The organism is Paenibacillus sp. J14, assembly GCF_000518465.1.
Taxonomy (GTDB): Bacteria; Bacillota; Bacilli; order Paenibacillales; family Paenibacillaceae; genus Fontibacillus; species Fontibacillus barengoltzii.
In genome coordinates, this window is record NZ_JADQ01000020.1 from 1 (window position 1) to 57,671 (window position 57,671).

The 57,671-nt window shown below is 53.3% G+C and carries 50 protein-coding genes (1 of these 50 running past the window's edge); 36 read left to right on the plus strand and 14 right to left on the minus strand.

Annotated elements, in window-relative coordinates:
• Positions 1–204 precede the first annotated feature (204 nt).
• The 4 genes from M891_RS0109650 to M891_RS0109665 form a co-directional block, all read right to left on the minus strand.
• Positions 205–402, minus strand: a complete 198-nt coding sequence (locus M891_RS0109650) for a hypothetical protein (protein WP_028538679.1) — start codon at positions 400–402, stop codon at positions 205–207.
• Between the two features lie 134 nt (positions 403–536).
• Positions 537–2,093: a flavocytochrome c gene (locus M891_RS0109655; RefSeq protein WP_028538680.1), complete on the minus strand. Its 1,557-nt coding sequence runs from the start codon at positions 2,091–2,093 to the stop codon at positions 537–539.
• Positions 2,094–2,310: 217 nt separating this feature from the next.
• Entirely contained in the window at positions 2,311–4,089 is a 1,779-nt protein-coding gene (locus M891_RS0109660) for an ABC transporter ATP-binding protein (RefSeq protein WP_016313365.1), read from the minus strand.
• The gene (locus tag M891_RS0109665; RefSeq protein ID WP_028538681.1) at positions 4,082–5,851 is read right to left on the minus strand and encodes an ABC transporter ATP-binding protein; all 1,770 of its coding nucleotides are present in this window, start codon (positions 5,849–5,851) and stop codon (positions 4,082–4,084) included. The genes M891_RS0109660 and M891_RS0109665 overlap by 8 nt, the downstream gene beginning before the upstream one ends.
• A gap of 247 nt (positions 5,852–6,098) precedes the next feature.
• Between M891_RS0109665 and M891_RS0109670 the strand changes: the two genes are divergently transcribed.
• Both M891_RS0109670 and M891_RS23645 read left to right on the plus strand, forming a co-directional pair.
• Positions 6,099–6,692, plus strand: a complete 594-nt coding sequence (locus tag M891_RS0109670; RefSeq protein ID WP_028538682.1) for a GNAT family N-acetyltransferase — start codon at positions 6,099–6,101, stop codon at positions 6,690–6,692.
• A 261-nt stretch (positions 6,693–6,953) separates the two neighbouring features.
• Complete coding sequence (locus tag M891_RS23645; RefSeq protein ID WP_036699946.1) at positions 6,954–8,186, plus strand: DEAD/DEAH box helicase; 1,233 nt, start codon at positions 6,954–6,956, stop codon at positions 8,184–8,186.
• 75 nt (positions 8,187–8,261) lie between these two features.
• On the opposite strand, the gene M891_RS0109680 is transcribed toward M891_RS23645, so the two are convergent.
• Both M891_RS0109680 and M891_RS0109685 read right to left on the minus strand, forming a co-directional pair.
• Entirely contained in the window at positions 8,262–9,011 is a 750-nt protein-coding gene (locus M891_RS0109680) for a GTP pyrophosphokinase (RefSeq protein ID WP_028538683.1), read from the minus strand.
• Between the two features lie 119 nt (positions 9,012–9,130).
• Entirely contained in the window at positions 9,131–9,676 is a 546-nt protein-coding gene (locus M891_RS0109685) for a GNAT family N-acetyltransferase (protein WP_028538684.1), read from the minus strand.
• 241 nt (positions 9,677–9,917) lie between these two features.
• Between M891_RS0109685 and M891_RS23650 the strand changes: the two genes are divergently transcribed.
• From M891_RS23650 to M891_RS0109775, 18 genes are all read left to right on the plus strand, one after another.
• Positions 9,918–10,826 (plus strand): LysR family transcriptional regulator, encoded by a 909-nt coding sequence (locus tag M891_RS23650; protein WP_051416896.1) that lies wholly within the window; start codon positions 9,918–9,920, stop codon positions 10,824–10,826.
• Positions 10,827–10,929: 103 nt separating this feature from the next.
• Entirely contained in the window at positions 10,930–11,769 is an 840-nt protein-coding gene (locus M891_RS0109695; protein WP_028538685.1) for a transporter substrate-binding domain-containing protein, read from the plus strand.
• A 30-nt stretch (positions 11,770–11,799) separates the two neighbouring features.
• On the plus strand, positions 11,800–12,585 hold the full coding sequence (locus tag M891_RS0109700) for an amino acid ABC transporter permease (protein ID WP_028538686.1): 786 nt from the start codon (positions 11,800–11,802) through the stop codon (positions 12,583–12,585).
• Positions 12,582–13,292, plus strand: coding sequence for an amino acid ABC transporter permease (locus M891_RS0109705; protein WP_028538687.1), 711 nt, complete (start codon positions 12,582–12,584; stop codon positions 13,290–13,292). Before M891_RS0109700 ends, M891_RS0109705 begins: the two co-directional genes overlap by 4 nt.
• Entirely contained in the window at positions 13,289–14,041 is a 753-nt protein-coding gene (locus M891_RS0109710; protein WP_028538688.1) for an amino acid ABC transporter ATP-binding protein, read from the plus strand. The genes M891_RS0109705 and M891_RS0109710 overlap by 4 nt, the downstream gene beginning before the upstream one ends.
• A gap of 30 nt (positions 14,042–14,071) precedes the next feature.
• Positions 14,072–15,088 (plus strand): LLM class flavin-dependent oxidoreductase, encoded by a 1,017-nt coding sequence (locus M891_RS0109715; RefSeq protein ID WP_028538689.1) that lies wholly within the window; start codon positions 14,072–14,074, stop codon positions 15,086–15,088.
• A 1-nt stretch (position 15,089) separates the two neighbouring features.
• Positions 15,090–16,298: an amidohydrolase gene (locus M891_RS0109720; protein WP_028538690.1), complete on the plus strand. Its 1,209-nt coding sequence runs from the start codon at positions 15,090–15,092 to the stop codon at positions 16,296–16,298.
• Positions 16,295–17,449 carry an N-methyl-L-tryptophan oxidase gene (solA, locus tag M891_RS0109725; protein ID WP_028538691.1) on the plus strand — a complete coding sequence of 385 codons (1,155 nt, stop codon included), beginning with the start codon at positions 16,295–16,297 and terminating at the stop codon, positions 17,447–17,449. Before M891_RS0109720 ends, solA begins: the two co-directional genes overlap by 4 nt.
• Before the next feature lie 85 nt (positions 17,450–17,534).
• Positions 17,535–18,014: a DinB family protein gene (locus M891_RS0109730; RefSeq protein ID WP_028538692.1), complete on the plus strand. Its 480-nt coding sequence runs from the start codon at positions 17,535–17,537 to the stop codon at positions 18,012–18,014.
• A gap of 45 nt (positions 18,015–18,059) precedes the next feature.
• Positions 18,060–19,400: an LLM class flavin-dependent oxidoreductase gene (locus M891_RS0109735; protein ID WP_028538693.1), complete on the plus strand. Its 1,341-nt coding sequence runs from the start codon at positions 18,060–18,062 to the stop codon at positions 19,398–19,400.
• Positions 19,401–19,480: 80 nt separating this feature from the next.
• On the plus strand, positions 19,481–20,053 hold the full coding sequence (gene ssuE, locus M891_RS0109740) for an NADPH-dependent FMN reductase (RefSeq protein WP_009224593.1): 573 nt from the start codon (positions 19,481–19,483) through the stop codon (positions 20,051–20,053).
• A gap of 135 nt (positions 20,054–20,188) precedes the next feature.
• Positions 20,189–21,547 carry an LLM class flavin-dependent oxidoreductase gene (locus M891_RS0109745; protein WP_028538694.1) on the plus strand — a complete coding sequence of 453 codons (1,359 nt, stop codon included), beginning with the start codon at positions 20,189–20,191 and terminating at the stop codon, positions 21,545–21,547.
• 38 nt (positions 21,548–21,585) lie between these two features.
• Entirely contained in the window at positions 21,586–23,244 is a 1,659-nt protein-coding gene (locus tag M891_RS0109750) for an ABC transporter substrate-binding protein (protein ID WP_009224595.1), read from the plus strand.
• A gap of 24 nt (positions 23,245–23,268) precedes the next feature.
• Positions 23,269–24,195, plus strand: a complete 927-nt coding sequence (locus tag M891_RS0109755) for an ABC transporter permease (RefSeq protein WP_028538696.1) — start codon at positions 23,269–23,271, stop codon at positions 24,193–24,195.
• Positions 24,196–24,232: 37 nt separating this feature from the next.
• Entirely contained in the window at positions 24,233–25,129 is an 897-nt protein-coding gene (locus M891_RS0109760) for an ABC transporter permease (RefSeq protein WP_036699952.1), read from the plus strand.
• Positions 25,130–25,138: 9 nt separating this feature from the next.
• The gene (locus M891_RS0109765) at positions 25,139–27,214 is read left to right on the plus strand and encodes an ABC transporter ATP-binding protein (protein WP_028538698.1); all 2,076 of its coding nucleotides are present in this window, start codon (positions 25,139–25,141) and stop codon (positions 27,212–27,214) included.
• Positions 27,211–28,677, plus strand: coding sequence for a DHA2 family efflux MFS transporter permease subunit (locus M891_RS0109770; RefSeq protein ID WP_028538699.1), 1,467 nt, complete (start codon positions 27,211–27,213; stop codon positions 28,675–28,677). Before M891_RS0109765 ends, M891_RS0109770 begins: the two co-directional genes overlap by 4 nt.
• A gap of 51 nt (positions 28,678–28,728) precedes the next feature.
• Positions 28,729–29,769: an LLM class flavin-dependent oxidoreductase gene (locus tag M891_RS0109775; RefSeq protein WP_028538700.1), complete on the plus strand. Its 1,041-nt coding sequence runs from the start codon at positions 28,729–28,731 to the stop codon at positions 29,767–29,769.
• Between the two features lie 72 nt (positions 29,770–29,841).
• Here the strand turns inward: M891_RS0109775 and M891_RS0109780 are convergent, their stop codons facing one another.
• The gene (locus M891_RS0109780; RefSeq protein ID WP_009224601.1) at positions 29,842–30,090 is read right to left on the minus strand and encodes a spore coat protein; all 249 of its coding nucleotides are present in this window, start codon (positions 30,088–30,090) and stop codon (positions 29,842–29,844) included.
• Positions 30,091–30,105: 15 nt separating this feature from the next.
• Positions 30,106–30,291: a hypothetical protein gene (locus M891_RS0109785; protein WP_009224602.1), complete on the minus strand. Its 186-nt coding sequence runs from the start codon at positions 30,289–30,291 to the stop codon at positions 30,106–30,108.
• A 482-nt stretch (positions 30,292–30,773) separates the two neighbouring features.
• Here M891_RS0109785 and M891_RS0109790 point away from each other — a divergent pair, with 482 nt between their 5' ends.
• Positions 30,774–32,351: a methyl-accepting chemotaxis protein gene (locus tag M891_RS0109790; RefSeq protein WP_232228323.1), complete on the plus strand. Its 1,578-nt coding sequence runs from the start codon at positions 30,774–30,776 to the stop codon at positions 32,349–32,351.
• Between the two features lie 108 nt (positions 32,352–32,459).
• On the opposite strand, the gene M891_RS24620 is transcribed toward M891_RS0109790, so the two are convergent.
• The 5 genes from M891_RS24620 to M891_RS0109810 all read right to left on the minus strand — a co-directional run bounded on the left by M891_RS24620 (position 32,460) and on the right by M891_RS0109810 (position 37,601).
• On the minus strand, positions 32,460–34,697 hold the full coding sequence (locus M891_RS24620; protein ID WP_051416897.1) for an S-layer homology domain-containing protein: 2,238 nt from the start codon (positions 34,695–34,697) through the stop codon (positions 32,460–32,462).
• Between the two features lie 122 nt (positions 34,698–34,819).
• Entirely contained in the window at positions 34,820–35,761 is a 942-nt protein-coding gene (locus tag M891_RS23660; protein WP_198032027.1) for an MFS transporter, read from the minus strand.
• A gap of 8 nt (positions 35,762–35,769) precedes the next feature.
• Complete coding sequence (locus M891_RS25550) at positions 35,770–36,009, minus strand: hypothetical protein (RefSeq protein ID WP_198032028.1); 240 nt, start codon at positions 36,007–36,009, stop codon at positions 35,770–35,772.
• A 95-nt stretch (positions 36,010–36,104) separates the two neighbouring features.
• On the minus strand, positions 36,105–37,022 hold the full coding sequence (locus M891_RS0109805; protein ID WP_028538701.1) for an aldo/keto reductase: 918 nt from the start codon (positions 37,020–37,022) through the stop codon (positions 36,105–36,107).
• A gap of 234 nt (positions 37,023–37,256) precedes the next feature.
• Positions 37,257–37,601 (minus strand): iron-sulfur cluster biosynthesis family protein, encoded by a 345-nt coding sequence (locus M891_RS0109810; protein ID WP_028538702.1) that lies wholly within the window; start codon positions 37,599–37,601, stop codon positions 37,257–37,259.
• A 185-nt stretch (positions 37,602–37,786) separates the two neighbouring features.
• Here M891_RS0109810 and M891_RS0109815 point away from each other — a divergent pair, with 185 nt between their 5' ends.
• The 14 genes from M891_RS0109815 (at position 37,787) to htpG (ending at position 56,920) form a co-directional block, all read left to right on the plus strand.
• Positions 37,787–38,098 carry a DUF1806 family protein gene (locus M891_RS0109815; protein ID WP_028538703.1) on the plus strand — a complete coding sequence of 104 codons (312 nt, stop codon included), beginning with the start codon at positions 37,787–37,789 and terminating at the stop codon, positions 38,096–38,098.
• Entirely contained in the window at positions 38,095–38,802 is a 708-nt protein-coding gene (locus M891_RS0109820) for a PIG-L family deacetylase (protein ID WP_016313330.1), read from the plus strand. Before M891_RS0109815 ends, M891_RS0109820 begins: the two co-directional genes overlap by 4 nt.
• A gap of 220 nt (positions 38,803–39,022) precedes the next feature.
• Complete coding sequence (locus tag M891_RS24625; RefSeq protein WP_028538704.1) at positions 39,023–44,029, plus strand: S8 family serine peptidase; 5,007 nt, start codon at positions 39,023–39,025, stop codon at positions 44,027–44,029.
• 95 nt (positions 44,030–44,124) lie between these two features.
• Entirely contained in the window at positions 44,125–44,472 is a 348-nt protein-coding gene (locus tag M891_RS0109830) for a hypothetical protein (protein WP_016313328.1), read from the plus strand.
• Between the two features lie 240 nt (positions 44,473–44,712).
• The gene (locus M891_RS0109835; protein WP_028538705.1) at positions 44,713–45,999 is read left to right on the plus strand and encodes an alpha-L-fucosidase; all 1,287 of its coding nucleotides are present in this window, start codon (positions 44,713–44,715) and stop codon (positions 45,997–45,999) included.
• A 207-nt stretch (positions 46,000–46,206) separates the two neighbouring features.
• On the plus strand, positions 46,207–47,235 hold the full coding sequence (locus M891_RS0109840) for a LacI family DNA-binding transcriptional regulator (RefSeq protein WP_028538706.1): 1,029 nt from the start codon (positions 46,207–46,209) through the stop codon (positions 47,233–47,235).
• A 35-nt stretch (positions 47,236–47,270) separates the two neighbouring features.
• Positions 47,271–48,710, plus strand: coding sequence for an extracellular solute-binding protein (locus M891_RS0109845; protein WP_016313325.1), 1,440 nt, complete (start codon positions 47,271–47,273; stop codon positions 48,708–48,710).
• Positions 48,711–48,743: 33 nt separating this feature from the next.
• A complete protein-coding gene (locus M891_RS0109850) occupies positions 48,744–49,622 on the plus strand; it encodes an ABC transporter permease subunit (RefSeq protein WP_028538707.1) in 879 nt (292 codons plus the stop codon).
• Positions 49,623–49,625: 3 nt separating this feature from the next.
• Positions 49,626–50,498 (plus strand): carbohydrate ABC transporter permease, encoded by an 873-nt coding sequence (locus M891_RS0109855; protein ID WP_051416898.1) that lies wholly within the window; start codon positions 49,626–49,628, stop codon positions 50,496–50,498.
• Positions 50,499–50,516: 18 nt separating this feature from the next.
• Positions 50,517–51,806 (plus strand): CehA/McbA family metallohydrolase, encoded by a 1,290-nt coding sequence (locus tag M891_RS23670; protein WP_051416899.1) that lies wholly within the window; start codon positions 50,517–50,519, stop codon positions 51,804–51,806.
• Positions 51,803–51,931, plus strand: coding sequence for a hypothetical protein (locus M891_RS26005; protein WP_254899769.1), 129 nt, complete (start codon positions 51,803–51,805; stop codon positions 51,929–51,931). Before M891_RS23670 ends, M891_RS26005 begins: the two co-directional genes overlap by 4 nt.
• 518 nt (positions 51,932–52,449) lie before the next feature.
• Entirely contained in the window at positions 52,450–53,739 is a 1,290-nt protein-coding gene (locus M891_RS0109875; protein WP_028538710.1) for a sensor histidine kinase, read from the plus strand.
• Positions 53,736–54,914, plus strand: a complete 1,179-nt coding sequence (locus tag M891_RS0109880) for a PstS family phosphate ABC transporter substrate-binding protein (RefSeq protein WP_028538711.1) — start codon at positions 53,736–53,738, stop codon at positions 54,912–54,914. The genes M891_RS0109875 and M891_RS0109880 overlap by 4 nt, the downstream gene beginning before the upstream one ends.
• Before the next feature lie 125 nt (positions 54,915–55,039).
• A complete protein-coding gene (gene htpG / locus M891_RS0109885) occupies positions 55,040–56,920 on the plus strand; it encodes a molecular chaperone HtpG (protein WP_028538712.1) in 1,881 nt (626 codons plus the stop codon).
• Between the two features lie 51 nt (positions 56,921–56,971).
• On the opposite strand, the gene M891_RS0109890 is transcribed toward htpG, so the two are convergent.
• Positions 56,972–57,460 (minus strand): hypothetical protein, encoded by a 489-nt coding sequence (locus tag M891_RS0109890; RefSeq protein WP_028538713.1) that lies wholly within the window; start codon positions 57,458–57,460, stop codon positions 56,972–56,974.
• A 203-nt stretch (positions 57,461–57,663) separates the two neighbouring features.
• On the opposite strand from M891_RS0109890, the gene M891_RS0109895 reads away from it, so the two are divergent.
• Positions 57,664–57,671, plus strand: partial view of a hypothetical protein gene (locus tag M891_RS0109895; protein ID WP_028538714.1) — the 5' portion only. Its footprint extends 1,303 nt past the window's final position; only the first 8 of its 1,311 coding nucleotides appear in the window; it begins with the start codon at positions 57,664–57,666; its stop codon lies beyond the right edge, outside the window.

Consider the following 57,671-nt stretch of genomic DNA (forward strand, 5'->3'; position numbering starts at 1 on the left):
TATATGAAAATTCGAGTACAATGCGCCGAAACCCAGTGATTTCGCTGAAATGTACTCGAAAAATCATACAGAATCGGGCTAGATGCGTGTGGAACTGCGAAATGTACATGAAAAATCGAGTACAATGCGCCGAAACCCAGCGATTTCGGAGAAATGTACTCGAAAAATCATGTACAGTATGGGCCTGACGTGGCCGTAATCGAGCTACAACGGCTTCCCGTTCATCGTCGGCGGGGCTTCCGGCTTCATCACGGGGCCGAAGTCGTCCGCGGCAGCGGCGGGATTGCCGTCTTGGTTCCAGGCGTCTTTCATCATGAAGGCGCCTTTTCGGCCTTCGTCGGTGGAGTCCTTCGCTTTGGCTCGTTCCAGTTGCTGCTGGGTGTAGTCCTCTTTTTTACTCATCTGACGCACCTCCTATACTATGTGTGGTTACTTAGTATTCCCAAAGTTCCTTTCCGCAAAAAAAAGAAAACCCGCCAAAGCTCAACCTCCTTGGAGTTCAAGCCTTGACGAGTCCTATCTCAGGATCGTTCTACTTATTGCGCCTTCACGAACTCGGCCGCCTTCACGCCGGCCTGACGTCCGAAGATGATAATATCGGCTACGGAGTTGCCGCCGATCCGGTTATCCCCGTGCAACCCGCCGGTCACTTCGCCAGCGGCGAACAGCCCTGGGATCGGGTTGCCATCCTTGTTCAACACTTCCGTGTTGGTGTTGATTTTTACGCCGCCCATGGTGTAGTGGATGCCGGGAGCGATTTTGATGGCATAGTACGGTGCGCCGGACAAATCGTAATCCATCCCGGTAGTTCTGCCAAATTCGGCGTCATTTTTACCTTGTACAGCTGCGTTCCAGGTTTCCAATGTCTTCGCCAATGCATCTTCCGGTACGCCCATAGCTTCAGCCAAAGCTTCAATCGTGTCACCTTGGATCACAAAGCCCATCTTTTCATATTGTTGAATCGCTTTAGCCCGGGATTTTACGCCGGAATCAAAAACAAGGTAGGCTGATTTCTCAGGCAGGGCATTGATCGCAGCCGTCACCTTATCACGTGTATCCATTTCATTATAGAAACGTACGCCTTCGCTGGAAACTAGGATCGCACCTTCACCGCGCACGGCCTCGCCGATCAGATAGGATTTCTCCTGTTGAACGGTTGGGTGAACTTGGATCTGATCCATATCCACGGTAACGCCGCCCAACTTCTCAATCATCGTAATGCCATCACCGGTGCTGCCAACTTGGTTGGTCGTGACATATCCCTTTAAGTCCGGTCTAAACTGGGTGATCATTTCCGGATTCGCCCCGTAACCGCCGGTTGCGACGATGACAGCTTTGGCGGTAATCGTTTTTTCCTCGGTATCGTTCAAAACGACCTTCACGCCGCTCACTTTCCCGTCTTGCTGAGTAATCTCCTTGACGTTGGCGTTGACAAACAGCGGAATGCCTTGTTCTTCAACGTTTCGTACCAGGCCATCCACCAGGTATTGTCCCACGGCGGAGCCGTCTTCCGGACGGTGGGTGCGTTTTTCGCTCATGCCGCCGGTAATCGTCAGGTTATTCAAGCGGATGCCAATGGCATCAAGCCAATCGATCGCTTCGGCGGAATGGTCAACGAAGTAACGAAGCAGTTCGGTATCATTCGTATTGTGGCCGCCTTTGAGTGTCTCTTCATAGAACTTGTCGTTGCTGTCTTCAATGCCTTGTTCCTTTTGGAATTTCGTTTCTGAGGCGTTCATGCCCGAGGACGATTTCGTTGTATTGCCCCCAGCCACCGGCATTTTCTCAAAAATCACCGGGTTCATGCCGCTCGCTTTCGCTTCCAGTGCCGCGGTCATGCCAGCACCGCCTGCGCCGATGATAATGATATCGTAGCTATCCTTCAACTGATCGTGAGGGGTATAGCTTTTTTCGGATGCGCCGGCTACGGCTTCGGCTTCGCTTTCCTTAGCCTTATCCGTCTGACCGCCCGCCTGCGTCTGGTTCTGATTTTGAGCCTGGTTCTGAGGCTCGTTCCCATTGTTGCCGCATCCCGTGATGACCAGCATCAAGGATAAGACGAGAATGAGTGCTGCTGTTACTTTCTTGTGCATGATAAACCCTCCACTTTTGTCTTTATAGGGACGCTGTTTCTCTTTCGTTCCCCTGGGGAGAGGATAACATAAGGGCTCGTCATAGTAAGTGAAACATTTCACAAATAAACAGGCGATCAAACAACAAGTTTTGATCTTCGAGGGCGCCAACAAAAAACGAAAAGGCAACTCCACCAACCCCAATAGCTTGGCGGAATTGCCTTTATTTTGGCATGCTCTACACAGCTTCCATCTTCTGCGCGGTATACAAGCGGTAGTACAGACCGCGTTTGGCCATCAGCTCGTCATGCGAGCCGGATTCGGCAATCCCCTTGTCGGAGACGTACATGATGCGGTCGCAGTTCTTCACCGTCGACAGCCGGTGCGCGATGATAAATGAGGTGCGTCCCTTGAGCAGCTCGTTTAGGCCTTGCTGGAGCAGACGCTCTGTCTTGGCGTCGATCGAAGAGGTCGCTTCGTCCAGAATCAGAATACGCGGATCGGCCAGCAGCGTCCGGGCGAACGAGATGAGCTGCCGCTGTCCTTGGGACAGCTTCGAGCCGCGCTCATTCACTTCCGTGTAGTACCCTTGCTCAAACTCGCGGATGAACTCGTCAGCGCAGACTGTTTTGGCCGCGGCAATGACTTCCTCTTCGGTGGCGTCCAGCTTCCCATAGCGGATATTATCCATGATCGTACCCGAGAAAATAAAGCTGTCCTGCAGCATAATCCCCATCTGGCTGCGCAGCGACTTCAACGTCACCTGCGAGATGTCGTGACCATCGATCAGAATCGCGCCTTCGCTTACATTGTAGAAGCGCGAGATCAGGTTCACGACCGTGGTTTTGCCCGCACCCGTCGGTCCGACGAGGGCGATGCTTTCCCCGGCTTTGACCTCAAAGTTCAGGTGCTCCAGAATGTTCAAGCCGGGATCGTAAGCAAACGTAACGTCTTTGAATTGGACGTTGCCCTGTACCGGCGGCAATGCCTTCGCCCCTGGTACATCGCTGACCGTCACCGGTTCATCCAGCGTTTCGAAGATCCGTTCCAGGTACGCTACGGCGTTAATAAAGTTGTTGTACAGCTGTGACAAGTTCAGAATCGGCTGCCAGAAGCGAGCTGCGTAGTTACTCATCGCAAGGATGACCCCGAAGGTCACGCCTTGCGGCCCCATCGCAAGCAAGCCAACCATATAGATCAATGTCGTGACGATCGTCGCCAGGTTATCCACGGAGAACGGGATCAGCGCGTTGTAGCGCAGCGCCCGCATCCATTCCTTGCGGTAGTTGCCGGCGAGGCGAGTGAAGATGCCTTCGTTATGCTTCTCACGGGAGAAAATTTGCGTCACGCCAATCCCGCTGATACTCTCCTGCAAATAGGCGTTCATGTTAGAGCTTTTGTTAGATACAGCCTGCCATGCCCGGCGCTGCCGGGTTTTGATCAGCAGCATGACGCCGAGGAACACCGGCAATCCGGCCAAGGTGACGAACGACAACCGAACATCCACCGCGAACATAAACACCGCGATAAAGATCAAGTTGACGATCTCCAAAATAAAGTTGATGATCCCGTTGGACAACACGTCGGATACCGCATTGACGTAGTTAACGACGCGGATCAGGATTTTCCCTTGGGGACGGTCGTCGTAATATTTGAACGGCAGCTGCTGCAGATGCTTAAACAGATCCGTTCGGATATCGAAGATGATATCCTGGCCAACCCGGGTCATGATCCGGGAGCGGATTGTCGCCAGCTCAACGCTGACCACGATCGTGAGCAACATCAGCGCAGACCATCCGACCAGCGCGCCAAACGCTTTTTGCGGAATCGTCACGTCAACGACATGCTGGATAATGAGCGGCGCGGACAGCGCGATCGCCGCAGACAAGGCGCTCAGCACGAACGCGATGATCATCGGCTTTTGCTGCTTCCGGATGTACACCATGGCACGTCTGAAGTGTTTTATATCAAAAGGAGACTCTAGATTCTCATCCACATCGAACTTATTTCTAGCCATGGCTACTCACCGTCCTTCCGATCCCTTCATTTTGAAGCATAAATACATCGTAATAATAGCCGCGCTTCGCGAGCAATTCGGCATGGGTGCCTTCCTCAATCAGCCGTCCGCCGTCCAGAATCAGAATGCGGTCTGCTTCGGCCGTAGTCGACACACGCTGAGCAATGATCAGCTTCGTGCACGGGAAGTTCAGCTCGCGCAAGCTCTTCTGGATATGTTCCTCGGTCTCTAAGTCCACCGCAGAAGTAGTATCGTCGAGGATCAAAATCGGTCGGCGTACCGCCAGCGCCCGAGCCAGCGCAATCCGCTGCTTCTGTCCGCCGGATAAGCCGACGCCGCGCTCCCCAACGATGGTGTCATATCCTTCCGGCATTTTCGTAATAAAATCATGTGCCGCCGCAAGTTTCGCATACTCTCTCGTTTGTTCCTCCGGCAGCTCGGGATCGCCGTATGCGATGTTTCCGTCGATCGTATCGGAGAACAGCAGCACGTCCTGGGTCGCGATGCCGATGTTGCTGCGGAGCTCATCAAGCTCCAGTTCGCGGACGTCCACGCCGTCTACCAACACTTGCCCATCGGATACGTCGTAAAAGCGCGGGATCAGGTTCACGAGTGAAGTTTTGCCCGAACCGGTTGAGCCCATAATGGCGATCGTTTCTCCCGGCTTCACGGAGAAGCTGATATCGTGAAGCACTTCGTTGCTGTCATATTTGAAGCTGACGTGCTTAAATTCGATGCGTCCTTCGTAACGGCGCTTATCGATTGCGTTGTGCTCGTTGACGATTTTGGGCTTGGCGTAATAAATTTCTACAATCTTACTCAAGCTGGCGAAGAAACGTTGGATATCGTTAATGATAATGCCGATGTTGCGCATCGGGTTGGACACGGCCCAGATCAGCGCGGAGAACGCGGAAAATTCCCCGAACGTAATCCGTCCCTGCATGACAAAATATCCACCGGCCAGCATCAAGATCACGTTAAACGCTTGGGCGAACGTCTCCAGGTACGGGAAGTAGTCCAGCCACACGAGCGCCGCTTTCTTGTTCGCTTCAGAGAAGTGAACGTTCTTATCGGTAAATTTCTCAATTTCAAATTCTTCACGAGCAAAGGCTTTAACGACGCGGTTCCCCGAGATGTTCTCTTGGGTGATCGTATTCAGTTGGGACAACCGCTCGCGCAGATCTACGTACATCGGACGGACCTTTTTCGCGAAGATGTAAGCCACGACGAAGATGGGAGGCGCCAAGACCAGCAGCCACAGCGTCAACACGGCATCAATGGTGAAAAAATAAGCGACGGCCGCAATAAAGATCGTCAGCGATTCAATAATCGTCTTGATGATCCACGCCATCGAGTGCCGCACCATGTCCAAGTCCCCGGTCATCTTGGTCATCAGGTCCCCGGTCCGGTTATGGTCGTAGTATTCCATATCTTGGCCTTGGATTTTGTTGTACAGATAGATGCGGACTTTGTACAACATATTTTGCGAAGCCTGCTCATATTGCATCGTCGTCAAATAAGCTAGCCCCGTCCGCAGCAGCGAGAACCCAATCATCCCCAAGCAGAGCACGATCAGCAGTCCCCGTTGCTCCGTTAAATTTTGCATTGCATTTTCACCTGTGATAAACGTGTCAACAATCTGCTGGCCGATGTACGGATTGATAATCATGAGCGAGGAGCCCACGACGGAAAGCACCAGCGCGGTGATATACCTGGCCCGGTTGCCTTCCAAATTCTGCCACAGCCATTTGAGTTCAAACAATTCTGATCACCCGTTTCTGTTTGTTGTTGCAAGCTGTTAAAAGCAATCTTCATTTTCGCAAATCATCGTGATTATACCACAACCGTTCACAGGTAAAACCCGCATATTCCAGCGTGTTGTCACGTAGGTTTGCGTTTTCGTGATGGGATCGCCTCTTTGCTTTTATTTCGGTAAATTCTTTAGAATATGAAGTGAATTGCTCCAATTTTGCAGGCCGATACGAAAAAAATTTGAAGGAGGGATCGCCATGGTCGAAAATTTCGTGATCGTACCGCTAACCGCAGAAGATCGAGAGCAAGCCTGCCGCGTATTCGAGCAGACGATTCCGGAGGCGTTTGCCGCGGAAGGGCTCGGACATTTAATAGAAGATATCCGCGAAGAAGTGGATGGAAAAAGAAAGCTGGTGAACGCCGCCCTTGGGGCTGCATCCAGCTCTGATCCGCATGGGGAAGGGAAAACAGCGGGGGAGAGCCCCGTCCTATTTCTCGTTGCGAAGATCGGGCGGGAGGTGGTGGGGACGATTTCCTTTGGCCCTTGCGGGAAGGAAACCAGGGATTGCACCCAGCACGCGTTGGATGAGGTTGGCGAGATGGGAAGCTTGTACGTGCTGCCCGCCAATCAAGGACAAGGCATCGGGGCGGCGTTGATCGAGGCGATGGCGAAGGCGCTGCAAGAGCGGGGGATCGAGCGGTTCTGTCTCGACAGCGGCTATAAGCGGGCGCAGCAGAAGTGGCTGCGTAAGTTCGGCGAACCTTATGTCGTGGCTAAGGACTACTGGGGGCCGGGGCAGGATCATATGGTTTGGTTGTGTCAGGTGAGGGATTACGCAGTGCGCAGGTAAGTAGTGGCATCTGCCCCCATTCATGAGGTACAGCGAGAAGGAAATAACGCTGCAACAGGGCCTTATCCGAAGGCTCTGTGGGAAGGAGAACATCAAACGGTCGACAACGTGCACGCATTTGAACCGTTCCGGCCTCAACTCTCCATTTGCCGGGTTACCTGTGAAGTGTTATATTGATAGGATTGGTGGAACGAGCTTCAAGCCTTGGGCACTTCCTGCCAAAATTAGTGTTCCGGCAGTAAGGCCGGCAAGGAGTTATTTATGCAATTTAAAGAACTGAACCTGATCCCATCGATCTTAAAAGCGTTGGAACAGGAAAACTATACGACACCTACGCCCATTCAACAACAAGCGATTCCTCCGATTCTGGGCGGCCAAGACTTATTGGGTTGCGCGCAGACCGGTACGGGGAAAACCGCAGCATTTGCCATCCCCACCCTGCAGTTGCTGCATAAGGATGGCGCCCCGCGCGCAGGCCGACGGAACATCCGCGCGCTTGTGATTACGCCAACCCGCGAGCTGGCGCTGCAGATTTACGAGAATTTTTGCGCCTACGGCAAGTACCTACCTCTGAAATGTGCAGTTATCTTTGGCGGCGTGTCGCAGAAACCGCAGGAGACTGCACTGCAGAAAGGCGTAGATATTCTGGTAGCCACGCCGGGAAGGCTGAACGATCTCATGCAGCAGAAGCTGATTGATCTGAAGGACGTGGAGCTTCTGATTTTGGATGAAGCGGACCGCATGCTGGACATGGGCTTTATCCATGACGTGAAGAAGATCATCGCCAAGACGCCGTCCCAACGGCAAACCTTGCTCTTCTCTGCCACGATGCCCGGCGCGATCGCGCAAATGGCTAATTCCATCTTGAGAAATCCCGTCAAGGTGGAGATTACACCGGTTTCCTCCACAGTGGACACGATCGGGCAGTATCTATACTATGTGGACAAAGGCAACAAGAGGGATCTGCTGATTCACCTTTTGCAAGACCCGTCCATCGAATCCGCCATCGTCTTCACGCGGACCAAGCATGGGGCAGATCGGTTAGTGCGTCACTTAACGAAAGCCCAAGTCAGCGCCAAAGCCATCCACGGTGACAAATCACAAGGCGCTCGGCAGACGGCTTTGCAGGATTTCAAGAACCGCACCTTGCGCGTCCTGGTCGCCACCGATATTGCAGCGCGAGGCATCGACATCGACGAGTTGTCTCACGTTATCAACTACGAGCTGCCGAATATTCCTGAAACGTACGTTCACCGGATCGGGCGAACCGGCCGGGCCGGACAAAGCGGTGTCGCCATTTCGTTCTGCGATTTTGATGAGAAGCCGTACTTGGCTGATATTGAGAAATTGATCGGAAAGCGAGTCCCTGTCATTAAAGATCACCCTTATCCGATGCAACAAACGGCTCCGGCCCCGAAGCCGGTACAGCCGACAAGGAATACCAAGAAGCGTACGGATTCCTTTACCCCTCATCGCGTAAGACAATCCCGCTAAATGAAGAAGGAGTTGCACCTCCCATCAAGATGATGGTATAGGGCAACTCCTTTTGTTTCTAAATTTCCCGATAGCTCAACCCTCGCCTGACAACAATTTCAGCAGCTTCTGCGGGATGTTGAACTTCTGGTTGTCGATGAGCAGCTGGAATTCTTCGGAGGCTTCGGCTTGATGCGCGTGCTTGATTTCCTCCATTTCCTGTTGCAGCTGTTCCATTTTCAAGTCCAGCTCGAAGGCAGTGTCGGCGGCGGTCTTCAGGTCCTGAAGCAGACGATCCGGGACGGACTCGTTATATTTGTAGAAAATTTTGTGCTCCAGGCTGGCCCAGAAATCCATGGCAATGGTGCGGATCTGAATTTCGACACACACCATTTCCTCACCGTCTGACATGAACACGGGCACTTCAACCAGCATGTGCAAGCTCTTATATCCGTTGGGTTTAGGGTTCTTAATATAATCTTTGATCGTAAGGATCTTCAGGTCCTTCTGTGCCTGCAGCATTTCGCTGATTCGATAAATGTCCGAAATAAACGAACAGGTGATGCGGATGCCGGCGATGTCGCGGATGCTGCGTTTGATATCCTCTAAGGAAGAAGCGCCGCCTTTGCGGTACAACTTCTTCAGGATACTCTCCGGTGACTTGATTCTCGATTTCGTATGCTCGATTGGATTGTAGTCATGGAGAAGCTGGAATTCCTCCTGCAAAATTTCGATTTTTGTCTCCACCTCGTGGAGGGCGAATTTGTACATCATCATAAACCGGGTCAACGACTTCTGCAGGGCCTTCATTTGCTCTAAGGGGTTCACAAAAGATTGATTTATCATTAGGGGCTCCGTCCTTTAACATTGTTCATCACATGATTTCCATTTCCATTATAGCTTAGGAGACAGGCCAGATGCCAGAAAGGAGGGGATCATGAGCGAACGCCCCTGATTCATCGCATTTACGTCGTTTGCAGCAGAGGCAACGCGTCCGTCAATTGGATTTTATACGATTTGACCAGGGTCTTCCCATTGGTCGTGTCCGCTTCGTAGGCTCGTTCGAATCCGAGGCTCTCATACAGCTTCACCGCAGCGGCCATCATATCCGACGTATGTAAGTAAAGCGTACGGGCACCAAGCTCAAGGGATCGACGGGCGGCCTCACGAATCAGCTGCTTTGCAATCCCGCGTCTGCGGGCATAGGGGGATACGGCGAGCAGCCGGATGATGGGGGATTGGATGCCCAGGTCTGATCTCCCATAAGCAGCTTCCGAGTTCAGGAACAGCTGCACGCTGCCAACAATCTCTCCATTCAGCTCAGCGACGAGGCGGGCATAAGGCCCGTTGCCGTAGACAGAGCTTCGAATGTTCGCGCGATATTCCTCCCATCGTTCGCGGGGCATCTCAAACGCATATTGCTGGTAAGCTTCCAGCATGACTTTGGCAATTTGTTCCCGTTCATCTTCCCGGGCATCCCGGATGAATACTTCATGCTCTAAACGGCTCATCTCCAACACTCCTTATCGAAGTAGTTCATTGATTATTCAAATTAAGTGAAGTGAAATCAGTATAGATCAAATACCAACTAAACGCATCGGAATATAAAAATATTTGCACAGACATTAAAAATTTCTATATCGAACAATTGACAAAAAGTGGCGAGCTCCCTAAGATTAAGGATAATTTCAATAAACCGTCTATGTAGATTGGTATAGTGAGAAATATAGTGCGATTCGGGGAGGGATCTTTTTGAATATCGATCATATTGAGGCGTTTGTATACATCAATCACTACGGCAGCTTCAATAAGGCGGCAGAGGTACTATTTCTTTCGCAGCCGACGGTAACCGCGCGGATTCAATCGCTGGAGCGGGAGCTGGATTGCCGATTGTTCGATCGCTTGGGGAAGCAAATCCAGCTGACGGAGAAGGGGAAACAATTTCTGCCCTACGCCCAGCAAATCCTCCAGATTTACCAAAAGGGAAAACATCATCTCCATTCCCGGCCGGGAACTCCTGAGGAACTTCGAATCGGGAGCACCGTATCCGTGTCCAACTATTTAATGCCGCACCTGCTCGTGCTTCTGCATCGGCGCTTTCCGTTAATCAACCTCAAGGTGATAACCGGTCCGACTGACGTTCTGGCAGGCAAGCTGGCGGCTAAGGAAATTGACGTCGCTTTTGCCCGCAAGCAGATGAGCCCGTCGTTCCAATCCTATCCCTTCTACGATGATCCGATTCGGTTATACGTGTATAAGGATCACCCGCTTGCCGCTGTCGGAAGTGCATCCATCCGCGACATTCGGCGGGAACCGCTGGTCTTCTTCGAATGCGGCTCCCTCGATTGGATGCGAATTCATCGCGCGTTTGAAAGCCTGGAGCAGCCGCCCAACATTGTGTATCAGGTCGATAATGCCGAGACGGCGAAGAAGCTTGTGATCAACCGGGCCGGCATTTGCTTTCTCCCCGGGTTGTCTGCTAGACAAGAAGTTCAGGAGGGCATCCTCGTGCCGGTAGACATCCTTGAGACTTCCGGCATTTCTTTACAAACTCACCTGATCTCTCTCAGCGGTGAAAACAATGTATTTCTGGACGCTTTATTAGAGCTAGGCGTCTCACCTATCGACGATTTGCATGTACCCATAGAAAAACTCGATTAGACGCGTAACAAAAATCACAGTAAAGTAGTGTCAACATAATCCTGACTAAACATATATGGATTGTAAACAAAAGATCACCGTGAATGAGGAAGGGGTTAGAGACATGAAGAGATGGTTAAGTGCAGCGGCCGTACTGGTGTTAGCGGGGGCGCTGGCAGGATGTGGAGCGGGAGCGTCCGGCGGGACGGAAGGGAAGGATACGGCGGCGAGCGCAGCCCCGGGATCGGGGGAAGTGAAGAAAATCATCGTAGGAACCGGCACGGGATTCCCTAAAGTATGCTTTATCGACGAGAACGGGAAATTAACCGGATTTGACGTTGAACTGGTCCGTGAGATCGATCGGCGTCTGGCGGAATATGAGTTCGAGTTCCAGACCCAGGAGTTTTCCAACCTGCTGCTGAGCTTGGAGACGAAGAAGATCGATTTTGTCGCTCATGAGATGGAGAAGAACCCGGAGCGGTCCGAGAAATACCTGTTTAACAAAGAGCCTTACGCGCACTGGAGAAATAAGATCATCGTCGCGAAGGACAACAACACCATTCATTCCTTGGACGATTTGAAGGGGAAGAAGGTGCTCACCTCGCCAACCAGCGCGGAGGCGCAAATTTTGGAGAACTACAACAAAGAACATAACAATGCCATTGAGATTGTCTATCAAAACGGCGCAGCCAACGATACGGTCAGCCAAATTACATCGGGCCGTGTGGCAGCCACGCTGGGAGCGGACTTCTCGCTTTCGCTGATCGATCCGCAAGGGAAGCTGAAAACGACCGGAGAAGAACTGTCGGAAGCGGATATCTTGTTCGTCTTCCGCAAAGACGATCCGGAAGCACAGAAGCTGGCGGATGCAATCGACGAGGCGATCAAGGAATTGAAGGCGGATGGAACCTTAAGCAAGCTGAGCAAGGAATGGCTGGGAGAGGACTTCACCTCGGATAACTAATCAACAAAGCGGGAAAGGAGGGAGATTTTCGTGGGGGCACCGTTTGATTTTTCTTTCGTAATCAGCGCCTTTTCGAAGCTGTGGGCGACGCTGGGCGTCACTCTGCTGATCGTAGGCGGGTCGCTGCTGACGGGGATGATCGTGGGTTTCCTGATTGCGTTCCCCCGGCTGTATCGAATTCCGGTGCTGGAGCAGTTTTCGAAGGTATATGTTTCTTTTTTCAGAGGGACGCCGATCTTGATCCAATTGTTCCTGTTCTATTATGGCTTACCGGAGCTGTTGAAGCTGGTCCACCTGGATATCTCCCGAGCGCCCGTGTTGTTCTTCGTCATATTGACCTACGGCCTGCATACCGGAGCCTTTATGTCGGAGATGATCCGCGCTTCGGTGACGGCCGTTGATCGGGGGCAAGTTGAAGCGGCTTATGCGATCGGGATGAAAGGGCACCAAGCTTTCACTCGAATCGTATTGCCGCAAGCACTGGCGGTGGCGGTGCCGGTCTTCTCCAATATGGTGATTGCTTTGCTCAAGGATACGTCGCTGGCATTTACCCTCGGCGTTATGGAGCTTACTGGCAAAGCCCAGACGCTGGGCGCGCTTACCCAGCATTTTATTGAAGCGTATTTGGCTTTGGCGTTCATTTATTTGGTCGTGAGCTTCACATTAGAGAAGCTGCTGCGGGCGGCTGAACGGCGTTTACTGAAGCATGAGCAGCCGGATGGGACGGCGAGAAGGAGATTTCGGATCGAACGGAAGCCGTCGCTTCGGGGGATGTTCGCCGGGATCGGCGCAGAGAAAGGAGGCGCGAAATTATGAAGATCGACCCTTCGTTTATCTGGACGGCCTTCGTTCAGCTGTTATCGGCGATTCCCACCACCTTAATGATCACGGCCGTGTCCGTCTCGGTTGGCTTTGTCATTGGCGTGATCACCGCGCTGTTTCGGCTGTATCGGGTCCCGGTGCTGGGGCCCATCTCCACCGCGTACATCACCTTTATTCGCGGAACGCCGATGCTGACGCACTTATTGCTGATTTACTTCGGGCTGCCGGTCATTATTGACGGCTTATCGGGTTGGTTTGGCTGGGGTTTTAAGTCCGCTTCCATCCCGATGATCGCTTTTGCCTATATTTCCTTCTCTATCACGGCCGGAGCTTATATGTCTGAGGTCGTCCGCTCGGGGCTGTTGGCAGTGAACCGCGGGCAGCTCGAAGCGGCTTATTCCATCGGGATGACGACGTTTCAGGCGCTGCGGCGGATCGTGTTCCCCCAAGCGCTGGCGTTCAGTCTGCCGAATCTCTCCAACTCGGCGATCGGAATGCTGCACGGGTCTACGCTGGCTTTTACTGTATCCGTTGTGGACATTAATGCGAAAGCGCAAATCGTGGCCTCGACCAATTGGAAGTTTTTTGAGGCCTATTTGGCGGCGGCGGTGATTTTCTGGGGGCTGACCGTCCTGATTGAACGGCTTACGGCGCGGCTCGAGAAACGAATCCAACTTTACAATCGGGGGGGAGTGGCATGATTCAGCTTCGTCAATTATCCAAGTCCTTTGGCCGCCAGCAGGTCTTAAAATCGATTGATCTGACGGTGAACCAAGGTGACGTCGTCGTCATTCTCGGCCCCAGCGGCTCTGGCAAAACAACGCTGCTGCGCTGCATCAACTACCTGGAGAAGCCGAGCGGCGGCGAGATTGCCATCGGCAATTACCGGGTGAACTGCAGCCGGGCGACCAAGAAAGACATTCACACCCTCCGGCAGAAGACGGCGATGGTGTTCCAGCAATATAACTTGTTTCGGCACAAGACGGCGCTGGAGAACGTAATGGAAGGCTTGGTGATCGTCAAAAAAATGCCTAAGGAAGAAGCCAAAGCCCGCAGCATCGCTTTGCTGGAGAAGGTGGGTCTGGCCGGTAAGCTGGACGCCTATCCCAGCCAGCTGTCCGGGGGGCAGCAGCAACGGGTCGGCATTGCCCGGGCACTGGCTCTTGAGCCGGAAGTGATTTTATTTGACGAACCTACGTCGGCGCTCGATCCTGAGCTGGTGGGCGAAGTGCTGGAAGTCATTCGCAAGATTGCCAAGGAAGGGATTACGATGATCGTCGTGACCCATGAGATGGGGTTTGCCCGGGACGTGGCGAACCACGCCGTATTTATGGACGGCGGTGTCATTGTGGAAGAAGGGAGCCCGGCGGAGCTGCTGTACCATCCGCGCGAAGAACGGACGAAGCAGTTTTTGAAGCGGATTACCCCTGAGCCGAGCTATAGCATTTAGCATTTTTACGATTAAGGAGGCGAACGAGAGATGGGACTCACGATTAGCGTGTTGGATCAAAGCCCGATTTACCCGGGGGAAACGGCGGAGCAGGCGTTTGCGCATACCGTTGCGCTGGCCCGTAAATCTGAGGAGCTGGGGTTTCGGCGATTTTGGGTGTCAGAGCATCATGATTCGGAGCAGGTAGCCGGTTCTTCGCCGGAGGTGCTGATTTCCTACCTTCTAGCGCATACGAATACGATCCGGATCGGCTCGGGCGGCGTGATGCTGCAGCATTACAGCCCGTATAAAGTGGCAGAAAATTTCAACGTGCTGGCTTCCCTCGCGCCGGGGCGGGTCGACCTTGGCGTCGGCCGGGCGCCGGGAGGTTTGCCGAAGAGCACGCAGGCGTTGCAACAAGGCGTAAAGGAATCGGTCACCTTGACGGACAAAATCGTGGAGCTGCGAAAATTTGTGCAGAACCGGTTGGAGTCGGACCATCCGCTGGCTGGATTGCACGCAGCCCCGATTCCGGCGCAGGCACCGGAGCTCTATGTGCTTGGCGCGAGCGTGGATAGTGCGCAAATCGCTGCAGGATTAGGTTTGCCATATGTGTTCTCCCTGTTTATTAACGGAGACCCATCGGTAGCACTTAAGGCGATCCAAGCCTACCGGGAGAGCTTTGATGCCTACCATGGCGCCGAGCCTCAAGTCATCTTGGCGTTGTCCGTCATCGTCGCCGAATCTGAAGCGGAAGCCGCCGAGCTTGCCGGCAATCAGAAGGTTGTGAAGGTGCGGCTCGCCAGCGGCAAATTGGTGACGCTTGGCACACGGGAGCAAGCGGAAGAGTTCGGCCGTCAGGCCGGAGAGCCCTATACGATCGAGGAGCAGGAGCCTTGGATTGTTAAAGGGACCAAGGCAACGGTCCGGGAGCAGCTGTTCGCGCTGCAGAAGGACACCGGCATCGAGGAAGTGATCGTCACCAGCAATATCACGCCTTTCGAGAAGCGGATTCGCTCCTTTGAGCTGCTGCGTGAAGCTTTAGTTGAAGCGGCGGTGGAGGCGTAAGATGTCCAACGATACTTATGCGACTCAGGCGAAGGCGTTGAATGGTACAGCAGCAGAGCGGTTCATAGAGATCCGCCGGGAGCTGCACCGGTACCCGGAGCTGTCGAACGAAGAGTTCGAGACGACCCGGCGAATTCGCGGCTGGCTGGAGGAAGCGGGCATCCGGATCCTGGATATCCCGCTGACAACGGGGTTGATTGCCGAGGTGGGCGGTCTCCAGGGCGGGCCGGTCATCGCGGTTCGAGCGGATATCGATGCGCTGCCGATTCAGGAGGAGACCGGTCTCCCGTTTGCTTCGGCGCATCCCGGCAAAATGCACGCCTGCGGGCATGATTTCCATACCGCCGCCCTAATTGGCACGGCGTATGCGTTGAAAGCCCGGGAGGCGGAGCTGAAGGGCACGGTCCGGCTGATCTTCCAGCCGGCCGAAGAGAAGGCCAAAGGCGCGCGGCAAGTCATCGCCAGCGGGGCGCTCGACGGGGTGCAGGCGATCTTTGGCATGCACAATAAGCCCGATCTTCCCGTCGGGACGATCGGGATCAAGAGCGGCGCGCTGATGGCCGCTGCCGACGGCTTTGTCGTTGAGGTCGCGGGACGGGGGACCCACGCGGCGGTGCCGGAAGCCGGCAATGACCCGATTGTGACCGCCGCGCATCTCGTGACGGCGCTGCAATCAATCATCAGCCGGAACGTCGGCTCCCTGGAGAGTGCCGTGATCAGCGTCACGAAGCTCCACAGCGGCACCGCCTGGAACGTCGTCCCTGAGACAGCGCTGCTGGAGGGCACGATCCGCACCTTTGATGAAGCGGTGCGGCGGCGGGTGCTGCAGCGCTTCGAAGAGGTGGTTCAAGGCGTGGCGGCTACGTTTGATACAACGGCTTCCGTTCGTTGGATTGAAGGTCCCCCGCCCGTGCTGAACGATGCCAAGCTGGCGGAGCTTGGAGTGGCCGCGGCGGCGGCGGCGGGATACCAGGCGGTGTCGCCGGTTCCGTCGCCGGCGGGGGAGGATTTTTCCTGGTATCAGCGGGAGGTTTCGGGCCTCTTCGTCTTTATGGGGACGGATGGACCGCAGGAATGGCATCATCCCGCCTTTGACCTTGATGAGCGGGCGATTCCGGTAAGCATCGGCTTCTTCACGAAGCTGGCGGAGCTGGCGTTAGAGGAGCTGGCACGGGATCCCCGCCTCCGCAAGGAAGGAGCGTCCCCATGAGCGCGTCCATTGCTTATGACGTCATCGTTGTTGGCGCAGGCTCCATGGGGATGAGCGCCGGATATTATTTGGCCCGCAAGGGACTGCGCACGCTGCTGATCGATGCCTTTGATCCGCCGCACCGGGAAGGCAGCCATCATGGCGAACCTCGGCTCATCCGGCATGCTTACAGCGGAGATCCCGTGTATACGGAACTTGCGGTTCGCGCCCACCGCTTGTGGAATGAAGTGGAGGAGCTGACCGGAACCCAGTTGCTGGTGTCATCGGGCGTTTTGAATCTCGCGGATCGCGGCGTCTATTCCTTTATGGAGCGAATCGCACAATCGACGGCGTTGGGCGTCCGCACCGAATGGCTGGATGCGGCAGAGATCCGCGCCCGCTGGCCGGAGCTGACCATCCCGGATTCATTTGAGGCGATGTATGAGCCGGACGCCGGGTATTTGTACAGCGAGCGATGTGTGGAAGCGTATCGCCAGTTGGCTTTGGCGCAAGGCGCGAAGCTGCTGACGTACGCCATAGTCAGGGATGTGAAGGTACACCAAGGAGAAGGCGGAGTAACGGTGTATACGGCGGACGACAGGTTTCATGCCGGGGCCGTCCTGTTGACCGCCGGAGCGTGGTTCAGCACGCTGTCTCCTTTCGTCAACCTTCCTATCCGCGCCGTGCGCAAGGTGGTCGGGTGGTTTGAAACCAGCGGGCCTGGCTTCGACGCGGGACGATTCCCCGGTTTCACGTTGGGAACGCCGGAGGGCGGGTTTTACGGGTTCCCGAATATCGGCGGAGCCGGACTGAAGATCGGTCGTCATGACGGCGGGGTCCCTTGGACACCGGGGGAGACGTTGGCGCCTTTCGGAAGCCGGCCCGAGGATGAAGCAGATCTGCGCCGTGTGCTGTCGGCCTATATGCCGAAGGCAGCCGGCCGCTTAAAGCAAGGCGCGGTCTGCAAATACGAGATGTCGCCGGATGAGGACTTCATCATCGACCGACATCCCGAGCACCCGCAGGTGTGGGTGGCGGGTGGCTTTTCCGGACATGGCTTCAAATTTGCCAGCGTGATTGGGGAGCGGCTTGCGGACTTGGTTGAAAAAGGGAAGACGGATGACTCGCTGCGGCCGTTTGCGCTGGATCGTTTTGGCCAGTTGGCGAAGTAGAGAGATTTGGCGCTGGACCTGATTGGGCCAGTTGGCGTAGCAGGGAGTTCGGGAAGAAGCTTAATTTGGAATCGGAGGGGATGGCATGACTAAAGTAAATTTTGAAGCTTTTTTGAATACACATGGACAGCTCGTTACGGCCATTGATGGCCTCAGCGAGGAGCAGACCACTTGGAAGCCAAAGCCGGAGAGCTGGAGCGTACTGGAGGTATTAACCCACTTGGTGGATCACAGTATCGTTGTCTCTTTTCGGATCCGGGATATTCTGGCGGGAACGGAGGCGCGGCTGCCGGCTTTTAACCAAGACGCCTGGATCAGCGGGCAATATGCCAACGCAGGTAAAGTCTCCGATGTGCTGCAGGCCTTTCATGCGTTGCTTTTGTACAACAGCCTGCTGTTAAGCCGCCTGGATGCGGCCGACTTGGAGAAAACCGGCGTGAACGCCAAGGGAGAAACTGTCTCCATCAAGGATATTGTCGAGGGCTTTACCAACCACGTCCAACGTCATATGGGGCAAATCGATCGAATCAAACAAGCAGCCGGGTTTGCCCTAAGCAAGAGCTAAGGCTAGGAAACGAACGATACCCAAACGATAAGGAGGAACGAGATCATGGCGAAACCAAGACAACTCAAATTAGGCGCATTATTGCACGGGGTAGGAGGAGGAACCTCCCTGTGGCGTCATCCGGATGTGCAGGCGGATGCCAGCGTGAATATCGACGTGTATAAACGTTGGGTGCAAAAGGCGGAGGCCGGCAAATTCGACCTGGTATTTATTGCGGACGGCTTATACATCACGGAGAAATCGATCCCCCATTTCCTGAACCGCTTTGAGCCCTTAACGCTCCTCAGCGCCCTGGCGGCGGTCAGCAAGCATGTGGGTCTGGTCGGAACGTTGTCCACTTCGTACAGCGAGCCGTTTACCGTTGCCCGGCAGTTCGCCTCCTTGGACATGATCAGCGGCGGGCGCGCAGGCTGGAACGTCGTAACCTCCCCGTTGGAAGGCTCGGCGCTGAACTACGGGAAGAAGGAGCATCCGGACCATGCCAAACGTTACCGGATTGCCACCGAGTTTCTGGAGGTGGTCCGCGGTCTGTGGGATTCGTGGGAGGACGACGCATTTGTGCGGGATAAGGAGACGGGGGTATTTTTTGATCCGGAAAAAATGCACACGCTGAACCACGTCGGAGAATTCTTCTCGGTGAAGGGGCCGCTGAACATCGCCCGCTCTAAGCAAGGGCAACCCGTGATCTTCCAGGCGGGCTCCTCTGAGGTCGGCAAAAATTACGCAGCCAAGCACGCGGACTCCGTGTTCACCGGGCATGAGACGATCGAGGACGCGCAAGCTTTCTACCAAGATGTGAAGTCCCGCGCCGCATCGTTTGGACGGAATCAGGAGGAAGTCCTGATCTTTCCGGGGATCAGCCCGATCCTTGGCCGTACGCCGGAGGAAGCGGAACGCAAATATCAAGAGGTCGCCAGCCTGGTGACGATCGAGAATGCGCTGGACTATTTGGGCCGTTTCTTCGAGCATCATGATTTCTCCCAATATCCGCTGGATGAGCCGTTCCCGGATGTCGGGGATTTGGGCAAAAACAGCTTCCAAAGCAGCACGGATAAAATCAAAAAAGACGCCAAGGAAAAAGGGTTGACGTTAAGACAAGTGGCGCTTCAAGTCGCAACGCCGCGCGGCGGATTTATCGGGACGCCGGTGCAGGTCGCAGACCGGATTCAGGCCTGGTTCGAGGGAGGCGCAGCCGACGGGTTTATGATTACCGCTGCCGTTCCGAACGGACTGGAGGATTTTGTGGATCTGGTCGTACCGATTCTGCAGGAGCGCGACCTGTTCCGGACTGAATACGAAAGCGATACGCTGCGCGGCAACCTGGGCCTGCCGATTCCGGAGAACCGGTATACGCTGGAGCGGAAGGCGGTAGCAGCTAAGTCTTGAGGCGGGTAGCGGCCTGCTGAGGTGGTGCCGTTAGTTTTGCAGTATCAGGAGATGGATCACGAATAGGAGGAGATCAAATTATGAGCAAAATCGTTATTATCGCTGGGAGTCCAACCTTAGGTTCACGGTTGTTCGGATTAACGGATTACGTACAGGAGAAGTTGACCCAAGCGGGCAATTCCATCGATTGGTTCTCGGCGGCAGAGCTGCCGGCGGAGGATTTGCTCCGGGCGAATTTCAACAGCGAGGTTGTGAAGGAGCTGAACGCAGCGGTTGAAGCGGCCGATGCCGTCATCATCGCCAGCCCGGTCTATAAAGCGTCTTATTCGGGCGCGCTGAAGACGATCCTGGATTTGATCCCGCAAAAAGGGCTCCAAGGCAAAGTAGTGCTGCCGCTGTTCATCGGCGGGACGATTGCCCATTTGCTGGCGGTGGATTACGCGTTGAAGCCGGTGGTTGCGGCGCTTGGCGGAACTCATATTCTCAGCGGTGTATTTGCCGTCGATCAATGGGTTAGCCGGTTGGAGAACGGCGGGTTTGCGCTGGAAGAGCAGCTTCGGGTGCGGCTGGACGAGGAGGTAGCCGAGCTGAACCGGGAACTGGCCCGTTATCGGCTTGGGGCAGAGGAGCAGAAGCAAGGCCAGGTTGTGTAAATTCAGAAGGCGATGTGCCTGAAGGTGAAGGAGAGCCTCACGGGATTCTGTGCTGCACTAATGCCGACTAAACATATGAGTTAATGATTGATTAGAGTGTCATGATTTCTAAATTAAACAAAGGTGGAGTGAACAATGGGTTCCCATTCCAATAGACAGCTCCGGTTCGGAGCCGCGATTCATGGCGTAGGGAGCAGCCATACGGCGTGGAGGCATCCGCAGATTCCTTCGGATGCCAGCGTAAGCCTTGCTTTTTATACGCAACAGGCGCAAATCGCTGAAAACGGAAAATTCGATTTTGTATTCATTGCGGACGGTCTCTACATCAATGAAAAATCGATCCCGCATTTTCTGAACCGGTTCGAGCCGATTACGATCTTGTCTGCGCTTGGCGCTGTAACTTCACGGATCGGCCTGGTCGGAACGCTGTCGACCTCGTACAGCGAGCCCTTTACGGTCGCCCGGCAGTTCGCGTCGATCGACTATATTAGCAAAGGGCGGGCCGGTTGGAACGTTGTGACTTCACCTTTGGAAGGGACGGCCCTCAATTTTGGCGGCAAACCGCACCCCTCGCATTCTGAGCGATACCGAATCGCCGAGGAATATTTGGAGGTCATCAAAGGCCTGTGGGACTCCTGGGAGGATGACGCTTTTATTCGCGACAAGGAGAGCGGGGTTTTCTTCGACCCGTCCAAAATGCATCGGTTGAATCACGAGGGCGAGTATTTCTCCGTACAGGGCCCGTTAAACATCGCGCGTTCCAAGCAGGGCCAACCAGTCGTGTTCCAAGCCGGCTCCTCCGAAAGCGGCCGCAACCTTGCGGCCAAGACGGCGGACGCGGTATTCACCGGACCGGAGACGCTTGAAGAAGCCAAGGCGTTCTATCAGGACGTGAAGCTGCGCGCCGTCGAAAATGGGCGTTCCCCTAATGAGATTCTGATCTTCCCGGGAATCGGTCCAATCATTGGCCGGACTGAGGAGGAAGCGGAGCGGAAATACCGCGAAATCGCCGAATTGGTGACGCCGGACAAAGCGCTGGAGTACCTTGGACGGTATTTTGAGCACCATGATTTCTCCCGATATCCGCTGGATGAGCCGTTCCCGGATCTGGGCGATTTCGGTTCGAACAGCTTCCGCAGTACAACGGAACGTATCAAGAAACGGGCGAAGGAGCAGAACCTGACGCTCCGGGAAGTTGCGCTGCAGGAGGCGACGCCAAGGACGGTGTTCTTTGGCACGCCGGAGAAGGTTGCGGATATTGTGCAGCAATGGTTCGAGGAACAGGCGGCGGACGGTTTTATTATCGGAGAAAGCGTTCCGGGCGGGCTGAGAGATTTCGTGGAATGGGTCGTGCCGATTCTGCAGGAACGCGGATTGTTCCGCACCGATTATGAGGCGGATACGCTTCGCGGCAATCTGGGGCTGCCTGTGCCGGTGAACCGTTACACGGCGCAGAGGGCGCTGCAACAGGCCGGCAGCGTTCGGTATGTCTGATCAAACGTTAGTTTAAGCACAGGGAGGGCGTTGATGCCATGAGAATCATGAAAACCAAGCGCAGTAAATCCATCGTCGCAGCGGCAACGATGATGGTGGTGCTGCTATCGGCCTGCGGGAGCCATCCAACCGCACAAGAAAGCCCAAAGGCTGAGGCGTCCGCCTCGGATGCCGAACAAACAGCTGCCGCACAAGGCGGGGAACTCACTTATGCGCTGGCGACCTCACCCGATACGTTGGACCCGCATCGCAGCGGGCTTGCCGTAGCGGTTCGGGTCCTTCGCACGATCTATGACAGCCTGGTCGTCCAGCTGCCGGACAATACCATCAAGCCGTGGCTGGCGAAGGAATGGACGGTTTCGGAGGACGGGCTCAGCTATACCTTCAAGCTCCGGGAGGATGTCAAATTCCATGACGGAACCCCGTTTAATGCCGAAGCGGTTAAATTCAACTTCGACCGGATTCTCGATCCGGCCACAAAAGCGGCGAATGCGGCTGCCTTGCTTCAGCCGTACGAATCCTCCGAGGTAATTGACGAGTACACCGTCAAGCTCAACCTTTCGACACCGTCCAGAGCGTTCCTTGGCAACCTCAGCCAGGCGCTGCTTGGCATCGTCTCGCCGACGGCAGCCAAGCAATACGGTGATCAGCTGGGACAGCACCCGGTGGGAACCGGACCGTATAAATTCGTGAAATGGGAGGAAAACGCCGGCATTCAGGTGGAGCGCAATCCAGATTATCATTGGGCGCCTGAATTGGTCGACAACCCGGGAGCGCCTTATCTGGACAGCGTGAACTTTCGTATCATTCCGGAGGAAGCGACCCGGATCGGAAGCGTGCAGAGCAAGCAAGTGCTCGCTGCCGAAACGGTGCCGCCTCAGAATGCGATCGCACTGAAGAACCATGCCGAGCTGCAGTTGCTCCAGACCAATACGGTCGGCCTGCCGTATACGTTATTTTTTAATCTGGACCATGCCCCCTGGAATGAGCTGAAGGCCCGGCAAGCCGTGCAGCTCGCAGTTGATGTGGATGCGATCGTCAAGACCTTGTACTTAGGCACTTACGAGCGGGCTTGGTCACCGCTGACGCCGGGAACGTTTGGCTACGATCCTTCGCTGGAGAACTCGATTCAACCTGATCTAACGAAGGCCAACCAGCTGCTGGATGAGTTGGGATGGGTGAAGGGAGCGGACGGCATCCGGGAAAAAGACGGCAAGAAGCTCACCCTGCATTACGTCGACGGAACCCCGAACCGGGAAAAACGCAACGACATCGCAGTGATCATTCAGCAGCAGTTGAAGCAAATCGGCATCGCCGTTGAGGTGGAGATCACCAAAGATGTCCGGACCGTGGTGTATACCAACGGAGATTACGATTTATACGGAAACAGCCAAGTCAATTCTGATCCGAACGCACTCTATTCGTTCTACCATTCCTATGATCCGAACGGACAGCCCACCTTGTCGCGGCTGAACAGTCCAGAGGTGGATGAGTGGCTCGAGCAGGGAAGAGTGGAGAAGGATGACGCGAAACGGGCGGAGCTGTACAAGAAAGTGCAGCATTACATTATCGACAATGCGATCATTCTTCCGATCTATGTGTTCCCTTATACCGTAGCTGCATCCCAGTCCGTACAAGGAATCAAATTCGATTCCCTCGGCTATCCGTTGTTTAACGACGTTTCATTAAAGAAGTAACGCGAAGGGAGCTGCATTAGGAAAATGGTTTGGACGATCTTCCAGCGGCTGATCGCCTCGTTGCTGGTCATTTTCGGATCGCTGGTGCTGGTCTTCACCATTTTGTACGTCCTGCCCGGCGATCCGACGGACGCGATGATTGATCCCGCGCTGGCGACGCCGGAGGCGATTGCGGCCTTACGGCACCAGCTTGGCGTTGACCAGCCGTTCCACGTTCAGCTCCTGCGGTATTTCGGCGGTATATTCCGGGGAGACTTCGGCAACTCGCTGCTGAATTCGGACCCGGTGCTGCCCAAGATCGTGGAGAGCTTGCCGGCTACGCTCGCTTTAACGGCGGCCAGCGCCTTCGTGTCCGTCGTTGTCGGGATCCTGCTGGGCGTTCTCTCGGCGATCCATCGCAACCGGGCGATTGACATTATTGCCCGGATCATCGGATTATTTGGCATCTCCATGCCGACGTTCTGGTCGGGCATTCTGCTGATCCTGATCTTCTCGATTACGCTGGGCTGGTTCCCGGCGATGGGATCGGACGGCTGGAGGACCCTCGTCCTGCCGGCCCTTGCACTTGGCACCGTCGGGGCGGGATTTATCCTCCGGATGGTTCGAAGCAGCATGCTCGATGTCATTGGGGAGCAGTTTATCGTCACCTTGCGATCCAAGGGACTCACCGAGCGCGCGGTGATGTACCGGCATGCGCTCAGGAACGCGTTGATCCCGGCTGTGACGATGATTGGCATGCTGATCGGCGAGATGCTGGCCGGCACGGTCGTGATCGAGACCGTATTTTCCCGGCAGGGCATCGGCAGGGTGATCTCGGACGCCATCATGGCCAAGGACTTGCCGGTGGTTCAAGGTGTTATCCTGTTTTCTGCCGCCATTTATGTATTCGTTAATCTGCTAGTGGACATTTCTTATGCGATCATCGATCCACGAGTCCGACGCTCCACTTAATGAGGTTCACGTACTTTATGAACGGGAGGGAAATCGAGTGAGAGAAGCGATCTTCTCCAAAACCGTCTGGCGCGAACGTAAAGCCGGAGCTTCGGCCGCGCCGCGAACCGGCCGATTTTCGGTCAATGACCTGCTTCTGGTGTTGGCCGGATTATTCATCTTGTTTATCGTCGCATGCGCCATCGTCCCTTCCTGGATCGCTCCGTATGCTCCGACGGAAATGCTGACGGACCGTATCCTGCAAGCGCCCAGCCGGGCTCATCCGTTGGGTACGGATTATTTCGGCAGGGATGTCTTCAGCGTGATCGTGCATGGAAGCCGCGATTCCCTCTTTATCGGGCTGGCTTCCGTGCTGACCGGCGGGTTGATCGGCGGAGCTTTCGGAGCCATCGCCGGGTATGCGGGCGGATGGGTGGATACGGTAATGATGCGAATCAACGATATTCTGATGACGATTCCGGGGATTCTGCTCGCGCTTGCGATCGCCGCGGCCCTTGGCCCCAGCCTGTTTAACATCGTGCTGGCCGTCGCCGTCTCCTCCGTACCGGGATATGCCCGCGTGATGCGAGCTCAAATTTTAAGCATTAAAAACCGCACGTTCGTGAAAGCCGCCGCCTCCATCGGCGCTTCGCCCTGGTCGATCTTCTGGAAGCATGTGCTGCCGAACTCCCTTTCACCGCTGCTGGTCATGGCGGCGGTGGGGATCGGCACGTCGATTCTGACGGGATCGGGTCTCAGCTTCCTCGGGCTGGGCGTGCTTCGCGAAATCCCGGACTGGGGGACGCTGCTGTCCCAGGGCAGAGGTTACCTGACCGTAGCTTGGTGGATCTGCACTTTTCCAGGGCTGGCGATTACCTTGTTTGTCTTGGCAGTCAATATACTGGGGGACCGTCTGAGAGATCATCTGGATCCGAAAAAACTTACGCAGCGATAGGAGGGGGCCATGAGGAGCGCATTGTTGGATATTCAGCAGCTTTCCGTTGATTTCAGCACCCGAAACGGACTGATCCAGGCGATTCGGGATGTCACCTTAACGATCGGAGAAGGGGAAACCGTTTGCCTCGTCGGCGAGTCCGGAAGCGGCAAGACGGTCACCTCCAAAGCCATTATGCGCTTGATCGATCATGAGAACGGCAGGATCACGGGCGGCAGCCTCCGCTTAGGCGGGACCGATTTGACGGGACTGTCTGAGGCGGAGCTTCGCCGGGTTCGCGGAAAAAAGATGGCGATGGTGTTCCAAGAGCCGATGGCCGCCTTTGACCCGGTATTTACAATCGGCCGGCAAATCCGGGAAACCATCCTGCAGCATGAGCGGATCTCCAAGCGGGAGGCCGATGAGCGGGCGGTTCGCCTGCTTGAACGCGTGGGCATTCCGGAGCCGAGGCTGCGGCTGAAGCAATACCCGGGCGAACTGTCGGGCGGCATGCTGCAACGGGCGATGATCGCGATGGCGCTGTCCTGCGGTCCGGACCTGCTGATCGCAGATGAGCCGACAACCGCATTGGATGTGACCATCCAAGCGCAGATTCTGAGCTTGCTTAAGGACTTGCAGCAAGAGTTCGGGATGTCGATTTTGCTCATCACGCATGATTTGGGGATTGCCGCCGATATCGCTGACCGTATTGTGGTGATGTATGCCGGGGAAATCGTGGAGGAGGCGCCGGCAGAGCAATTGTTCCGACTCCCCCGCCATCCGTATACCCGCGGACTGCTCCGCTCCATCGCTAAGCTGGATACCGTCCGCGGGACCCGGCTCCATTCCATCGAAGGGTCGATTCCCAGCCTGGCCGAGCCGCCCAGCGGGTGCCGGTTTCATCCCCGTTGCGCTTACGCCACGGAAAGCTGTATTCGGGAAGCCCCGCCTTTAGTGGCAGATGCAGAAGGCCGCCGAACCGCTTGCTGGCACTCGGAAGAGCTGGTCCGGCAGGATAGCTGGCTTGCGGCGCAACCGGAAATCGAAGCCGCCCCGATACACGTACGCAGCTCTTCCTCGGAGAGCGAAGGCCCCATCGCGACGGCCGAACCGACTGATGTAAACGAAGGCGAGGTGCTGTTTGCCGCTGAGCATTTGCGCAAATATTACCGCGTTCACGGCGGAGGCTTAGGGAAACGGAACCGGCTGATCCGTGCCGTAGACGATGTCACGTTTACGATCAAGAAAGGGGAAACCTTTGGCCTGGTTGGCGAATCCGGCAGCGGGAAGTCGACGCTGGGGAGGGTGCTGCTGCAGATGGAGAAAGCGACGGCAGGAAGCGTGTTGTTCGCCGGCGAGGACCTTACTCGACTGAGCGGAGCAGCCTTGCGTTCGGCCCGCCGCCATATGCAGACGATTTTTCAGGATCCTTATGGCTCGTTTGATCCGAGGTGGAAAATCGGGGATAGCATCGCTGAACCGCTCAAAGTTCACGGAGATTTGCCCTCTGGGGAAATCAAGGAGCGCGTTCGCGAATTGTTGGAGCTCGTTGGTTTGGACCCATCTTGGGACGAACGGTATCCGCATGAGTTCTCCGGCGGGCAGCGGCAACGCATCGGCATCGCCCGGGCTATCGCCTTTAACCCGCAGTTCATCTTAGCGGATGAAGCCGTCTCGGCCCTGGACGTGTCCGTCCAGGCTCAGATCATCAACCTGCTGCAGGACCTGCAGCAGAAGCTGGGGCTGACCTATCTGTTTATCGCCCACGGGCTGCAGGTCGTGCGGCATATTTCCGACCGGATTGGCGTGATGTATCTCGGGAAGCTGGTGGAGATTGCCCCAAGCGAATCGCTGTTCCTTCGGCCGGCCCACCCGTATACCCGGGCGCTGATCGACTCCATTCCCCGGAGCCGCCCGGGCGAGGGACAGGGGCAAGGGCAGCTTCCCCGCGGCATCACCGGTGAAATCCCATCCCCGGCGAATCCCCCGGCAGGCTGCCGGTTTCACACCCGCTGCCCGTTTGCCGTCTCGCGCTGCCGGGAAGAGGAGCCGCAGCTTCGGCCGCTCGAAGGCGGCCATTACGCGGCCTGTCATTTTCCGTTATGAGGACTGGAACTGAACGCCGGTTCTGGCCCATTCTCCTGACGTTGTTTTTAGGGTCCTTTGCCGGGGTATATCACGTCGTGTCGCTAAACGTCTCGCTTCCCGGCTTTATCGGGATATTTCATGCCGAGCTGAATACCGTACAGTGGGTGATTACCGGCTTTTCCTTGGCCTGCGGCATGATCGCGCCGGTCAGCGGATATGTATGCCTTCGGTTTGGGAGCAAACGGGTGTTTCTGTGGTCGCTGGCAGGGATCAGCGTGACCTCGCTGCTGTGCGCGATCTCGTGGAACGTTCAGGCGCTGATCGGGTTTCGTATCCTGCAGGGGCTGTTCTGCGGACTGATCCAGCCGGTCTCCCTGATGATGATTTATCAGACGCTGCCGCGCGAACGCCAACCGCTGGCCGTCAGCGTCTGGTCGTTTTCCACGGTGCTGGCCACAGCGATTGGACCTTCGCTAAGCGGTTGGTTTCAGCAGGTGGATTGGCATCTGATTTTTCTCGTGACCGTGCCGCTCGGCATCGGCGCTTGGATCGCCGCGAAGGTTCTGCTGCCGTCTGCAGGAGGCGCCGACGCATCAAGAAAATTAGATATCGCCGGGCTGTTCCTTGCCACCGGAGGAAGCCTGGCCATGCTGCTGCTGTTCGGGAATTTGCATCAATGGGGGCTTGCTTCTCCCTTAACCTGGGCGTGCTTGATCGCCGGAGGTGCAGCCTTCGTAATGTTTGTGCGAGTGGAGTTACGCACCCCAGAGCCGCTGTTGAATCTGCGGTTATTTCGCAATTTACCCTTTACAGCAAGCTTAAGTCTGACCCTGATTCTTACGGTAGCCCTGTACTCCGGGGTGTATTTCATCCCGCTGTTCCTCGAGGAAATCCGCGGAATGTCCGCCTTCCATATCGGGCTGCTGTTTCTTCCGGCTGCGGCGTGCCTGACCTTGGCGACCTTCCTCTCAGGGAAAATATACACTTCCCGTGGCCCCGCGCTGCTGGTTGGTGCGGGCAGCTTGCTGCTGCTGGCGGCCAACCTGCATTTCAGCCGGCTTCATCCGGAGACGACGCTGCTTTCGGTGATCATCTGGTTATGCATTCGTAACGCCGGTACGGGGTTTGCACTCACTCCAGCCACCGGCAGTGCGATGGGGGCGGTGTCCGAGCAGGAATCGGGAGATGCTTCGGCGCTGCTCAGCTGGCTGAGGCAGATCGTTAGCTCCATATCGCTGGGGATGTTCACGTCTGTGTTCTACGTCCGTTTGGGGATCCATGAAGCCCGGATGCATGCCGAGCTTAACGCTAACGGGCTGAGTCGAGAACAGTTGTACAGGGAGGCGTATACGCAGAGCATTGGAGATGCCTTTTGGCTGGCGAGCGGGTTAATTGCCGCAGCGATTCCTCTTGTTTGGCTGATCCGTAGAAAGAGACAGCCACAAGATGCCGGTGCTCCTGCTTTAAAACGCTCTGTCTGAGGAAAGTAGTCCAATGTAACTTTGATTAACCCGGCAGGAGGCGAAAGCCTGATGAAAGTTGCTTTGTTCAGCTTGATGATGAATGTTCCCAATGCGGTAACGGGGGAAGCGTGGACGGCGCAGCAAAAATTTCAAAATGTGATCGACCAGGCCATCCTCGCCGAAAAACTGGGGTTCGATGCTTATGGGATCGGTGAGAGACACGGGGAACCTTTTCTCTCTTCTTCACCGCCGTTGGTCCTGACCGCGATCGCTGCTCAGACCACCCGCATTCGCCTTCTCACCACCGTTACGGTGTTGAGCGTGCTTGACCCAGTTCGGGTCGCCGAGGATTATGCCACCTTGGATCATTTGTCCGGAGGGAGGCTGACGATGATCATCGGCAAAGGCAACGATCCCCGGCATTACTCGTTGTTTGGCATCACAGAAGAAGAGCAATGGGAGTCGCTCGCCGAACGATACGGATTGCTGAAGCGGCTGTGGACGGAGGAGAAGGTAACCTGGTCGGGCCGTTACCGGCCCCCGCTCCAAGAGGTAACGACCTTTCCGAGACCCCACCAATCGGAAATCCCCGTATGGCACGGCAGCGCATCAAGCACGCTGTCGACGGAGCTCGCCGCCCGGTACGGGGAGCCGATTTTTTCTTCGAACTCTTTTCACCCGTTTGAAAAATACAAAGCCTTAATCGATCATTACCGCGAACGACTGGTCTATTATGGCCATGATCCCCACAAAGCGGTGGTGGGAGCCGGTTCGGGAAGTTTATATCTCGCGGACACGGCCGAGGAGGCCTTGCGGCGGTTTAGACCCTATTATGAGGCGTTCAGCGGGACGGAGGCCGCCAAGCACAATCAATCGCCGTTTACCTCGCTAAAGGATATGGTGGAACGGGGACCGGCCTTAATCGGCAGCGCTGAACAGATTATCGTGAAAATCCTGAAATACCACGAGGCCTTCGGACATACCGTGCTGGGGATTAGCGTGGACGGATTAAGTGAGGCCGAGCAGCGGGAGCAGCTTCACCGGTTTGCCGAAGAGGTGCTGCCGGTTTTGAAACGGGAGATTCCAAACCCCTTGTACCGTGGAATTTAAAAAAAGAGCTTCTTTACACCCGAAAGGGGGTGGAGAAGCTCTTTTTGCTGTTCACTCAAGCTGGGGTTTCACTCAGCCGCCCAGCTGCGATTTTACCTGCTGCACTTCCTGATCGTCCGCCATCATCGCCGGCTGGTAGAATCCTTTGGACTGAGCCAGTTGGAACAGCTCGTATTGCGATTTCTCGCAATTGTCCCGGATTTGCTGAATCGTTGATCTCAGCTGGGGATTCGCGCATTCGGAAATGACGCTGGAGTAGGTGGTCAGGCTGCTTTTGACCATGGACAACGCGTCGTTCACCATATCTTTATCCTGCATCATCGTGTAAAGCTCCTCCTAATTCAGAAATGACATGAGCTGCTGCTTCGTATTCAGTGCGTCCTGAGCCGATTTTTGAAAGTAAGCTTTGACTTGCGGATCAACGGACTGCTGCGCGTAGGCAAGCATTTTTTGATGTGCTGTTTCATGAGCGCCAATCAGGTGCCGCAGGCTTTGCAGCTCCTGTTGATTGATTTGGGCCATGCCATCTGCTCCTTTCCAATGGTATTCGCTGGTTATTGTTTGCGAAACCGGAGCAAATATGCGATGAGTTGATTTTTTCTTGGAAAAAAGCGGCTTATCTGTGAAGAAAACGTGACGGGGATCGGGGAGAAATAGGTCATTTGAGTCTTGTATATTTTTGAACTCGTGACTCTTATCACAATTCCATACCATGTAAACTATTAAAATAGTCACTGTGTTTTTGTCGAATTTAGTTAAAAATGAATATGTAGGTATTATTTAGATTTTATTCCGAAGATGCAGTTAAAGCACCGGGGCATCAACCTATGAAAATTTAATTAAAAGGTGGAATCATCATGTCCAGGCGAGGTAATTTATTCCGATTGTTTAAGAGTTTCAGGTTCCATTCGCTAACCGGCAAATTGCTGGGAATGATCGTACTGCTAATGACAATATGCGCCGTATCTTTCACGCTGGTGTCCTATTACGAGGTCCAACGATCAATGACCAGTCAGATGAAGAGCGACGGGACCACCCTGGTGACGAACATTAAACGCGAAATCATCAGCAATGAGCTGTTGGATATGGAGCAACTGCAGAAGGTATTTCAAACCATCATGGAGGAAGGCAACGGCAACCTCGTTTATGTCTCGCTCTACGATGCCCAAGGGAAATTGATCGTATCGGATAACAGCCAGCTCCAGGGGAACACTGCAGAGGAAATCGACGCCGTCGCTTCTTCCTCGGTTACGGCGTCAAATATGGATTTGTCCTCCGTTGTTGCCAATCAAGAGACGACGGGCCAAATCTTGAAAACGGCCAGTGGTGAGAAGGTTTATAATATTTCCACTGAATTTACATACAACCAAGAGCTCTCCGGTGCGTTAAATGTGGGGATCTCGCTGGAAAGCATGAACGAGCAAATCCGCGATGCACTAATCGAGACGATCGCTATTTCGCTTTTGATTTTATTGTTCGCCGTCGCCTTGGGCGTGTTTATGGGACATCGAATGATTCGTCCGATCGTGATGATGTCCAAATGCATCAAACAGTATGCCGCAGGGGATTTTACCGAAGAATTCATCCATCATAGCCGCGATGAAATCGGTAAAATGGCAGAGGACCTTGCCCATATGCGCAGCAAGCTGGGCGGGATGATGGAGAACATCCAGCTTCGCGCTGGCCAAGTCACCTCCGGTTCGCAGCAGCTCTCGATAATGATCGGGGAGAGCTCGCAGGCGGTGAAGGAAATTTCAACCGCGACGGATGCACTGGCGACGGGATCCAGCGATCTTGCGGTGAATGCGCAGGAGGGGTTTGAGCGGCTGAACCGCTTAGCCGAGGAGATTCTTGCCTTGACTGCGCGGGCAGACCAGATGAAGGCAAGCATTGAAGAGACGCAGGAAGCCAACCAAACAACCATGAGTAGCATGAAACAACTGCAGAAAGCGATCCGTGAAAATGCAGAGGTCACCGTCAACATTGAGGAGCAGGTGAACGACCTCAGCGACAAATCGCAGTCGATCACTCAGGTGACGACCGTGATCAAGGCGGTTGCCGAGCAAACGCATCTCTTGGCGCTGAACGCCATGATTGAAAGCGCAAGAGCCGGCGAACAAGGCCGTGGCTTTGCGGTTGTGGCGGAGCAGATTCGTAAGCTGGCCGAACAAACGACAGGTTCGGTGCAGGGGATCGAGGAGATGGTGCGGGAAGTGTCTGCTGCCGTAGCGAAGACCCGGGAGTATATGCAGCAGGGAACCGAAGTCATTACCCGGACAAGCGAGGTGTCGCGGGAGACCGGTCAAGCGTTCCGGCAAATCGATCAGACGATCCATCAGATGATCGCGGGCATGCAAGAGCTGATCGATGGAATCATGCAAGTAAACAACGACAAAAACGAAGTGATCGGCACCATCGAAAACATCTCCTCCATCGCACAGGAAGCCACTGCGTCTACCGAGGAAATCTCGGCTTCAACCGAGCAGCAACTCGCCAGCATGGAGCAGGTATCCGCATCGGCCGTCGAAATGAAAGAGATTGCCGACGATTTGCACCGGATGGTGGAGCAGTTTAAGTTTTGATTAAAGCCCAACAACAACGAACCCCTCGCAAATACAATGTTTCATAGAGCTCTTTACAAAAAAAGTGCCGATGCAACCCTCAGCGAATGAGAAATGCATCGGCTTTTTTTAATTTTGGTAGGCGTTCACGGTTGCATTACCCGCTTCGACCTTTAACCAGTACATAAAATTCTCGCGTGTTTCGATATCGATACTTAAAGAGGGCTCTTCTAGTCCTGTTATAGTTAACGAAAAGTTACCATAATCATCAGCGGTTACCGAACGGGTCATTAGTCTCTTGGACAAAGGGGATGGTCCGTTGATATGAACGGAAAACGTCTTTCCTGCGACCTCTGGAAAAGTTCCCTTAATAAATAAACTATGATCTAAGGAGTAAATGGCTCTAACCGTATTATCAGGGAATCCACCATTTTTTTCATTCTCAGAGAACGGGGTAGGCGACAGCGGTTTTGGCCATATATCATATCCTAGCTCGTATAAGTTTTTCAAGAACACGATGGCTTCGGCTCTAGTTAATTTATCATCTCCGGCGTAGCCCTCTACTGTTGCAGACGTCTTGCCTGAAGTGTATCCCATATTGAACAAATAGCGAATCGAGTCATCATCGGAGTAGTTTCTGCCTCCGAGACCCGCAACGATCCGAGCCACTTGAAGCCTGGTAATTGGTTGGTTGCGAAGTTTGATATCCTTGATACTATCATCTACGTCCAAGTTCAAGGTCCCGGCAAAACGATAATATTCGTCACTCCATGCACCGCGGTCATAGTATGCAGTTCCGGCGCTTTTCTTCATGCTTTGGACCATACTTGAATTGGAATAAAGTTTGAAAAGCATCGCGAAAAATTCAGCTTCTGTAATTGGATTGTTAGGCTTAAAGGTACCATCCTTATATCCGGAGGCAATCTCCCGATCGATAGCCCAAGCAATGGCGCTACTGGCCCAATGAGAATCAACATCACTGAAGTTAGATCGTCCAGAGATATTGACAGTTAACTTCAACTGTTGTCCTTCATATTCAAAGAGAAGTTCCGCCCGACCTGGCTTAATTCCTTTTATTATATTCCCATTGATTTGAATCAGATCTGAACTTGTCGTGAGTTTGTAATTGGATTCGACAGTAAAACGCAATCCATTTGAATACGAAGCAATTACGGTTGGAAGCTCAGCTTGGCCGTTTTGTTTAATAGAAATTTCTTTCGTTTGAGTGGATAGGTTTTGCAGTTCATTTGTTCGACTTGGATCTATCTTGAAAAAGTGAGTCTGATAGGATATTTCGGCAGGTGTACCATCAATTTTACGAAGTCCAGTGATATTTACTGAAAACTGTTCCCCGTCTTGGATCATTTGGACATCATCGGGACGGAAGATGATTGCATAAACGTGACCATATTTCGTAGTATCGACGTTAAAATAAGCTTGCTGCTGCCATTTTAAATCCTCAGAGTCGACGTTGCGGTATCCCGCAGGAAATTCCTCTTTCACCATCTCATGATTAAAATTCCAAGTACGTTGGTCCGATAGTCGGGTTAATTCCACTTTTACATCCGAAAGGGAAGGAGCCTCGAATCGTTCCGGATTTAGCTGCACGGACCAAGCTTGTTGACCATTAAAATATTCAAGCGGGAAATAACCTTTATTGGGATAAAGGGAGTAGTTGAAGTTAAGCGAATCGCTTCGACTGGTATCAAATACCTGCATCGCGCTATAGTATCCGCTCCCTTTAGCAGGGTTAGATTTATATGCCAGACCGAAGCCAATGTTTTTTAGCTGCGGGCTTAATACCCATCTTCGATGGCCTAGTCTATCGATATTACTGACGTCAGAATCATCCATATAGGCATTCACGCTATCCACTAAAATATTTCCGTTGCTTCCGGACGTATAATAAAGATTTGAGGAGCTACTGGATTTGTATCCGATGTCATAGAATTCTTTGAGCATATCGGCTGGTTGTTTTGGCCAATGGGTGAGTTGTCCCACAGTGGAAACAAGTACAGAACCATGCTGTGCTTGCCGGTTTAGTTGAGGATCCAACTGCAGATCACTAGGCAAACCGGTGATAAACCGATAGAAGTTTGCTGTGTCCAAGCCCCTTTTCAGATACTCATCATTCAACTTCCCTGGTAAATAGGGAGCTGTCGTAGCGGGTTCTTCAGCGAAGGCTGGGGAAGTTCCAGAAGTTCCTGTATTCCATAGCCGCCAATGATCGATGATCTCCTCTTTACTTCGCTCCGGTAGCATGCTGTCTAACTGTTCCGCATAAACGCATTTAGGTAATAATAATGCGCAGAATGTGATTCCAAGGGCTGCGATCAGATGAATCGATATTTTTCTCCAACCTAACATTTAAAGAGGCCACTCCTTTGTCAAACTCCGATAAAATATCGGGAAAAATGTGATAATTAAAACAAATTCGACATTTTTCTGATATTTCCTTCATTTGGGGATGGTGGCTCTCGAAATCTTGATTATCTGCTGACCCGCTCGCGCCGCAGCCCGCGCACCTGCGCGTACACGGCGACGAGCTGCGTCAACAGGCCGGCGATGCATACACCGGTCCAGCCGAAATGCGCATAGCTGAACGAGCCGATCCCGGAGCCCAGAGCTCCGCCGATGAAATACGATACCATATAGATCGTATTGATACGGTTGCGGTACTCGTCGCTGATGGCGTGGATGCGGGCCTGGTTGGAGATCTGTGTCGACTGGACACCAAGGTCGAGCAGAATGACGCCGACAACCAAGCCCGCCAAGGTGTAGCCGAAGCCGAGCATGCAGGCGTAGGCGAGGATCACCGCGCCCATGCCGATGGCGATGGTGAAGCGCGGGCTGCGCCGATCGGCCATCCGCCCGGCGACCGGCGCAGCCATGGCCCCGACGACGCCGATCAGGCCGAACAGACCGGCCGCGTCAGGGCCAAGACCGAAGCGCGGTTCGGCCAGCAGAAATGACAGCGTCGTCCAAAACACGCTGAAGGCGGCGAACATCATGCCGCCGTTCAGCGCCGCTTCGCGCAGCAGCGGCAAATCTTTAATGAGTGACGCCATCGAGCGGAACAAATCCCCATACCCGGCTGTGGTCGCGGACGGGGACTTGGGCAGGCGGAACGCTAAGAAGAAGGCCAGAAGGATCATGAGGCCGGAGGCGATGAAATAAACAGCCGGCCAGCCGAGATATTCGCCCACCAGCCCGCTGAACGTCCGGGAGATGAGAATCCCGATCAGCAGTCCGCTCATGACGGTGCCGATGATCCGGCCGCGCTCCTTCGGGTCGGCCAGTTGTGCAGCGAGGGGCACGATCAGCTGAGGGACGATGGAAGTGAAGCCCACAGCGAACGAGGCGATGCTCAGGATGAGGCTGTTCCAGGCAAAGGCCAGAAACAGAAGGGCGCCAGCGGAGCAGACGAGCATGAACAGGATCAGCTTTTTTTCTCACGGATATCGGCCAGCGGCAGGATCATCAGCATCCCAAGGGCATAACCGACTTGCGTCAGGGTAGCCGCGTACCCCACCTGGGATTGCGTAACACCAAACGAGCCGGCAATCTCTGCCAGCAGCGGTTGAATGTAATAGAGATTCGCCACTGCGATGCCGGCGGTGACCGCCATGATCAATACTAGAAACCGGCTCAGACGAATCGGCGTGCTATCGGCAGGCATCTTGTTTCGGCCCCTCCTTTCGACAAATTGGGCAAAAAAACAACCTAAGTCCTGTGGAAACGGGGCTTAGGTTGTTTCGCTTATGGACTCTAAGCTTATGGCAAAATGTTCCCTGCCGCACGGTAAATTTCGTACCATTCTTCACGGGTCAAGCGGACGTCGCTGGCTTTGATGCAGTCTTTCAAGCGGTCGATGTTCATCGTACCGATGACCGGTTGCATTTGGGCCGGATGACGCAGCAGCCACGCGATGGCGATCGTCGTATTGGTCACACCGTATTTCGCGGCGATTTCGTCAATTTTTTGGTTCAGCTCAGGGAACTTCTCGTTGCCGAGGAAGACGCCCTCAAAGAAACCGTATTGGAACGGCGACCACGGTTGAATCGTGATATCGTTCAAGCGGCAGAAGTCCAGTACGCTGCCGTCACGGTTAATCGCGGCTTCGTTTTCCATATTTACGTTAATGCCCGCCGAGATCATCGTGGTGTTCGTGATGCTCAGCTGCAGCTGATTGGCGACAATCGGCTGTTTCACGTATTTTTGCAGCAGTTGGATTTGCATAGGGTTCTGGTTGGATACGCCGAAATGACGTACTTTACCCGAGCTATGTAACTGGTCGAACGCCTCAGCAACCTCCTCAGGTTCTACCAAGGCATCCGGACGGTGCAACAGCAGAACGTCCAGATAATCGGTTCTCAGACGCTTCAGAATGCCGTCAACCGACGACAAAATATGCTCTTTTGAGAAGTCAAAGAACCCTTGGCGAATGCCGCACTTCGATTGCAGGATAATTTTCTCCCGAATCTCCGGGTTCATATGAATTGCATCGGCGAAGATCTCCTCACAGGAGCCGCCGCCGTAGATATCCGCGTGGTCAAAAAAGTTAGCGCCTTCTTCCAGCGCGGTTTGAACGAAACGTTCCGCTCCGGCTTTGTCCAGCGAATTAATTCGCATGCAGCCGACAGCGATGACAGGGACTTCCAGTGTACTCGTACCAAGCTTGATCGTCTTCATGAATCGGATCCTCCTCTATGAATAGGAATAGATGATGTATTCACCCGGGCCGGATAAGTAAAAAAATCAATTCAAATCCAGTTCTACCCCTGGCGCCTGGATGCCCCCATCATTGTGACACAGAAGATCGACGGATTCAAGAGCCGGTAGACGCTTGAATGAAAAACAACCCCAAAAGGCTGCCGGATCATGCTCCGGCAGCCGTAAGCGGAAAGGAAGGGAAGCCCTTGATCGTTAACGGAGGGCTCCGCTGGCAGCAGCAACGCGTTTGTCTTTCAGCACAACGTTGTTGCTGTACAACATCGAGTCGCTGCTCAATCGGTAAGTTGGGTAATTTTCATGGGCATATAAACGTAAGACGTCGTCAAACAAAACTTCTTGCTGGCGATCCACCAGGAAAGTGAAGCCGCCGGATTCAAATGCAATGTCAGTAGGAAGCGGTTCGCTGACCAAATGCAACGAATAGACGCCAGCTGCGCTGCACCCTTCCGATTCGCCAACCAGCTTGAAGTATCCCGGTTGACCGCCTAAACTTTGGGCGAGTTTTTCTTTCGTCAGGTTTGTCATGTCTACTCTCATTTGGTACACATCCTTTAAGATTTATTTATATTTACTAAAATTAAATTGTCTACAATTCATTTATAAACGATTTAATATAAAATGTCAAGTGGGGGAAAGATCACTTGTACATCGAAGAGCTGAGCGTATAATAGTGACTATGATTTCGAAAGTTCAAAAATACAACGCAAAGGACTGCAGCGAACATGGAACTCATTGAGAAAAAACGGGCAGAGGAATTGCTGAACACTTTTGTTGGATCTGATGTGTATCTGCATAGTGAAGCTACTTCGTATTTATTTGTCCGCAACTTTAAGGTCAGCTTGACCGCTGCATTTATTGCCGGGGAAGGACCTTACCGCGCGGCCTTAAGGTTTGATGGGCACGGTTGGCTGCGGATTGAAGGGCTGACGCATATGGAGCTGGACGAGCAAGGACGTCTTCTGCTGGAAGGTTTTGATGACCGGGGACGTATGGATGTCGCACTCCATTTGGGAAGGGAGCCGTTTCCGGAATGAATACGATCAATTCACTCTCCCTTAAGGGACGTAAACTGCTGGCGGTATTCGCTCATCCTGACGATGAGTCGTTTATTTGTGGAGGCACGCTGGCTAAATATGCTGCTGAAGGCGCAGAGGTTACGGTTGTGAGTGCCACCCGCGGCGAGATGGGGCGGAGAATGGGCAATCCGCCGTATTTGAACCGGGAGACGATTGCGGCGGCTCGAGAAGTGGAGCTGCGTCAGGCGTGTAACCATTTGGGCGTACATGAATTGAAGTTCCTGGATATTCGGGATAAGACCGTAGAATTTATAGATGAAGAACAGCTAATCGGACGGATCGAAGCAATGATGCATGAGATTCAGCCCGATGTGGTGCTCACCTTCCACGAGAAGTTGGGCGGGCACCCGGACCATTGTGCGATTGGCAAAGCGACCACAGCTGCATTTCGCCGGTACGGGCAAGGCGCGCTGTACTTTGTCTCCTTCGGTGATATGATGCAACAGCCGGGCAAGTATGGCTATACCCCAGATGCTATCGTCCAGGTGGATGTCCAAGAGCATTTGAAGGCCAAGCTGGCTGCCTTCCGCGCTCATCGCTGTCAATCGGAGCTGATGGAATGGGTTTGGCAACGGGATGACCGAGCGCTGCGGAACCTCGGACGTTACGAGTATTTTATTCGCGGCAACGAGTCGCAGACGGGCAAGGATTCACTTTTCTAGGGAAAAATAAGTAAAAAAACAACTGTTCGCCATAATGGCAGAATAACCGAATCTACTACATATGGATGCGCTTACCTGAATTGGGTAGGCGTATTTTTTTAACCTTTTTATGCTTGTATGCCATATAAATGGGAATATATCGAACCCTCACCCAATAGATATAAAGTCAGCAGCTTGTATAGGCTCCTTGGAAACTATGAACGGTGAGGGAGATGAGAGTTTGAGCAAGAAAGTCGTTGCAGGAATCTTAAGCTTCCTCCTCGCATTTAGTCTGCTTCTGCCGATGGCAGGAGCCGAAGGCGACGCTTTGGCGGGAGCCGATGCAAGGAGGGACGGCGTTCCTCGGCTGAATCAGGACGTCGTGACGCAGGAAGTGCTGCGTAAGCAAGTATCGGACGTTCAGCTGAAAGGCAGAGAGCAACGGGAGGTTTTGGGCCAAGCCTCTCCCGCAGGCAATAAGTTGCAGCTGGAACGCCAGAACGCCGAAGCGGCTGCGGTTCAACCGCAAAACTTCGTTCCGCTTACGGACGGCAGCGAGTTAACGACGGTGATCGTCGAGCTGCAGGAAGCGCCGTTAAAGGTGTTCGAGGCTACGCAGAGCAAAATGAAAACAAGCCAATCGCTGAGTTCCCATAGGAAAGCGATCGATTTGCAGCAGCAAACGTTTAAAACGCAAGCGATTGGTAAATTGAAGGCCAAAATTAAGCGCGAATACGAAAATATTTTTAACGGGTATTCGTTAACACTTCCGGCCAATGAGATCGAAAACCTGCTCAAGCTTCCGGGAGTGAAGGCCGTTTATCCTAACGAAACGGTCTATGCCACGGAGGAGAATGCGTCTCCAACTGCGCCGATGGACAGCGTGACGTTTATCGGCAGCGATAACTTCTGGGCCGAAGGAAATGAAGGTCAGGGGATTAAAGTGGGCGTTATCGATACCGGCGTAGCGAAGGACCATCCCGATTTGGCGGATGCGATTCCGGAAGGGTATTGGGGTTATGACTTTGTGAACGATGATAACGAGCCCTACGAAACAACGAAGCAGGATTATTTGGATGCACGTAAGCAGGATCCTTCGTTACCTGAGTTTGATGAAGATGGCAGAGCTTACTATACCTCGCACGGCAGCCACGTCTCGGGGATTGTCGCCGGTCGCGGCGTAGGCCTAGACGAACTCGCGGGGACCAAAGGGGTTGCACCTGAGGCTGAAGTTTATGCCTATAAAGTGTTAGGTCCATACGGCAGCGGTTCGACGGAGAATGTGATTGCCGGGATCGAGCGTGCGGTCGTGGATGGCATGGACGTCATCAACCTGTCGCTGGGCTCCAACACGAATAACCAGCGCTCCGCTGATTCCATTGCGGTGAACAATGCGGTGAAAGCCGGCGTTGTGGCGGTGGTATCCAGTGGTAACTCCGGACCGGGAGACGCCACTGTGACCGATCCGGGCAGCTCGGAGCTGGCGATTACAGTCGGCGCATCCAAGCCGCCGCTGATCACGCCGATCATGCGGATCCCAGAGATGGGCGGAGAAGGCTTCTTCATGGACACGTTTGATAAATCCGCCGGGATTGAGGATTTGACCGAGTCTTATCCGTTGGTGGATGTAGGACTTGGGAAAGCCGAAGATTATGTTGGTAAGGATTTGACCGGGAAAATTGCTTTTATCAAACGCGGTGACATTTCCTTTGCGGAAAAAGCGCTCAACGCCCAAGGCGCGGGTGCGGCGGCCGCGATTGTGTTCAATAATGCGCCGGAAGCATTGGAAAGCGGGACGTTGGGAGACGCCGACGTTCAAATCCCCGTATATGCCCTTTCTGGAGCATATGGGAACCGAATTCTTGACGCGCTGAAAGAACAGGAGCTGTCTGCAGAATTCAGTACGACAGTAGAAGAAGATATTATGGCGGGCTTTAGCTCGCGTGGACCGGCCAAACCGGGGTATGACCTTAAACCGGACATCTCCGCGCCAGGGATGGGCATTGTCTCCAGCGTGCCGGAGTATGAAGGTTGGTATGCCGCCCAGAACGGCACCAGTATGGCCGCACCGCATATTGCAGGTGCAGTCGCTCTCGTGCTGCAAAAGTATCCAAACCTGACACCTTACGAAGTAAAGTCCTTATTGATGAATAATACCGTCAAACTCAGCGATCGGAACGGTGACCGATATACTCATATGGATCAAGGAGCCGGACGGGTCGCGCTGGATCAGGTTTTGGAGGCCAAAGCAGTAGCGATGGTGGAGGATTCGACATCGAACGTGGATGGGGATCTCCCGGAAACCTTTTACTCGGGCAGCCTGTCGTTTGGATATGTTGGCAACGGTTATTCTGCCAAACAGCAGGTGATCGTGAAGGACATCGTTGGGGAGTCCTCGACCTACACGGTCAGCTCGCAGTGGTATAGCAATTCGCCGATTGACCTGACCTTGTCTGCGGCTGAGGTTGCGGTCAGCGCTGGCGGTGAAACCCGCTTTAACGTGACAGTTGCCGTACCGGAAGAAGCCGCCAACCAGTGGTATGAAGGTGAAGTGATCTTAACTGAAACGGCAACCGGACATGTGATCAACTTGCCGGTATCGGTGTATGTGGCCGATACGCCGCAGATGGATGTAGTGACGGATGTTGGTATGACCAACAACCCGATTTCACCGAATAACGACAGACTTTATGATACCACTGACATCTCGTTTACAGTGAACGAATATGCCGATTATTTCTCGCTGGAAGTCCATGATCTGAACGGAAATTGGCTGGGCGTGATCATTGAAACCGATGAAGGCATTGATCCCGGCAGCTATTCTTTGAGAGGTTGGGACGGAATTATAACTAATGAATATGACGACGACGTGTTACTTCCTGATGGAGGCTACCTGCTGGTTCCTTATACTGGAACATCCTTATTTGACTCCGTACCATCGGAAGACTCGGCGTATGTCTTCTTCGTCGACACGACGGCACCGGTATCCCAGCTTAGTGATCCGCCTTTGAAAGTGAAAGCTTCCGGTCAAACGGGGGTCATCTCCGGCGAAGTGACGGAGGATATGCTGATTAATTATCTCGTGAACTTCGGCGGGCTGGACATGGAGCTTGTGATTGGTGTCGAGGCGTGGTTTGTAGACCCTGAAGGCAATATTGATTTTCAATTCGGGACGATCGATAACCAAGGCAATTTCAAAATTGAGGTTCCAGTTGTACCAGGGGAAAACTATTACGAGGTCTACGTCTATGATTTGGCCGGGAATGGGTACTTCGATCCGGCTCATGTGTTCAACTACAATCACGCAACAGAGCCGGAATTGATCGTCAACACTGAAAATCTGTCGCTGCAAACTGGTCAAAGCGAAGCACTCACCGTAACGTATAAAGCGGCAAACGGTGAAGAAAGCGACGTCACAAGCGAAGCGGACTATACCGTGGAGGATTCCACGATCGCAACGGTTGACCAAGGTCTCGTCACCGGGGTAGCGGAAGGTACGACTACGATTACGGTAACTCATGAAGGACTCTCGAAAACTGTCCAAGTGACTGTAACTGCTGAAACCGGCGAAGAACAACCCGAGCTGCGGGTCAATCCGGAAAGCGTGGATCTTCAAGTAGGCGATAACCAAGCGCTCACCGTAACGTATAAAGCGGCAGACGGCGAGGAAAGCGACGTTACAACTGAAGCGAATTATTCGGTGGAGGATTCCACGATCGCAACGGTTGACCAAGGTCTCGTCACCGGGGTAGCGGAAGGTACGACTACGATTACGGTAACGCACGAAGGTCTCACGAAAACTGTTCAAGTGACTGTTATCGCAGAGGGCAGTGAAGAACCAGAACCTGGGGAACTTTCACTGATTGTTACACCAGATCGCCTGACCCTGAAAGTCGGAAACAGCGACCAGTTAGTCGTGACTTATCGGGATGCGGATGGCAATGAAACCACTGTAACCGATGCAGTTTACCAATCGCGTGATCCGCAAATTGCCGATGTTTCAAGCACAGGACTGGTTACGGCCTTGAAACCGGGATCTACCGTGATCGACGTGACTGCCCAAGGCTCCTCGAAGTCCGTCCACGTCACAGTCACCCCTGTCACCCCGCCTAATAATGGCGGCGGAGGCAATGGTGGAGGTAACGGCGGCGGCAGTGGTGGTGGAGCGGGATCCAGCAGCGGCGGTTCCACTTCTACGCCAACTGTTACACCAACAACGACGCCAACTAAACCAGCAATCCCTAAGGATGCCGTAGCCATTAAGGCAGGCGAACCAACGGTAGTGAAGCTGCCTAATGGGTTTACGTTGACGATTCCGGACGGCGCGATCACTTCCCCGGATGCCGCATATGTTCAAGTCACGGCGGCAACGGAGGAGGAGACGAAGAAGCTGCTGGAAAGCTCGAAGTTGCCAGCAGGTGTTCAAGCGTTTGGAATCTATTATGATATTAACGTTTTAACGAAGGACGGGAAGGTGCTGGAAAATATCCAGCTCAGCAAGCCGGCTGAAGCCGCGATCCCGCTTACGGCCTTGAACCCTGGAGCAATGAACGGGTGGAAAATCAGCCTGTTCAAGCTGGGGGATGGCGGAGAACTCACTCCATTCTTCGGTCGATTGAAGGACGGTAACGTGGTTGCGAATCTGTACGGCTTCAGCCGGTACATCTATCTGGCTAAGAACGTCACCTTTGCTGATGTTACCCCAGCGAAGTTTGCGTGGGCGGTGGATGCGATCGAAATTCTGGCATCGAAAGACATTCTTGCTGGATCCATGGATGGCAATTTCCATCCGACCACGCAAGTTACTCGGGCGGAATTCGTATCCATGTTGGTACGTGCACTGGAACTGAAGGCTGATCCAAACGAAGTCAGCGTCATTTCCTTCCAGGACGTTCCTGCCGGAAGCTGGTACGAGGAGGCTGTGAAGATTGCGACATCCAAGGGGCTGATCAGCGGTTATTCCAACGGTACCTTTGCACCGGACCAACCGATTACGCGCGCTGAAATCGCAGTGGTCTTGGCGAAGGCGCTGGAGGTTTTGGGCCAATCGGCAGGGGAAGGCGGAGCAAATTACAGCTTTGCCGACCAAGCTCGCATTCCGTCTTGGGCCGCTGAGACGGTTGCCAAAGTCACGAGCCTTGGCATCATGAACGGCAAAGCAGAAAGCCGCTTCGAGGCCGCATCGCCAACGACTCGCGCTGAAGCAGCCGTTGTGGTATACCGCATCTTCAAGGACTTTACTCATTAAAAGATTTGATCGTTCCGCCGTCGGCACGCATGAGGCCGGCGGCGCTTTTCATATACATGAGGGAAGGTTCGATCTCACCGAAGGAGCGTGGACAAGTGGAACAGAAAGTGCGTCGTTATCATGAACTCAAACAGCTGCAGAAAGAAACAGAACAAGAGCTGACCGCATTACGCAGCGAAATTTTAGAACATTTTCAGGAACAAGGCATTTCGGAACTGGACGTCGGGGAATACCGGGTTAGAACGATCCATCAGGAACGGAAGGAGTACGATGACCGCAAGCTTTACGAAGCGCTTCCCGATCCTGGCGTATGGAGATTGGTTTCCAAAGCGGATGCCCAGAAGATCGCCGGACTCATCAAGCTGAACGTAATCCCTGCGGAAAAGCTGGAAGGGACGTTCTCCATCAAACAAGTTACGTTGGTGCAGGTGGATAAGAAGTAGAAGCATCGGCAAGAATCCCCAAATGTGACGCAACACTTGCCAGGGAGCAGCTGACCGCTCGCAGTGTGAATGATATCAAAATGGCAGAGGAAGAAGATGAACGAGGGTGTTCCTTAGGGGAGCCCGCTTTGTTTGCAGGTGATCTTCAAAACGACATATCCGTCGTAAAAACCACATATTTACCCCTCATGCCGCCATCAACTATCGTTAGGAGGAACAAGCTTAGAGGGGGAACTGACGATGTTACCATGGTTTGAAGACGCGAAGCTGGGAATCTTTATCCATTACGGGATTTATGCGGTTGACGGGGTTTCTGAATCTTGGTCCTTTCATAACGGCGTGATTTCCTATGAGGACTACATGAAACAGTTGGACGGGTTTACAGCTTCCCGGTTTGATGCCGACCAATGGGCGGAATTGATCGAGAAATCCGGGGCGAAGTACGCGGTGTTGACGACAAAACATCATGACGGCGTCGCGCTGTTTGATACCCAGTATAGCGATTTGAGCGTGGTCAAGCGAACCCCGGCCCAACGTGACATCGTGAAAGAGTACGCCGAAGCGATCAAGAAGCGGGGGATTCGGCTCGGTTTGTACTATTCGCTGATCGACTGGTCGCATCCGGATTATCCTAGCGTGTATCCAGGTGGTGTCGTGCCTGAGGATCTGAGCCAAGTGAATCGTTTCTCGGAACCGCTGGACGGTAACCAGGACGAAGCGAAGTGGCAGAAATTCTTGCAATTTAATCGTCATCAACTGAGCGAACTGTTAACGAAATATGGCAAGGTTGATTTGCTCTGGTTCGACGGGGATTGGGAACGAAGCGCGGAGCAATGGGGATTGCCGGAGTTTAAGGAGTATTTGCTGTCTTTTAACCCCGATCTGATCATCAACTCGCGTCTCGCTGGCTACGGGGATTATAAAACGCCGGAGCAAGGGCTGCCAATCACAAGGCCCGAGGGACCTTGGGAGTTCTGCACGACGATTAACACCTCATGGGGTTATCAACACAAAGATCACAAATATAAATCGTTAAAACAAATCATCCGCATGTTCTGCGACTGCATCTCCATGGGCGGCAACATGTTGTTAAATATCGGTCCCCGCGAGGACGGGACGATCGATCCGAGACAAGCCGACATTCTGCTTGGGCTAGGCGATTGGATTCGCACGCATAAAGAAGCGGTGTACGGAACCGTCGAAGGGATTATGACCCGTTATTGGTTGGGCGGAAGCACATTAACGAAAGATCGCAAGACGTTGTATCTGTTCGTTTACGATGACCCGAAGGAAAGCGTCTGCCTCAAGGGCTTATGTAATTCGATCCAGAAAGTGACCGTGCTCCATTCGGGTAAAGAACTGAAACATGAAATTCATGGCGGGGTGCCTTGGTTTAATATTCCGGGTACGACATGGATTTACTTAACACCGGAAGATTGTCATGAGCATGTTACCGTACTGAAGCTGGAGTTTGCGGAGCCAGTTGAAATGTACGGCGGCTCAGGTGCTGTTGTCACTCATAACTAAGAAAGAGAGGAATAACGATACTTCCATATCTAGTCTATGAAAACGGCCAAACGAAACGGCCGTTTTTTTTGTTGCTCAATTAAACGGGTTTTTCTGAGCAATAAGCTGTAATTTTACAAACTTCACACGGGCAGATGAAACGGGTTTAACAAAACCGGTTTAATCTAGGTTCGTACTAGTACGAATTGTGGAGAGGAACGATTGAACGTGGCAACGATTGATGATGTGGCCAAGGCGGCGGGGGTTTCAAAGAGCACCGTATCCAGTGTGTTCAGCAAAAAACGCCCTATCAGCAAAGAAGTGACAGAACAGGTTCTCCGGGTGGCAAGAGAGCTGAATTACCGGCCAAACTACTGGGCCCGTAGTCTGGTGAGCAAAACGACGCGCATCATCGGCCTGAACATGCAAGGCGAGCAGAAGGCGAAGATGAACCAGTTTCAGTATTCGCTGCTCAATGGCGTGTTACCTGTATGTTATGAGCAAGGATATCGCCTGTTAATCAACACCGTGTCATCGACTTATAAAAATCAGGTGGAACACATCGCCTCCGATCCGGTGGACGGTGAGATCATCCTTGATGCGGTGGTCGGGGATTCCCGAATTGACGATTGTTTACAGCGGGGGATTCCCATCGTGGTCATCGGTCGTCCGTCAGAGGAGGATCAGTCCCGGGTCTCCTATGTCGACAACGATAATGTTGGGATCGCTACGCAGGCGACACAGTACTTAATGTCGCTTGGGCACCGGCGCATTCTGTTTCTGAATGCGCCGGTGAATCGAACTGTGGCGGTTGACCGCGGGCAAGGTTACCTGAATGCATTCGAGCAGGCAGGGCTAACGCCTCCGAAGGACATGATCGTGCATAAACCGGACGGCGGCACCTCGTCTCTCACCTTTGGCTGTAACACGGTATTGGCTCAGCTACGTGCGGATCCGAGTATCACCGCGGTTATTGCTGACACCGACTCGATGGCGTTAGGCGTTTACCAGGCCGCAGAGCAACTTGGGCTCTGTATACCGGAGCAGTTGTCCGTATTGTCCTTCGCCTACGATAGCCCATTGGCGCAGGAATTTTCACCGCCCCTCACCGGGGTTCGTTTACATGCCGACCAGCTCGGGCAGGAGTCCATGCTGTTATTGCTGGAGCAGCTCGAATCCGGCAAGCGTCTCGCCAAGCGAACGCTGATTCCGGCAGAGATTGTGGTACGTGGATCTTGCGCGCCACCCCAAGGATAGGATTCTAGAAGAGAAACCAAGGAGGAAATCATCCCGTGAAAAGGAAAGCGACTCATCTCATCGCACTGCTGACGATTAGTTCCATGCTGCTATCGGCCTGTGGCGGAAATAACGGTACTGCGGCGAACAGCGGAACGTCAAGCAATACTTCTACCGGAGCGCAGACAGACGCGTCGGCAGGGGACATGAAGCTGCGGATTCTATCGGCCAACGTAGGCGGCAAAACCCCGGAGGAAAACGCCAAATTTGAGCAGGAAATCAAGCGGTTGACCGGTATCGATGTGACGATTGAGCGTCCGGCCAGCGACTATGATCAAAAGGTATTGACGGCGCTGGGTTCCGGTGAGAAATACGACCTCATTGAAGGCAGTGACCTTGGCAAACTGAACAGCTTCATCGATCAAGGCGCACTGACGGACTTAACAGACTTCGTGCAAGGATCGAGTCAATTGTCGGATCCCAGCGTCATTCCGTCCGAGGAATGGGAGCAGTTGAAAGGGAAGGACGACAACATTTATGCCGTATTCGCGAAGTTTCAAGGCGGTACGATGCCGATCGTCCGCAAGGACTGGCTGGACAAGCTGAACCTGCAGGAGCCCCAAACGCTGGACGATTACTACAACGTGCTGAAGGCGTTCAAGGAACAGGACCCAGACGGCAATGGCAAAGCCGATACTTATGGACTCAGCACCTCCGGGCTGTATGATATTCAAGGCTTTATGAGTGCGGCTGGCTTGAAATATCGCTACGTACTGAAGGACGGCAAACGGACGATTCCGTACGCGTCGGATGCCGCCATCCCGATGTACGAATGGTTTGCTAAACTGACGAAGGAAGGTATCATGGACCCGAACTTCGTCACGAACGATACCGGTAAGATGCGCAACCTTTTCTTAACCGACCGCGTTGGCATGGTTACGTACTGGGATGCTTGGGTCGGGATGTTCAACAGCACACGCAAGGAAGCCGACCCGAACACTACGTTTGAAGCGAAAGCTTTGGCTAGTGCGGCAGGACCGGATGGCAGCCTGTTGATGCGTCGCGGGGATCCTGACTACTGGATGATGCCGGTGAATGCGGAGCATCCGGATGCGGCGGAGAAGTTCCTGGAGTTCTGGCATTCCGAAGCCGGAATTATGCTGGGCAGCCTGGGGATCGAAGGCGTAGATTACACGAAGGATGGAGATCAATACACCTTGACCGCCACCGGCAAGGAGCACAACATGGACCACGGCGTACCGTTCTGGTACAACGAGAACGTGAAGCCGCCGTTCGGCAAGTTACCAGGTGTGCAGGAAGCGCAAGATCTGGTCAAGCGATATGCCACATTGGAGTTGTCTTTGCCAGGATGGGCGGATGCTGAAAAAATCGTCCAAAACTACGCGCTGAAGGCCATGTCCGGAGAAATGCCGGCAGCCGACGCTGTGAGCCAAATGCAGAAGGAACTGAAGGCAGCCAACCTCATCGACGAATAGGCCAAGAACAAGAATAGGATGTGACGATCAACCGTGAAAGCTCTGCGGAAGTATGCCGCTCTATATCTCATGATGATCCCTGTAGCCATCTATTTTCTCGTCTATGGTTATTATCCGCTCATTAAGGGGCTGCAGGTCAGCTTTCAGGATTATCGGCTCATGGGGGACGGTCCGTATGCCGGGCTTGCGAATTATTCGCAGGTCTGGCATGACCCGTTCTTCTGGCAGTCATTGACGAACACGTTGGTGATTGGAGGAGGGATTCTGGCTTTAGGATTTATCGCCCCGCTGGTGCTGGCGTTGTCCTTAAACGAAGTGCTGCATGCCCGTTTCAAAAAAACCGCCCAAATGGTGCTCTATATCCCTCACTTGCTGTCCTGGGTTATCGTCGGGGGGATCTGGATTTTCCTGCTGTCTCCCGATACCGGACTCGTGAATTTACTGTTGCAGCGCTTGACCGGCACGCAACCCATTCATTTTCTGGCCGAGTCCTTCTGGGCCCGCTGGGTGATGATCCTCGTCGCGACCTGGAAGGACATGGGCTATAGCTGTATCTTGTTCCTGGCCGGTATCGTGACGATTAATCCATCACTCTATGAAGCGGCGCGGATAGACGGGGCATCCCGCTGGCAGCAGGTTCGTTACGTTACGCTGCCTCAGCTGCTGAGCACGATGAAGGTAGTTTTTCTGCTGAATACGATGGGGGTGCTGCGGATCTTTGATCAGGTATTTGTGCTGCGCAATCCGTCGACGGCACCGGATGTTGATGTACTGATGGTGTACACGTTCGAGAAAGGGATTATGAACATGCAAGTCGGCGTCGCCGCGGCCGCCAGCTTTCTGGTGCTGCTGTTCACCCTGGCGCTGACGCTGGTCGTGCGCAAATTAACCCGATTTGACGAGGTGGGATAAACGATGGGGAGCGAACGTTTCGAACGCTTGGGTTGGAGAAATAAATCATTTGACGCCATAAATCTGCTGTTTCTGCTGCTGTTAATGCTTGTGATGATCGTTCCTTTTCTGAACGTGTTGGCCTTATCGTTTTCGTCGGGGCTGGCTTCCATGCAGCCGAATATCGTGCTGTTTCCGACCGAGTTTAGCGCGGAGGGCTACCGAACGATTTGGGAGAGCCTTGATCTATGGCGGCCGTTCCTGAACAGCACGATCGTCACCGTTGTAGGAACGGTCCTGCACGTGATGCTCTCCTCGCTTGCGGGTTATGTCCTAATTCATCCGCATGTACCGGGGAAAAAGGCGATGATCACGTTTATTTTGCTCACGATGATGATCCCGCAGGAAGCGGTGCTGATTCCGCTGTACGTGGTTAATAAGGATTTTCATTTGATTAATACGCTGACGGTGTTGGTGTTATCCGGTTTAGTGTCCGGATTTTCGATCCTGCTGATGCGGAACTTCTTCATGGGCATCCCTTACGAGATTGCCGAAGCGGGCCGAATGGACGGGGCAGGGGACTTCTGGATTTTCGCGAAAATCTATTTGCGCCTGGCCGCGCCCGGGCTTGCCACCGTCTCGCTGTTCGAGTTCGTCGGGCGTTGGAACATGTTTACGGCACCGCTCATTTTCATTAACGACAGCATGAAGTATACGCTGCAGGTCGCGCTCAAGTCGATCATTATCGATACGAGCAGCGTATCGAGCAATTACCTGGTGACGACCAACGTCAAAATGGCCGGCATCGTAATCGCGATTCTCCCGCTGATTGCGGTGTACCCGTTTGTGCAACGGTTTTTTATGAAGGGCATTATGCTGGGCGCCAGCAAGGAATAGAAAGGATGCTGCGAAGATATGGCAAAACATCGGTTGGAGCACCGGGTTTGGCTTGTTCCTGAACAAGATCGGACGTACCCCGAAGTCGTTTTCTCCGTTCCGGAGGGGGTGGAGTCCATTGAAGTCCATTATCGTTATGAAAAAAATGACCGTTCCGTGGTTGATCTTGGTTTGCGTTCGCCGGACCGGATCGTGGGCTGGAGCGGCGGAGCGCGGGACGGTTTTCAAATAGGGTTGGAGAAAGCAACGCCCGGTTACTTGGCTGGGCCTATTGTGGCCGGTGAATGGGCGGTGCTGTTAGGGGCTTATAAAGTGCCCGCAGAAGGGATATTAGTCGTGGTTGAGATCACGATCACCATGAAGCATCCGCATTGGCTTAAAGGCGATTTGCACGCCCATACTGTTCACAGCGACGGAAAGTACATGATCAGTGAAGCGATAGCCTCATGCCGGGACAAAGGCCTCGATTTCCTAGCGTTAACCGATCATAATACGGCCTCTCAAAACCGCTTTGCGATGGCGCAGGACGAAACGCTGTTGTTGATTCCCGGCGTGGAACTTACGAGTTACAAAGGCCATGCTAACCTGCTTGGCCAACCGGATGCATTGACAGACTTTCGTGTGTTAACGGCAGAAGATGCAGCCAAGGAGCTGCGTCAGGCGCAAGCGAAGGGAGCGTTGGTTGTGCTGAATCACCCGTTCTGCCCGGATTGTCCATGGGAGCTTGGTTTCGATGTTCCGTTTGATGCAATTGAGGTGTGGAACGGGCCATGGCGGGAGCTGAACGAAACAGCAGTAACCTGGTGGCAGCTGCGCCTTGCCGAAGGCCAGCGCATCGTCGCAATCGGCGGCAGTGATACGCATCAGGACCATCCGCTCGTCCGGCATGGAGGGCCAACTGCGCATGTCTACGTCGCCGAGGAGACCGTTGCGTCCGTGCTTGATGCCGTAAAGCGCGGGGCGGTAGTGCTGACGATGGGGCCGGATGATACGTTCCTCACGTTGACGGTCGATGGCGTTGGTGTCGGTGAGGAATTGGAGGTAGCGGATGGACGGGAAGAGGTTGAACTGGTGATCACGATTCGCGGGGCGCAGGGGGATCGCGTAAGCCTATGGTCAAACCACGGTCTGGAGCAGGAATGGATCGTAGAGGAAGAAGAGCGAGAGCTCGTGTGCCGTATGCCGGCGGATCGGTGGTTCTACCGTGTGCAAGCGCGGCGATTCTTGCCGGATTGGAAGCATGAGGTGATGACCTGCCTGACCAATCCGGTTTATCTCGCGCGGGGAACCACGGGCGAATCCGCATGAAACCAGTGATTACGGATTCCCCTTCGGTGTCTGCTAACTCGGCGGTGTTGGACCGTCCTGCCAAGGTGCTATTGGCGCAGGCGATGGCCTGTCGTTCGGCGTTTTTGCAGGATTATCCCGTTTGATCCGGTATAAGGATGGATAGCCCCCTTCGAACTATTGCATAACGTTTCTGAGCCGAGTTATTCGGGTTTCCCTGACCCAAGGGGATAATGGTGCAAAAGGGGGGGCGCAGACCTATCTGCTGCCCCCTAATCTAAAATAAAACGCTCGATTCAACCGTTGGTTGAGCCGAGCGTTTTTTCATTTTTTTCGCCAAGCCCAAAAATACAGCGGTCGTTTCCCAAGCGTGTAGAGCCATTTCTCCGGTGAAGATATGGGAGCCCTTCTGCCACAAACGGCGCAGAAAATAAGTCCGGATGAAGGTGGAGCGCTTTAACGACACGAGAAATCATCCTTCAAGGAGATAGGATCGCAGGCTAGACCTGCTTCTACAGCCTATGCTCCCGGACGGCTGGATGCCATAAATGTATTTTAGTCCATGTTTTATTCCCGAGAAAAAGGGTTTATAGAGAGATACATGGAATAAAAGGGTTATACATACCAGGGGATAGACGAATCAGCAATTAAAGGGTGAGCATGCATGACGTTTCTTAAAGACATTATTCTTCAGATGTTCTTTGCTCATATGCCATTTGTAATGTACAACATTTTCTACCGGGATCAGTCCCGTAACTATTCGAAGAGCTTCATTACGTTGTCCAGCGCGATATGCTTGTTTCTTTCAATGACGTTTGGCGCCTCAGTCGTCCACGGATATTTTTATGATATACGATACACGATCATTTTCTTCGGTATGATCTTTGGGGGATTGCAGACGGGATTTATCCTCTTAGCGGAGTTTCTATTATACCGTTTATATATTGGAGGCGACGGGGTGTTCATCGCGATCGTAATCATGCTGATGACGTTCCCTGGTTCTTACCTGTTGTATCGCATTTATAATCAATCGGAAAAGCGGTCATTGATCTTACTCTTGGCAGGGGTATTCTTTTCGATCACGCCGCTGGTGGCTGTTTATTTGGAAAATCCGGTATCGATCATCGATAATTTGACCTTTCACATGGTGGTCATTCCGATGCAGAACTTGGTGGGATGCTGGATGCTGATTACATTGTTTCGAAAAGCGGTCATTGAGAAGGATCTGTTCATTAGCTATGCGCAAAACGAGCGGGTGCGGGCCATCAGCCATGTCGCCGCTTCATTGGTCCATGAAGTTCGGAATCCGCTGACCGCGGTGAAAGGGTTCCTCACCTTGATTCGCGATGGCGTGTCAGACCGAGGCCGAATCGAGCGATACATTGAAATCTGCATGAGTGAGATCGCCCGAACAGAATACATACTATCCGAGTACCTGGCGATATCCAAGCCGATTGGCAATAAGCAGGAGCCTACCAATCTCGAAGAATTGCTCCGGATTACGAAGGATGTCATGAGCCCTTATGCCAATATGCATAATGTATTGCTTGAAATCGGGAACCCGCCGGAGCCGGTTTGGATTTTAGCCAATCCTGATAAAATGAAGCAAGTCCTCGTCAATTTCATCAAAAACGCGGTCGAAGCATGCGCCGAATTGCCAAATACCCGGGGCATCGTCACCTTGCGTTTGCAGGTTGAGGCGCGTAAGGTCGTTTTAACCATTCAGGATAACGGGATCGGGATGACGGAGGAGCAGGCCAAGCGGCTGGGATCCATCTATTTTTCGACGAAATCGAATGGAACAGGGCTGGGGATGACGTTCTCCTATCAGGCGATTCTTTCATTTGGCGGTACGGTGAGCGTGCAAAGCGCACCTGGAGCGGGGACGAAGTTTACAATTAGCTTGCCGATCTATAACCGAGGAGAAAAAGCAAAGGAGATGGATAAAGGATGAACAAATCCGTTGGAGAGCTTGTGGCCAAAATTGTGCTTTGTGTCCTACTGTCCGGCGTGATCTTATTCTTAGGATTTTTTGCCAGTCTGATCGTCTCTTTGGCCGGCGGCGCGCTGTTCTATGCGCCTTTGGTGCTGGTTGTGGCGGCTGTGTTGGTTGTCTCCCTAGCCTTCTTGATGTTTTTGCCGAAACGGCATCGGCGCAAGTTGTATTTCTCGCTCCTTGCTGTCGTGATTTTGGGCGGCTTGACCACGGCGGGGTACGAGATTCGCCAGGCTTACCATCAACGCATCCCGGTCGTCAGTGACCAGGAGGTAGATATGTGGCCGTATCGGCCGTTTGTGGACACGGGGAAATTGGCAGTATTGCCGGAACCGTCCCAATTGACATTAACAGAGGATTTACCGCGGCTTGACGGAGCAACAGCCCTTTATCCCTTGTATGCCGCATTTGCGCAGGCAGTATATCCTCGTCAGGAGTATGATCTCTACGATAGCGAGGTTATGGTGAATACGACGCCTGTGGCCTATAAGAATCTGATCGAAGGTCGGGCGGATATCATTTTCGCCGCTGCGCCGTCGGAGGGGCAAATCGCTGCTGCCCGCAAGCAGGGCAAGGAATTGAAGCTCACCCCAATTGGCCGTGAGGCATTTGTTTTCTTTGTGAATGCGTCGAATCCGGTAACCGGGCTAACGACAGAGCAGATCCGCGGGATCTACTCGGGGGAAATTACCCGATGGAGTGAAGTGGGGGGCCGAAATGAGCGAATCCGCGCCTTCCAGCGTCCGGAGGACAGCGGAAGCCAGACGATGCTGATCCGGGTGATGGATGGACGGGAGCTGGCCACACCGCCCAAAGAGAATGTGGCTTCCGGAATGGGCGGCATCATCTCGCGGACTGCGGATTACCGCAACTACAAAAACGCGCTGGGCTATTCGTTCCTATACTATGCCACGGAGATGGTGAACAACGGGAATATCCGCCTGTTGGCCATCGACGGCGTGAAGCCGGAACGAGCGACGATCGCCAGCGGAGAATATCCGTTTGCGGCTGAGTTTTATGCGGTGACGGCGGGCAGCGACAATCCGAACGTGGAGAGGCTGATCGAATGGATTCAATCCTCGCAGGGGCAGTACCTAGTAGAGCAAACGGGGTACACACCGCTTGTCCCCTAGTACGTATTGACACTCGAATTACGGATCGATAAACTAAAAACTAGGAATTAGCACTCTGCCCTGTAGAGTGCTAATATGTTGTTAGACAAGTTCCCTCATGGGGTGAAAGGAAGGAGAACCGATTCATGGCGAAAAAGCAGTTTAAAGCAGAATCCAAACGACTGCTGGAAATGATGATCAACTCGATTTACACACAGCGGGAAATTTTTCTGCGTGAGCTGATTTCGAACGCCAGCGATGCCATTGATAAAATCTATTATCGGGCGTTAACGGACGACAAGCTGGTATTTAACAAGGACGACTATTTTATTAAGATTAAGCCGGATAAAGCCAACCGGACCTTGACGATTTCCGATACCGGGATCGGCATGACCAAGGAAGAGTTGGAGAAGCACCTCGGAACGATCGCCAACAGCGGTTCGTATGCGTTTAAGAACGAAAATGAATTGAAGGACGGCCATAACATTATCGGGCAGTTTGGCGTTGGCTTCTATTCCGCGTTTATGGTCGCTGATGTGGTTACCGTGATCAGCCGGGCGCTGGGTTCGGACGAAGCTTACAAATGGGAGTCCAAAGGGGCGGACGGCTATACGATCGAACCGTATGAGAAGGAAACGGTGGGTACGGATATTATTTTGAAGATCAAAGAAAACTCCGAAGACGACCAATATGACGAGTACCTCGAGGAATACCGTTTGAAGTCGATCATCAAGAAATACTCGGATTTCATCCGTTACCCGATCAAGATGGACGTCACGAGCAGCCGGCCGAAGGAAGGCAGTGAAGGTGAATACGAGACGTTTACCGAAGAACAAACCATCAACAGCATGGTGCCGATCTGGCGCAAGAACAAATCCGAGCTGACGGAAGAGGATTATGTAAACTTCTACATGGAGAAACGCTACGGGTTCGACAAACCGGTATCGCATATCCATATCAAAGCCGACGGTGCGGTCGTGTACAACGCGATTTTGTATATTCCGGAGAAAACGCCGTTTGACTATTACACCAAGGAATACGAAAAAGGGCTGGAGCTGTACTCCAACGGCGTGCTGATCATGAACAAATGCCCGGATCTGCTGCCAGACTATTTCAGCTTTGTCAAAGGGATGGTGGATTCCGAGGATCTGTCGCTCAACATTTCTCGGGAAATGCTGCAGCATGACCGTCAGTTGAAGCTGATTGCGAAGAATATCCAAAGCAAGATCAAGGGCCAGCTGCAGACGCTGCTGAAGGAAGACCGCGAGAAATACGAGAAGTTCTATGCCTCCTTTGGCCGCCAGCTGAAGTTTGGCGTATACAACGACTACGGCGTCAACAAGGACGTGCTGCAGGATCTTCTCCTGTTCACTTCGTCCAAGGAGAAGAAGCTCGTTACGCTGGATGAATACGTCTCCCGCATGCCGGAAGACCAGAAGTATATTTATTATGCGGCCGGCGAATCGGTGGAACGGCTGGAGAAGCTTCCGCAAACGGAGCTGGTACTGGATAAAGGATATGAGATCCTGTATTTCACCGACGACATTGACGAGTTCGCGATCAAGATGATCATGAAATACAAGGATAAGGAATTTAAATCGGTATCGAGCGGGGATTTGGGCATTGAAGCCGACAATTCCGAAGATAAGGCGAATACGGATGAGAACAAGGAATTGTTCGCCGCGATGAAGGACTTGCTGTCGGGCAAGGTGAAGGAAGTCAAAGCGTCCAAACGTCTGAAATCCCATCCGGTCTGCTTATCGACGGAAGGCGAGCTGACGATCGAGATGGAAAAAGTGCTGAACTCGATGCCAGGCGCTAACGGCCAGTCGGTGAAAGCCGAGAAAGTGCTGGAGATCAACGTGAACCACGACGTCTTCCAGTCGCTGAAGAAGGCTTACGAGAACGACAAAGAGAAGCTGGCGTTGTACACGAGCCTGCTCTACAATCAGGCGCTGCTGATCGAAGGGCTGCCGATCAACGATCCAGTCGAATTTACAAACGACATTTGCAAAGTGATGGTATAAGCGGAAGAACCACCTTCCTCCCAAAAATGCGGGAGGGTGGTTCTTTTATTTTTATTCAAGCACCTGAATTTTCTTTGGCTCGCTATCCACTTGGTAAATTTGGTTGCTATGATCCTTATCGGAAAGTGTGAAATCAGCAACTACTGAGATGTCATATATACCTGGTTTATTAAATTTATAGGTATGCTTCTCTGATATCATCTCTTTCTTATCCAACGTCTGTACAACTCCGACATCCGTTCTAGTTATGGTATTTAAAGCCTTACCGTTGCTGTCTCGTATGATATAGTAAAATACCGGATCCCCAGTTGTTATCTCAATCGACTGATCGGTTGTATTTTCAAGCGTGGCATGAATGTGGAAGGACTCACCAACCTTGACTTGCTCTGGAACTCCAATATCCACAGAGATGGGAGAATGCTCCGCTTCTTCTGCAGATGTTGGAAGGGGCTCCGTTGTATCATCTCTTGATGGTTCTGGTGGAATAGCCTGACAACCGACGAAAACCAAAAGACACATAACAACAGCGAACTTTTTCAAAATCAACACCTCCTATCTGATTGACGATAGAGGACAAGTTTTTGTTTCCAAATGGAAGCGTCAGTAAGAATTCTGCTAAGATCGTGCAACTAACAAAACAAAGCAAATACTTCGGACAAGAAAGGAGTTGAAACAATTAAACGGTCTTGCTTTGATAATCATCGCTTCCTAGTTCAATAAAAAGAAGGGATGGAGCACGTATTATGAAAAG

Excerpts from the sequence above, each read along its gene's own strand:
- M891_RS0109650 (WP_028538679.1), bottom strand. The coding sequence starts at position 402 with ATGAGTAAAAAAGAGGACTACACCCAGCAGCAACTGGAACGAGCCAAA.
- M891_RS0109655 (WP_028538680.1), bottom strand. The coding sequence starts at position 2,093 with ATGCACAAGAAAGTAACAGCAGCACTCATTCTCGTCTTATCCTTGATG.
- M891_RS0109660 (WP_016313365.1), bottom strand. The coding sequence starts at position 4,089 with ATGGCTAGAAATAAGTTCGATGTGGATGAGAATCTAGAGTCTCCTTTT.
- M891_RS0109670 (WP_028538682.1), top strand. The coding sequence starts at position 6,099 with ATGGTCGAAAATTTCGTGATCGTACCGCTAACCGCAGAAGATCGAGAG.
- M891_RS23645 (WP_036699946.1), top strand. The coding sequence starts at position 6,954 with ATGCAATTTAAAGAACTGAACCTGATCCCATCGATCTTAAAAGCGTTG.
- M891_RS0109680 (WP_028538683.1), bottom strand. The coding sequence starts at position 9,011 with ATGATAAATCAATCTTTTGTGAACCCCTTAGAGCAAATGAAGGCCCTG.
- M891_RS0109685 (WP_028538684.1), bottom strand. The coding sequence starts at position 9,676 with ATGAGCCGTTTAGAGCATGAAGTATTCATCCGGGATGCCCGGGAAGAT.
- M891_RS0109695 (WP_028538685.1), top strand. The coding sequence starts at position 10,930 with ATGAAGAGATGGTTAAGTGCAGCGGCCGTACTGGTGTTAGCGGGGGCG.
- M891_RS0109705 (WP_028538687.1), top strand. The coding sequence starts at position 12,582 with ATGAAGATCGACCCTTCGTTTATCTGGACGGCCTTCGTTCAGCTGTTA.
- M891_RS0109710 (WP_028538688.1), top strand. The coding sequence starts at position 13,289 with ATGATTCAGCTTCGTCAATTATCCAAGTCCTTTGGCCGCCAGCAGGTC.
- M891_RS0109715 (WP_028538689.1), top strand. The coding sequence starts at position 14,072 with ATGGGACTCACGATTAGCGTGTTGGATCAAAGCCCGATTTACCCGGGG.
- M891_RS0109720 (WP_028538690.1), top strand. The coding sequence starts at position 15,090 with ATGTCCAACGATACTTATGCGACTCAGGCGAAGGCGTTGAATGGTACA.
- solA (WP_028538691.1), top strand. The coding sequence starts at position 16,295 with ATGAGCGCGTCCATTGCTTATGACGTCATCGTTGTTGGCGCAGGCTCC.
- M891_RS0109730 (WP_028538692.1), top strand. The coding sequence starts at position 17,535 with ATGACTAAAGTAAATTTTGAAGCTTTTTTGAATACACATGGACAGCTC.
- M891_RS0109735 (WP_028538693.1), top strand. The coding sequence starts at position 18,060 with ATGGCGAAACCAAGACAACTCAAATTAGGCGCATTATTGCACGGGGTA.
- ssuE (WP_009224593.1), top strand. The coding sequence starts at position 19,481 with ATGAGCAAAATCGTTATTATCGCTGGGAGTCCAACCTTAGGTTCACGG.
- M891_RS0109745 (WP_028538694.1), top strand. The coding sequence starts at position 20,189 with ATGGGTTCCCATTCCAATAGACAGCTCCGGTTCGGAGCCGCGATTCAT.
- M891_RS0109750 (WP_009224595.1), top strand. The coding sequence starts at position 21,586 with ATGAGAATCATGAAAACCAAGCGCAGTAAATCCATCGTCGCAGCGGCA.
- M891_RS0109755 (WP_028538696.1), top strand. The coding sequence starts at position 23,269 with ATGGTTTGGACGATCTTCCAGCGGCTGATCGCCTCGTTGCTGGTCATT.
- M891_RS0109765 (WP_028538698.1), top strand. The coding sequence starts at position 25,139 with ATGAGGAGCGCATTGTTGGATATTCAGCAGCTTTCCGTTGATTTCAGC.
- M891_RS0109770 (WP_028538699.1), top strand. The coding sequence starts at position 27,211 with ATGAGGACTGGAACTGAACGCCGGTTCTGGCCCATTCTCCTGACGTTG.
- M891_RS0109775 (WP_028538700.1), top strand. The coding sequence starts at position 28,729 with ATGAAAGTTGCTTTGTTCAGCTTGATGATGAATGTTCCCAATGCGGTA.
- M891_RS0109780 (WP_009224601.1), bottom strand. The coding sequence starts at position 30,090 with ATGATGCAGGATAAAGATATGGTGAACGACGCGTTGTCCATGGTCAAA.
- M891_RS0109785 (WP_009224602.1), bottom strand. The coding sequence starts at position 30,291 with ATGGCCCAAATCAATCAACAGGAGCTGCAAAGCCTGCGGCACCTGATT.
- M891_RS0109790 (WP_232228323.1), top strand. The coding sequence starts at position 30,774 with ATGACCAGTCAGATGAAGAGCGACGGGACCACCCTGGTGACGAACATT.
- M891_RS24620 (WP_051416897.1), bottom strand. The coding sequence starts at position 34,697 with ATGTTAGGTTGGAGAAAAATATCGATTCATCTGATCGCAGCCCTTGGA.
- M891_RS23660 (WP_198032027.1), bottom strand. The coding sequence starts at position 35,761 with ATGCTCGTCTGCTCCGCTGGCGCCCTTCTGTTTCTGGCCTTTGCCTGG.
- M891_RS25550 (WP_198032028.1), bottom strand. The coding sequence starts at position 36,009 with ATGCCTGCCGATAGCACGCCGATTCGTCTGAGCCGGTTTCTAGTATTG.
- M891_RS0109805 (WP_028538701.1), bottom strand. The coding sequence starts at position 37,022 with ATGAAGACGATCAAGCTTGGTACGAGTACACTGGAAGTCCCTGTCATC.
- M891_RS0109810 (WP_028538702.1), bottom strand. The coding sequence starts at position 37,601 with ATGAGAGTAGACATGACAAACCTGACGAAAGAAAAACTCGCCCAAAGT.
- M891_RS0109815 (WP_028538703.1), top strand. The coding sequence starts at position 37,787 with ATGGAACTCATTGAGAAAAAACGGGCAGAGGAATTGCTGAACACTTTT.
- M891_RS0109820 (WP_016313330.1), top strand. The coding sequence starts at position 38,095 with ATGAATACGATCAATTCACTCTCCCTTAAGGGACGTAAACTGCTGGCG.
- M891_RS0109835 (WP_028538705.1), top strand. The coding sequence starts at position 44,713 with ATGTTACCATGGTTTGAAGACGCGAAGCTGGGAATCTTTATCCATTAC.
- M891_RS0109855 (WP_051416898.1), top strand. The coding sequence starts at position 49,626 with ATGGGGAGCGAACGTTTCGAACGCTTGGGTTGGAGAAATAAATCATTT.
- M891_RS23670 (WP_051416899.1), top strand. The coding sequence starts at position 50,517 with ATGGCAAAACATCGGTTGGAGCACCGGGTTTGGCTTGTTCCTGAACAA.
- M891_RS26005 (WP_254899769.1), top strand. The coding sequence starts at position 51,803 with ATGAAACCAGTGATTACGGATTCCCCTTCGGTGTCTGCTAACTCGGCG.
- M891_RS0109875 (WP_028538710.1), top strand. The coding sequence starts at position 52,450 with ATGACGTTTCTTAAAGACATTATTCTTCAGATGTTCTTTGCTCATATG.
- M891_RS0109880 (WP_028538711.1), top strand. The coding sequence starts at position 53,736 with ATGAACAAATCCGTTGGAGAGCTTGTGGCCAAAATTGTGCTTTGTGTC.
- htpG (WP_028538712.1), top strand. The coding sequence starts at position 55,040 with ATGGCGAAAAAGCAGTTTAAAGCAGAATCCAAACGACTGCTGGAAATG.